The organism is Paenibacillus sp. USDA918EY, assembly GCF_009870825.1.
Lineage (GTDB): Bacteria > Bacillota > Bacilli > Paenibacillales > Paenibacillaceae > Paenibacillus_AQ > Paenibacillus_AQ albilobatus.
In genome coordinates, this window is record NZ_WTWY01000007.1 from 230,686 (window position 1) to 288,356 (window position 57,671).

General features: G+C 50.3%; 46 protein-coding genes and 4 pseudogenes (2 of these 50 only partly in view). 8 read left to right on the forward strand and 42 right to left on the reverse strand.

Features of this window, described 5'->3' with window-relative positions; translation table 11 throughout:
• Both GQY55_RS16720 and GQY55_RS16725 read right to left on the reverse strand, forming a co-directional pair.
• A protein-coding gene (locus tag GQY55_RS16720; RefSeq protein ID WP_236575668.1) for a DNA glycosylase AlkZ-like family protein crosses the window boundary here: on the reverse strand, nucleotides 1-136 show its start. It extends 524 nt beyond the left edge of the window; only the first 136 of its 660 coding nucleotides appear in the window; it begins with the start codon at nucleotides 134-136; the stop codon falls past the left edge of the window.
• Between the two features lie 224 nt (nucleotides 137-360).
• Nucleotides 361-972, reverse strand: a complete 612-nt coding sequence (locus GQY55_RS16725) for a TetR/AcrR family transcriptional regulator (protein WP_160043096.1) — start codon at nucleotides 970-972, stop codon at nucleotides 361-363.
• Between the two features lie 150 nt (nucleotides 973-1,122).
• On the opposite strand from GQY55_RS16725, the gene GQY55_RS16730 reads away from it, so the two are divergent.
• Complete coding sequence (locus GQY55_RS16730) at nucleotides 1,123-2,415, forward strand: FAD-dependent oxidoreductase (RefSeq protein ID WP_160043011.1); 1,293 nt, start codon at nucleotides 1,123-1,125, stop codon at nucleotides 2,413-2,415.
• A gap of 322 nt (nucleotides 2,416-2,737) precedes the next feature.
• Here the strand turns inward: GQY55_RS16730 and ppsA are convergent, their stop codons facing one another.
• Nucleotides 2,738-5,362: a phosphoenolpyruvate synthase gene (gene ppsA / locus GQY55_RS16735; protein WP_160043012.1), complete on the reverse strand. Its 2,625-nt coding sequence runs from the start codon at nucleotides 5,360-5,362 to the stop codon at nucleotides 2,738-2,740.
• Between the two features lie 60 nt (nucleotides 5,363-5,422).
• Nucleotides 5,423-6,049, reverse strand: a complete 627-nt coding sequence (locus GQY55_RS16740) for a TetR/AcrR family transcriptional regulator (protein WP_236575669.1) — start codon at nucleotides 6,047-6,049, stop codon at nucleotides 5,423-5,425.
• A gap of 164 nt (nucleotides 6,050-6,213) precedes the next feature.
• Here GQY55_RS16740 and GQY55_RS32095 point away from each other — a divergent pair.
• Nucleotides 6,214-6,396 (forward strand): annotated as a pseudogene (locus GQY55_RS32095) (DUF5348 domain-containing protein); the annotation flags it as partial.
• 253 nt (nucleotides 6,397-6,649) lie between these two features.
• Here the strand turns inward: GQY55_RS32095 and GQY55_RS16750 are convergent.
• The gene (locus GQY55_RS16750; protein ID WP_160043015.1) at nucleotides 6,650-7,240 is read right to left on the reverse strand and encodes a TetR/AcrR family transcriptional regulator; all 591 of its coding nucleotides are present in this window, start codon (nucleotides 7,238-7,240) and stop codon (nucleotides 6,650-6,652) included.
• A 176-nt stretch (nucleotides 7,241-7,416) separates the two neighbouring features.
• Between GQY55_RS16750 and GQY55_RS32100 the strand changes: the two are divergent.
• The 4 genes and pseudogenes from GQY55_RS32100 to GQY55_RS16765 form a co-directional block, all read left to right on the forward strand.
• Nucleotides 7,417-7,603: pseudogene (locus GQY55_RS32100) on the forward strand (nitroreductase family protein); the annotation flags it as partial.
• Between the two features lie 38 nt (nucleotides 7,604-7,641).
• Complete coding sequence (locus GQY55_RS16755) at nucleotides 7,642-8,814, forward strand: MFS transporter (protein WP_160043016.1); 1,173 nt, start codon at nucleotides 7,642-7,644, stop codon at nucleotides 8,812-8,814.
• Nucleotides 8,815-9,575: 761 nt separating this feature from the next.
• Nucleotides 9,576-10,310 (forward strand): helix-turn-helix transcriptional regulator, encoded by a 735-nt coding sequence (locus GQY55_RS16760; RefSeq protein WP_268895032.1) that lies wholly within the window; start codon nucleotides 9,576-9,578, stop codon nucleotides 10,308-10,310.
• Between the two features lie 102 nt (nucleotides 10,311-10,412).
• Nucleotides 10,413-11,362: pseudogene (locus tag GQY55_RS16765) on the forward strand (aldo/keto reductase).
• Nucleotides 11,363-11,561: 199 nt separating this feature from the next.
• Here the strand turns inward: GQY55_RS16765 and GQY55_RS32105 are convergent.
• From GQY55_RS32105 to GQY55_RS16795, 7 genes and pseudogenes are all read right to left on the reverse strand, one after another.
• Nucleotides 11,562-11,663 (reverse strand): annotated as a pseudogene (locus tag GQY55_RS32105) (LPXTG cell wall anchor domain-containing protein); the annotation flags it as partial.
• A gap of 26 nt (nucleotides 11,664-11,689) precedes the next feature.
• The gene (locus GQY55_RS31830) at nucleotides 11,690-11,815 is read right to left on the reverse strand and encodes a hypothetical protein (protein ID WP_268895026.1); all 126 of its coding nucleotides are present in this window, start codon (nucleotides 11,813-11,815) and stop codon (nucleotides 11,690-11,692) included.
• A gap of 71 nt (nucleotides 11,816-11,886) precedes the next feature.
• Entirely contained in the window at nucleotides 11,887-12,546 is a 660-nt protein-coding gene (locus tag GQY55_RS16775) for a DUF4386 domain-containing protein (RefSeq protein ID WP_160043018.1), read from the reverse strand.
• 67 nt (nucleotides 12,547-12,613) lie between these two features.
• A complete protein-coding gene (locus GQY55_RS16780) occupies nucleotides 12,614-14,749 on the reverse strand; it encodes a LuxR C-terminal-related transcriptional regulator (protein WP_160043019.1) in 2,136 nt (711 codons plus the stop codon).
• Between the two features lie 75 nt (nucleotides 14,750-14,824).
• Nucleotides 14,825-15,013 (reverse strand): hypothetical protein, encoded by a 189-nt coding sequence (locus tag GQY55_RS16785; RefSeq protein ID WP_160043020.1) that lies wholly within the window; start codon nucleotides 15,011-15,013, stop codon nucleotides 14,825-14,827.
• A 30-nt stretch (nucleotides 15,014-15,043) separates the two neighbouring features.
• Nucleotides 15,044-15,226 carry a hypothetical protein gene (locus GQY55_RS16790; RefSeq protein WP_160043021.1) on the reverse strand — a complete coding sequence of 61 codons (183 nt, stop codon included), beginning with the start codon at nucleotides 15,224-15,226 and terminating at the stop codon, nucleotides 15,044-15,046.
• 9 nt (nucleotides 15,227-15,235) lie between these two features.
• The gene (locus GQY55_RS16795) at nucleotides 15,236-15,838 is read right to left on the reverse strand and encodes a TetR/AcrR family transcriptional regulator (RefSeq protein WP_201452172.1); all 603 of its coding nucleotides are present in this window, start codon (nucleotides 15,836-15,838) and stop codon (nucleotides 15,236-15,238) included.
• Between the two features lie 140 nt (nucleotides 15,839-15,978).
• On the opposite strand from GQY55_RS16795, the gene GQY55_RS16800 reads away from it, so the two are divergent.
• Nucleotides 15,979-17,322, forward strand: coding sequence for an MFS transporter (locus tag GQY55_RS16800; RefSeq protein WP_160043023.1), 1,344 nt, complete (start codon nucleotides 15,979-15,981; stop codon nucleotides 17,320-17,322).
• A gap of 492 nt (nucleotides 17,323-17,814) precedes the next feature.
• On the opposite strand, the gene rlmH is transcribed toward GQY55_RS16800, so the two are convergent.
• From rlmH to GQY55_RS16815, 3 genes are all read right to left on the reverse strand, one after another.
• Nucleotides 17,815-18,294, reverse strand: coding sequence for a 23S rRNA (pseudouridine(1915)-N(3))-methyltransferase RlmH (rlmH, locus tag GQY55_RS16805; RefSeq protein ID WP_160043024.1), 480 nt, complete (start codon nucleotides 18,292-18,294; stop codon nucleotides 17,815-17,817).
• A 129-nt stretch (nucleotides 18,295-18,423) separates the two neighbouring features.
• Nucleotides 18,424-18,591: a CxxH/CxxC protein gene (locus GQY55_RS16810; protein WP_160043025.1), complete on the reverse strand. Its 168-nt coding sequence runs from the start codon at nucleotides 18,589-18,591 to the stop codon at nucleotides 18,424-18,426.
• 214 nt (nucleotides 18,592-18,805) lie between these two features.
• Complete coding sequence (locus GQY55_RS16815; RefSeq protein ID WP_160043026.1) at nucleotides 18,806-20,050, reverse strand: S1C family serine protease; 1,245 nt, start codon at nucleotides 20,048-20,050, stop codon at nucleotides 18,806-18,808.
• A 747-nt stretch (nucleotides 20,051-20,797) separates the two neighbouring features.
• Between GQY55_RS16815 and GQY55_RS16820 the strand changes: the two genes are divergently transcribed.
• A complete protein-coding gene (locus tag GQY55_RS16820; RefSeq protein ID WP_201452173.1) occupies nucleotides 20,798-21,007 on the forward strand; it encodes a hypothetical protein in 210 nt (69 codons plus the stop codon).
• Here the strand turns inward: GQY55_RS16820 and GQY55_RS16825 are convergent.
• The 27 genes from GQY55_RS16825 to GQY55_RS16955 all read right to left on the reverse strand — a co-directional run.
• Nucleotides 20,976-21,782: an MBL fold metallo-hydrolase gene (locus tag GQY55_RS16825; RefSeq protein ID WP_160043027.1), complete on the reverse strand. Its 807-nt coding sequence runs from the start codon at nucleotides 21,780-21,782 to the stop codon at nucleotides 20,976-20,978. The genes GQY55_RS16820 and GQY55_RS16825 overlap by 32 nt on opposite strands.
• 5 nt (nucleotides 21,783-21,787) lie before the next feature.
• Nucleotides 21,788-22,585 carry a two-component system regulatory protein YycI gene (gene yycI, locus GQY55_RS16830; RefSeq protein WP_160043028.1) on the reverse strand — a complete coding sequence of 266 codons (798 nt, stop codon included), beginning with the start codon at nucleotides 22,583-22,585 and terminating at the stop codon, nucleotides 21,788-21,790.
• A 142-nt stretch (nucleotides 22,586-22,727) separates the two neighbouring features.
• Nucleotides 22,728-24,005, reverse strand: a complete 1,278-nt coding sequence (locus GQY55_RS16835) for a YycH family regulatory protein (RefSeq protein WP_160043029.1) — start codon at nucleotides 24,003-24,005, stop codon at nucleotides 22,728-22,730.
• Complete coding sequence (gene walK / locus GQY55_RS16840) at nucleotides 24,002-25,831, reverse strand: cell wall metabolism sensor histidine kinase WalK (RefSeq protein WP_160043030.1); 1,830 nt, start codon at nucleotides 25,829-25,831, stop codon at nucleotides 24,002-24,004. The genes GQY55_RS16835 and walK overlap by 4 nt, the downstream gene beginning before the upstream one ends.
• A complete protein-coding gene (gene yycF, locus GQY55_RS16845) occupies nucleotides 25,832-26,563 on the reverse strand; it encodes a response regulator YycF (protein WP_160043031.1) in 732 nt (243 codons plus the stop codon).
• A gap of 218 nt (nucleotides 26,564-26,781) precedes the next feature.
• On the reverse strand, nucleotides 26,782-28,332 hold the full coding sequence (locus GQY55_RS16850) for a peptidoglycan DD-metalloendopeptidase family protein (protein ID WP_160043032.1): 1,551 nt from the start codon (nucleotides 28,330-28,332) through the stop codon (nucleotides 26,782-26,784).
• A gap of 227 nt (nucleotides 28,333-28,559) precedes the next feature.
• Entirely contained in the window at nucleotides 28,560-29,414 is an 855-nt protein-coding gene (locus GQY55_RS16855; protein ID WP_160043033.1) for a hypothetical protein, read from the reverse strand.
• Nucleotides 29,415-29,701: 287 nt separating this feature from the next.
• Nucleotides 29,702-30,985 carry an adenylosuccinate synthase gene (locus GQY55_RS16860; RefSeq protein WP_160043034.1) on the reverse strand — a complete coding sequence of 428 codons (1,284 nt, stop codon included), beginning with the start codon at nucleotides 30,983-30,985 and terminating at the stop codon, nucleotides 29,702-29,704.
• Nucleotides 30,986-31,268: 283 nt separating this feature from the next.
• Nucleotides 31,269-32,630 (reverse strand): replicative DNA helicase, encoded by a 1,362-nt coding sequence (dnaB, locus tag GQY55_RS16865; RefSeq protein WP_160043035.1) that lies wholly within the window; start codon nucleotides 32,628-32,630, stop codon nucleotides 31,269-31,271.
• A gap of 1 nt (nucleotide 32,631) precedes the next feature.
• Nucleotides 32,632-33,075, reverse strand: coding sequence for a 50S ribosomal protein L9 (gene rplI, locus GQY55_RS16870; RefSeq protein ID WP_160043036.1), 444 nt, complete (start codon nucleotides 33,073-33,075; stop codon nucleotides 32,632-32,634).
• Complete coding sequence (locus GQY55_RS16875; protein WP_160043037.1) at nucleotides 33,072-35,087, reverse strand: DHH family phosphoesterase; 2,016 nt, start codon at nucleotides 35,085-35,087, stop codon at nucleotides 33,072-33,074. Before GQY55_RS16875 ends, rplI begins: the two co-directional genes overlap by 4 nt.
• A 10-nt stretch (nucleotides 35,088-35,097) precedes the next feature.
• Nucleotides 35,098-36,009 (reverse strand): DUF2232 domain-containing protein, encoded by a 912-nt coding sequence (locus GQY55_RS16880; protein WP_236575676.1) that lies wholly within the window; start codon nucleotides 36,007-36,009, stop codon nucleotides 35,098-35,100.
• An 11-nt stretch (nucleotides 36,010-36,020) separates the two neighbouring features.
• Nucleotides 36,021-36,323, reverse strand: coding sequence for a MazG-like family protein (locus GQY55_RS16885; protein WP_160043039.1), 303 nt, complete (start codon nucleotides 36,321-36,323; stop codon nucleotides 36,021-36,023).
• Between the two features lie 327 nt (nucleotides 36,324-36,650).
• Nucleotides 36,651-37,076 carry a CBS domain-containing protein gene (locus tag GQY55_RS16890; RefSeq protein WP_160043040.1) on the reverse strand — a complete coding sequence of 142 codons (426 nt, stop codon included), beginning with the start codon at nucleotides 37,074-37,076 and terminating at the stop codon, nucleotides 36,651-36,653.
• A 183-nt stretch (nucleotides 37,077-37,259) separates the two neighbouring features.
• On the reverse strand, nucleotides 37,260-38,267 hold the full coding sequence (locus GQY55_RS16895) for an LCP family protein (RefSeq protein ID WP_160043041.1): 1,008 nt from the start codon (nucleotides 38,265-38,267) through the stop codon (nucleotides 37,260-37,262).
• 474 nt (nucleotides 38,268-38,741) lie between these two features.
• Nucleotides 38,742-39,749, reverse strand: coding sequence for an ABC transporter ATP-binding protein (locus GQY55_RS16900; RefSeq protein ID WP_160043042.1), 1,008 nt, complete (start codon nucleotides 39,747-39,749; stop codon nucleotides 38,742-38,744).
• Nucleotides 39,742-40,761 (reverse strand): ABC transporter ATP-binding protein, encoded by a 1,020-nt coding sequence (locus GQY55_RS16905; protein ID WP_160043043.1) that lies wholly within the window; start codon nucleotides 40,759-40,761, stop codon nucleotides 39,742-39,744. Before GQY55_RS16905 ends, GQY55_RS16900 begins: the two co-directional genes overlap by 8 nt.
• The gene (locus tag GQY55_RS16910) at nucleotides 40,728-41,714 is read right to left on the reverse strand and encodes an ABC transporter permease (RefSeq protein WP_373309253.1); all 987 of its coding nucleotides are present in this window, start codon (nucleotides 41,712-41,714) and stop codon (nucleotides 40,728-40,730) included. The genes GQY55_RS16905 and GQY55_RS16910 overlap by 34 nt, the downstream gene beginning before the upstream one ends.
• Entirely contained in the window at nucleotides 41,714-42,682 is a 969-nt protein-coding gene (locus GQY55_RS16915; RefSeq protein WP_160043044.1) for an ABC transporter permease, read from the reverse strand. The genes GQY55_RS16910 and GQY55_RS16915 overlap by 1 nt, the downstream gene beginning before the upstream one ends.
• A gap of 120 nt (nucleotides 42,683-42,802) precedes the next feature.
• Nucleotides 42,803-44,542, reverse strand: coding sequence for a peptide-binding protein (locus GQY55_RS16920; protein ID WP_160043045.1), 1,740 nt, complete (start codon nucleotides 44,540-44,542; stop codon nucleotides 42,803-42,805).
• Between the two features lie 921 nt (nucleotides 44,543-45,463).
• Nucleotides 45,464-46,429: an ABC transporter ATP-binding protein gene (locus GQY55_RS16925; protein ID WP_160043046.1), complete on the reverse strand. Its 966-nt coding sequence runs from the start codon at nucleotides 46,427-46,429 to the stop codon at nucleotides 45,464-45,466.
• Between the two features lie 3 nt (nucleotides 46,430-46,432).
• Nucleotides 46,433-47,416, reverse strand: a complete 984-nt coding sequence (locus GQY55_RS16930; protein WP_160043047.1) for an ABC transporter ATP-binding protein — start codon at nucleotides 47,414-47,416, stop codon at nucleotides 46,433-46,435.
• 11 nt (nucleotides 47,417-47,427) lie between these two features.
• Complete coding sequence (gene opp4C / locus GQY55_RS16935) at nucleotides 47,428-48,279, reverse strand: oligopeptide ABC transporter permease (protein ID WP_160043099.1); 852 nt, start codon at nucleotides 48,277-48,279, stop codon at nucleotides 47,428-47,430.
• A gap of 88 nt (nucleotides 48,280-48,367) precedes the next feature.
• The gene (locus GQY55_RS16940) at nucleotides 48,368-49,330 is read right to left on the reverse strand and encodes an ABC transporter permease (RefSeq protein ID WP_160043048.1); all 963 of its coding nucleotides are present in this window, start codon (nucleotides 49,328-49,330) and stop codon (nucleotides 48,368-48,370) included.
• A 79-nt stretch (nucleotides 49,331-49,409) separates the two neighbouring features.
• Nucleotides 49,410-51,179 carry an ABC transporter substrate-binding protein gene (locus tag GQY55_RS16945; RefSeq protein ID WP_160043100.1) on the reverse strand — a complete coding sequence of 590 codons (1,770 nt, stop codon included), beginning with the start codon at nucleotides 51,177-51,179 and terminating at the stop codon, nucleotides 49,410-49,412.
• 592 nt (nucleotides 51,180-51,771) lie between these two features.
• On the reverse strand, nucleotides 51,772-54,516 hold the full coding sequence (locus GQY55_RS16950) for an alpha-mannosidase (RefSeq protein ID WP_160043049.1): 2,745 nt from the start codon (nucleotides 54,514-54,516) through the stop codon (nucleotides 51,772-51,774).
• Between the two features lie 542 nt (nucleotides 54,517-55,058).
• Nucleotides 55,059-57,671, reverse strand: partial view of a beta-galactosidase gene (locus tag GQY55_RS16955; RefSeq protein ID WP_160043050.1) — the 3' portion only. The gene runs 516 nt beyond the window's last position; only the last 2,613 of its 3,129 coding nucleotides appear in the window; the start codon falls outside the window, past its right edge; the stop codon is at nucleotides 55,059-55,061.

Consider the following 57,671-nt stretch of genomic DNA (forward strand, 5'->3'; position numbering starts at 1 on the left):
TGGGGTCGTATTGAATGCAGCTGACCTGCCGAACGAAGTCCAGTACGCCCTGCTTCCCACTAAATTTGTATTCGCCCAAGAGTCCATGCTTCAACAACAGAAATTGCCGTGCCTGGCGGTTCGTTAATTGGATCATGTTCGCACCTACCTTAGTACAGAATAAAAACGAAGGCGTAAAGGGGAATGGGTTCACGCCGCTAAAAATCTCTAACCTTAAGGAGATCCTGCCAAGGAAGGGATTTATTCATTATTTTTTCACTACCCGGATTAATAAATTTTTCGCGTTACTTATGATACGGATCCCCGTAACATCCAAAGAGCGAAATCAAAAGGCACCAATCGGGTGTCTCTCTGCCAATCTTACTGTTTAGAAAAATATAAAATTGCCGGCAACACCACATGATCAACAATCTCTTCTAATTTCTGATGCGACACCAATCCATTTTCAAGCATAAACGTATAGCGAATTTGCTCAAAAAGAATGAGTTTGGTCGCTTTAGGTGGGAATTTTGTGATTTCTCCCCGTTGTACGGCCCGTTGAAGAACGTAATCCATAATCTTAATATTGGAACCTGTTGCTTCGGCCAACATCTGGCCTGTCCGTTCTCGCTCCTGCTGGTTAATCATCTCGGAAAACAGCATTTTAAACAATCTAAACGGTCCATTGTTGGACTCCAAAATAAAATGCTGACCCACATATACTAAATTATCACGGAGACTGCCCCTGTCAAAATCGAGACTTTTGAATACCCCTTCCGATTGTTGCATCCGTTGTTGGACAGCTGCAAACACTAAATCAAACGGAGTATCCCAATAACGATAAACCACCGAACGACTGGTATTCGCCTCACGAGCAATACGCGCAAAATTAATCGCGCTGTACCCTTCCGTCTCCAGCAGACGATACGTTGCTGCATAAATATCATTTTGTAATTGGTCGCCGCGGCGGCGGCTTGTATTTGATTCAGTCATCATTCTTTCTCTCCTTGTACGTTCATTATACATCAAACTGTATCTTAAATGAATAAGATTCACATATGTATCTAATTGACTTTTTAAGATACATTAGTGTATCCTAATTATAAAATAAGATACAGGAATGTATTTAAAGGAGAGGTAATCATGAAAGCTATTGTTTTAGGAGCATCGCACGGAGGTATTGAAGCGGTTGAAGCGTTACGATTGATGTGCCCGAAAGCGAACGTTCAATGGTATGACAAAGGAGACTTCTCCTCCATTCCGGCCAAGGATCTTGAAACCATTCAACAACAAGGAGTAACCGTCTTCGGCAACACTGAAATAACCAAAGTAGAACCTGGGAAACACCAAGTGGAAATATTCAATCATTCGACAGGGGAAACACGAAAGGAGGGTTATGACAAATTCATTTTAAGTCCTGGTGCAAAGCCGTTTATTCTTCCTGTCCCTGGACATCATTTAAAAAACATCGGTACGATGAGCAGTCGACAAGATATATTCAAAATGAGAAAACATGCTGCAGATCCAGATATTAATAACGTTGTTATTGTTGGCGCAGGATACATCGGGACTGGAGCAGCTTCATTATTTGCCGAATCAGGCAAAAAGGTTACGTTAATGGACATTAACGATCGTCCTTTAAGCTCCTATTTAGATAAAGAATTTACGGACGTACTTGAAAAAGAAATGAAAGATCGCGATGTCGAATTGGCACTGGGCAACTCGATTATCGAATTTGTCGGTGATGAAAATCATAGAGTAATCAAGGTCGTAACTAAAAAAGGCACCTATTCAGCTGACCTCGTCATCTTGTCTGCCGGCAATCGTCCCAACACGGAATGGTTGCAAGACGCAGTGGAATTATTGCCGGATGGCAGAATTAAAACAGATGAATACATGCGTACAAGTGATCCCGATATTTTCGCCATTGGGGATGCAACAACGGTTTGGTATAATCCCGGTAAAATGCGGATGAATGTTTCATTAGGAACCAACGCGCGTCGTCAAGCACATTATGCAGTAAGAAACTTATACGAAGCCATTCATCCGCTACCTGGTGTACAAGGCTCTTCAGGTGCGCAGATTTTCGATTATTATTTCGCTACAGCTGGTTTAAATGATAAAACGGCAAAAAAGCTTGGCATTGAAATAAAATCCGTTTATTTGGAACAAGAGACAGCCCTGTTTTCTCCGGAGACGACCGTTATGTTCAAACTGGTTTACGATCCAACAACTTTAGAGATTTTAGGGGGACAAATCATGTCTAAAGTTGATTTGACTGCTAATATCAATACGGTCTCCCTTGCGATTCAAACCGGATGCACATTAGAACAATTGGCCTATGCCGACTTCTTCTTTCAGCCAGGATTAAACACACCCTGGAACGTAATGAATACGGCAGGATTAAAAGCATTACTACAAGAGAATTTAATGTAACAGACGTTCACTTCGCATCAACGAGGATGTAGAAAGGGCTTTTCCTGCGTCAGGAAGAGCCCTGAAACCCACGAGACAATTGCATCTCGTCCTTTGGCGCATTCCAAGTTTGTATGGATTGACATCTCAAAATTTGCATCGGATTTAGCGATCTGACGAGAGGAATAGATGCGCTGAGTGAAGGCAGAAGTTAAAGTAAGCATGAACTATATGCAATTAAAGAACAAGGCACGGGAAAAACTCCGCAGTGAAGAAGGATACGCATTAGCAGTAAGACGGATGATCGAACCGGAGCCTGTATTTGGCGACTGAACGACGCTCCTTACAGGATTTCTACATATCCTTCCGCACCGTTCACCCGAATTCTTTGCCCGTCTTTAATCGTCTTGGTGGCATTTTCCACACTTGCTACTGCAGGTAAACCGTATTCCCTTGCAATAACGGAACCGTGGGTCATCATCCCGCCGACTTCGGTCACCAAACCTCTAATGGATACAAACACCGGTGTCCAACTGGGATCGGTATATGCAGTGACCAAAATATCGCCTTCCTCGATGACGGCATCCTCCATTCTTAATATCACCCGAGCCCGGCCTTCAATGGTTCCGGATGATACGGGTATGCCTGCCAAAGCGTCTTTCGGGATATTGTCGGTTTTGAATTCACCGGTCATAATCTCGCCTTCGGACGTCATGATCCGCGGCGGCGTCAGCTTCTCATAGACCTCATATTCCTCTTTTCGCTTCGCTATGATGCTGTAATCCAGCCGATTTGTATGAACGGCCTCCCGGAACTCCTCAAAAGACAGAAAGTAGATATCCTCCTTCTCCCGGATTACGCCCTTCTGCGCAAGCCGAGCGGCCTCCTTCATCAGAGCCTGCTTGAAGGTCCAGTAATACCTTACCATGATAAACTTCGGGTATTCCCGGTAGCCGATAAAATTGCGCAACCGGCCGATCATCTTTTTCGTCTTTTTGGCCTTCCGTTTTCCACCAGGCAGCCGTTCCAATCGGTTTAGGAGCTCCTGTTCCTTCTGCATCGCTTCCAGCCGGCCCTGCTCAAATATGGCCAGATGAGCATGCGGTTCAAAGTTTTTGATGTTGCTTAGGATCATGGGAACGAGGGCTGCCGGCTGTTCGCTGAAGCGGGGCCTGGTGATATCGATCTCACCGGAACAACGCATGCCGTATTTTTCCAGATAAGCCCGTATGGATTTGCCGACAGTATTGCCGCCTTCCAACTTGGCCAAGTCCTCAAAAAAAGTCTCATGATTGGCTTGCTCCAAATACGCCATTACCGCCGGATATTGCCGGATGACGTCTGCTACATCGAGCAGCGCCAGCCCCATTTCAGATGTAACGTTGTTGGCAACCGATTTTGAAAGCGCATCTGCCGCACTCTTCTCGCCCAGCCATTTTTCCATTTTTTTATTGATCCAGCTCACGGCATATACTCCGACATAAATCGCTGCCATGCTTTGTGGATTATACATGTCTTCTTTTAATTGCTTATGAGCTTCTATAATGAAGGCAAATAGTTCTTCTCCGGACAGGTTGGCCATCCTTTGCTGCAGATCTATAATAGACGCCTCATTCTGGGACATTAGCGTTTGAACAAGTCTTCCGTCGTTTCTGCGGTATATTTTGAAAAACTGAATGGGCAGCTCCCACGAAAAATACCCTGTACCCGCACTGAAGAATCGTTTACCGCGCTTCAACGATTTCATAAATTCTTTCCGCTTCACTAAGCTTTTGATAGCGGTATGCATGAGAGGGTCGATTTTGCTTGTAGCCATGAGTGCTACCTTTCGTCCCATCGGAGAAGCCAAATCGTGCGCGATGTCAAAGAACAATCTTCCGCCGGCTTGAATCAGAGGAGTCCCGCCGGACAATAGCTGAAAAAACGATAAACCCAATGGTTTCATGGCATCGGTCATCATCTGTTGATGGCTGAAAGACATATACACATGGTTTTTCCCATCCTGTACATCCGGTATAGGGTATAAGGTGGTGATGGGACGGCTCTGGACGATATAGAATTGATGATCATACAGGCACCATTCGATATCCTGCGGACGGCCGAAATAGGCCTCAACCTCTCTGCCCATGCGTTCAAGCTGTAAAATCTGTTCGTCCGTCAGCGTCTGCCTATTCTGACGTTCGGCCTCGATCTCTTTCTCTTCCGTTCCACCTTCTTTTAAGGCATAGATCGCCAGCTTCTTGGTGGATATCTTCTTATCGACAATCCTGCCTTCGCGTACCTTATAGATATCTGCGTTTACCAGGCCGGAAACCAGAGCTTCACCGAGCCCAAAGCTTGCATCGATGGATACAACCTTCCTGTTGGAAGTGATGGGGTCGGCAGTGAACATGATCCCTGCTGCCTCCGGGAAGATCATCCGCTGGATGACCACGGACAGATGGACCTTGCGGTGATCGAAGCCGTTTTGGATGCGATAGGTCACTGCACGGTCCGTAAACAGCGATGCCCAGCATTTGCTGATATGTCTTAGGATAGTTTCCTTTCCGACGATGTTCAGATACGTATCCTGCTGGCCTGCGAAGGAGGCCGTCGGCAGATCTTCTGCCGTAGCGCTGGAACGTACGGCATAGGCATATTGTTCACCGAGTTGGACAAGATAACGGGTAATCTCATGGTCGATGCCGTCTGGAATAGCTGATTCTTCGATGACCTTGCGAATTTTGGCGCTGATGTCACCAATAGCTTTCCTGTTATCCGCTTTAAGTAGGGACAACTGATCCAGCAATGAATTAAACTCCTGGTTATTTCCTATCATTTCTTTATACGCTTCGGTAGTGACGCAAAACCCCTTCGGCACCCGTACCCCCTTAATCCTGGATAGCTCCCCAAGGTTGGCGCCTTTACCCCCGACCATTGCAAGCTTGGTTTTATCGATTTCCTGAAATCCAAGTACATAGGAATTCATACCGATTCTCCTTTTCGGGCATAACTTAAATAAAGCAGCACTGACAAATCAGACTACACGTTATAAATAGTTCTCCTTATAAAAATTGTTTTTAAATAAATTTATATATGCATCAAATTCTTCACATAAAGCATCAAGATCAATCCCTGTTTTAGACATTTTACTTAAGTACCCATCGGTAAGCAGGGCTAGTATTTTCATGACCATCCGTGGATCAACGTCATCTTTAAATTTTGAAGTGTCCGTACCTTCAAAAGCTATTTTGCTTCTCAACCTTTCACCTTCACGACTTTCAAGCTTAGCTTTGATGTCCGCTTTTACTTCATCATCATTTTCAAAATACGCACTCTCCAAAAAAGAAAGAATGGCAGGATGTTTCTTCATCACCGAAATTTCAATGCTCGTTGCAATCTTAATTCGGTCAAAAAAATCAGTAACCGTAGGATCGAACTTTTTATCGAGTTCATTCATGAGAATATGGGTGCATAAATCAATTAGGTATAAGTACAAAGCTTTTTTTGTACCAAAGTAATGAAATACCAACGCTTTTGAAATCTCTGCTGTAGCAGCAATATCGCTAACGGAAGTTTTTTTGTAGCCATTCGTACCGAAGCATGTAAGGGCAGCATCGATAATGATATTCTGCTTCTCTAAAGATAAACTTAAAAATTTCTCCAAATTTCCCACCCTCGCAAACGTCATTGACCAATTCGGTCAACATCACAATAACACTTTTGACCGATTTGGTCAATGACCACCCGCCTTCCTTCTAGGGAGAGGGATCAATTCCAAGCTCATAAGGAGTGACGGAACATGTATGAACTCCGATTTCATGGTGAAACCGGCGTTGGCGTGTCTACGACGGGGCAAAGTTGACGTATCCCTTGCATTGTGGAGATCCGATGCCGTTCGAACTCGGCGGCGTGTTTCATCCGACAATCATTGAGCTAGATACCGAGTGGTACATTGCTTTTAGCGAGACCAAGTTTTGGCTTCATACCAAGACGAAATACAAGGTGCTCATGCTACAATGACCTGCTCTTGCGAGCAGGTTTTTAATGCCAACATGACATTAGGAGAACGTGGAGCGCCTAAACGATGGCAGCGACGAAAACAAAAAGCCACCGTCATTGGCGGTTCCGAATGAACCGTCAACTAAAGTGGCTGATGACAATATTGGACGAAAATTTCGAACTTGATGATTTTTTTTAAAATGATACCAAATATCGTAATTCATTGAATGCTAAGACCATTTTACTTTACGGGGCAGAGCAATAGCGAAAGGACCTATCCCAGCAGTTCTTTGGCTCCGTTCATCACTAAGGGCAAAGACTGTTTAACGAATGATTCCGCACTTATTAGACGCCCTTCCTTGTTCCAAACGTAAGCCGCCCCATAGATCCCCCAACTTAACATGATAGAAGCTGTATTTATTAAGAATTGCGAGTTTGGAGTCGACAGCATCTTGTCTTTGTCTATAAAGGAAAGAAGTATCGTTTGAATTTTTTCCTTTATTTGAATTTCGAATACAGGTACAAGCGATGTATTTCTTCTTTTACAGATAGTGTTTAGACCCTCGTGAAATTCGCATAGCCCCAGAAAAATACTCTGAATTGTTTCTTCATTCAATACTTCGTGACCGCTTATTCTACGATTTATGATTGTCATAAATGATTCCATTAGTCTGTCCTCAAGCATTTCGAATTTATCTACAAAGTGCGCATAAAAAGTCGCTCTGTTAACAGTAGCTCGCTCTGCAATATCCCTAACGGTTATCGATTCAAAGTCTTTTTCTTGAATTAATGAAGCAAAAGCGTCTTGAAGGAGTCGCCGTGTACGTATCACACGAGGATCAGCTTCATTCTTTTTAATTGGCATGGTTAAGATCTCCCCAGTAAAACGACATTATAGAAATGGTGTTGTCTATACAACGGTTCATGGTTATTGATGATTGCTTACCATTCGGTTGTTATTATAACATACAAATACAACAAGTGTTGCTCAAACAACTAATGTTGTATTGAGACACGTTTTTCCCAGAGGAGGGGAGCGCCATGTCGGTCTCACAACCGTCGCAAACGAGGGAGCATTTTTTGATATTATTCGAGAACGCCGGTCGGTTCGTAGCTATTATCCAGAGATCAAGATTCTGCTGGAGGAATTGACCGAAACATTGCGGCAAGCCCCGCGCTGGCACCTTCAACCGCTAACATACAGCCGTGGCGGTTTCTCGTTATCGACAAAAATATAATTTTTAAAACACATCAGGAGTGTGAATTATGAAGAGCACATGGAAAGTTTACGTTCTAGTCTTGATCAGCTTTTTAGTAGGAACATCTAATTATGTCATTTCCGGGATTTTGGACCGGATAGCAGAGACATTAGGAACAAGCGTTGCGGCAGCAGGCCAGCTCATTACGGTCTATTCCCTGGCCTATGCGATCGGCACGCCTATTCTAATGGCGCTGACGGCTAAAATGGACCGGCGTAAGCTTCTCCTTTATTCGCTGGGCCTCTTTATTGCTGCAAATCTGCTGACATTTATATTGTCCGGCTTTGGTTTCTTTATTGCGGCGAGAATCATTACGGCGTTAGGCGCCGGGGTGGTTACTGTTAACGCGCTCAGCATCGCCGCCAAAATCGCTCCGCCAGGCAAGCAGGTCAGCGCCATCGCGAACGTTACCATGGGCTTAACCGCATCGCTCATCATCGGCGTCCCGCTCGGCCGAATGGTAGCCTCTGCTTTTGGCTGGAAAGCTGTATTTCTGGCCATCGCAATTGTCGGGGTCATGGCCATGTTTGTCATTGCTGCAGTTTTTCCACGTATCCAGGGCGACAAGCCTGTTCCTTTGATCAAGCAATTAGCTTTGTTAAAAAAACCTCAAGTTTTGGTTGCATTGGCGATTACTTTTTTCTGGTTAGGAGGATATTCTCTCGCTTATACCTACATCTCCCCTTTTCTGCTAGAGGTGACTCATTTAAATGAATCATTGATTAGCGCAGCCCTGCTCGTGTTCGGCATTGCTAGCTTGATCGGGTCGAAAGTCGGCGGCTACAGCGCGGATAAACGTGGCATTATATTCACGCTCGTTTCAGGGATGGTGCTTCACGTCATTTCGTTGATTTTGCTATCCTTCGTTGGACAGTCGGTCATTGCTGTATTCGCCATTTTGATCCTCTGGTCTTTTGCAGCCTGGTCATCCGCTCCGGCGCAGCAATTCAACCTGGTCTCGCTCGTTCCTGAATCCTCGGGCGTCATGCTGAGCTTGAACAGTTCCATGATGCAGCTTGCCATGGCTGTCGGCGCAGGAATCGGCGGGCTGATCGTTAACCGTGTTTCTCTAGCATCCATTACTTGGTTCGGGATACTCGGCGTACTCATCGCCATCGTTGCCGCGATTGTATTGTCCAGCATGGCATCACGCCATTCGGCGGTGCAGTCAGCGGATTAAGGGTATGCTAAACATCGAATGTTTGATTCAGGACTTTGCTCACTAAGTTGAGCAGACCGCAAACGAACTGCACCCCAATTGTTGGATCTCGTTCAAGTTTGAATCATGAATAAACTGAAGAGCATAGAAGAAAACTCTAACATACTTTTTAAGCAAAGGAAGTGCAGTGTCGTTAAGTGGATTGATTTGATCCTCCTATGATGTCATTGCCTTTTACGGAAGAAACGGATTTTTACCGGAGGCTACAATTTTATCATTTATTACTTCCTTAATAATAAAGAACTCTCCAGACATGGAGAGTTCTTACGTTTTTATCCGCATGTTTGCGGGTGGTGTCAGCTACGCTAGTATTACCCCATTCAGTATGCCATCATGAGCGACAAACCGATTCCCGCGGCGAAAACATTTCTGCGTTCTCAAGACAACAACGACCTCATTCGTGGAATACCTATTATTTACGCTCCCTTTTGCAAGTTTAGCATCGCAGCCTCAACCTTTAATTCGATTTTCTGCCTTACCACTATTTTGGTATGGTTCTGCGGATCATTAACGGCGCGAAATTTAATAGCCAAGTGAAATGTGAACGATTATAGTAAACTTACTATTGTAATCTAAAGCGATTCTTCTGTTATCGAATGAATGGCTCAAATACCAACTATTCAGGTGGTGACCGATCTATGACTGTTACTAGCAGCAAAGCAAAAGCGATGGGGGTGTTTCTCAAATCACGCTGAGAACGACTATCGCCGGAGAATGCGGGCCTGAAGTTTACAAACGGGCAACGGAAAACGCCTGGACTGCGGCGCGAGGAAGTTGCTGTACTAGCAGGCGTAAGCGTCACCTACTATACATGGCTGGAACAAGGCCGGGATTTGACCCCCTCCAGAGATGTGATCGACAGCATCGCCAAAGCTCTCCGCTTATCCCCTGCAGAAAAAGGACATTTATACCAGTTATGGAACCCTCATGCAGTCGAGACGCCTTTTGCAGCCCCAACTGCCGTGGATCCGCAGATGCAGAAGATTATCGATCAGCTTGCGTACCCTTCTCATATCACCAATGAGAGGACCGAAGTGCTCGCTTGGAACAAGGCAGCCCAGGAGATGTTCTTCGACTTTGCCTCCATTCCTGTCCAGGAGCGTTATTTTATCCGTTTGTTGTTCGAAGATACGGAAATGCGACGTCGCATTGTGAATATAGAAGAATTCTCGAGGTATTCGGTAGGCGTGTTCCGAACTTACTACGATCAACACCGGAATGATCCTTGGTTTGAGAAGACAGTAGAGCATCTTATTCAGAGCAGCTCCGAATTCAAACGAATGTGGAAACAGTACGATGTTCAACTCAAAAAAGTAAAACGGATCACTATACAGTCCCCCGTTGTCCATCAATCTGTCCATTATGATATTCAGTCATTAGTCAATCTAACGGATCGACCGGATATCCACATTTGCATTTACTCACCTGTTACAGATGATCCAACTGCAGACCGTTAATTTTTTTACTAGTAAAAACGTTGTGTGGTTGCCTCGGGTAAGAATCAATTAGGATAAACCTATGCTTAATTGATCCTAAACCAGAAATGAGGGAACCTTATGCTGCAACAACAAAAACTAGGGAACGAAGGACTTGAAGTGTCGGCTATCGGTCTCGGAACGATGATGATGCCTGATAACGATGAATCCGTGCGAACCATTCAGGGAGCATTAGATATGGGCGTTACGATGTTCGATACGGCCGACCTTTACGGTTCGGAATACCAGCTCGGACGTTTCGGTGAAAATGAGAAGCTTGTCGGACGTGCCCTTAAAAGCCGGCGTGATAAGGCCATTATTGCAACCAAATTCGGCATCACGCACGGGCAAGGACCGAAAGGAGATCCCGCCTACATTAAGAAATCCGTTGATGCCAGCCTCTACAGCCTGGGACTGGATTACATTGATCTCTATTACCAGCATCGACCCGATCCCAATATTCCCATCGAAGAAACGGTCGGCACGATGGCTGACCTCGTGAAGCAAGGGAAGATTCGATACATTGGATTGTCGGAGGCGCCAGCCGAACTGATCCGCCTCATGCGGTGCATCCAGTTACCGCAGTCGAAACCGAATACTCCCTTTGGAGTAGAGAAGTAGAGGATGAAGTCCTCCCCGTTCTGAAGGAGCTGCACATCGGTCTAGTCCCCTACAGCCCGCTTGGTCGCGGCTTCCTGACTGGCCAGATTAAGAAATTCGAGGATTTGCCGGAAGACGACTATCGACGCTATTACCCGCGGTTTCAAGGTGAGAATTTCGCCAAAAACGTTGAGGTTGTCTCTTTAATCGAGAGAATGGCTGCCCAAAAAGGCTGCACCCCCGCCCAATTGAGTCTAGCCTGGCTGTTGGCGCAAAGCGAGCAGATCGTTCCCATTCCGGGAACGAAACGATTGGATCGTGTGCAAGAAAACCTCGGTGCGCTGCAAGTGAAGCTGACAGCTGACGATCTGGCTGAGATTGAACGCATATCCCCCAAAGGCGTGGCCGCAGGCAGCCGCTTTGGATCCTTTTAATACAGTACCGGACCCTTTTCTATTAAATTCGTGACTTAGGCCGTACGGGCGAACCTCCGTAGGCCTAATTTCGCCGTCACTTATGATACGGTTCAGCTTAACGGGGCTATCGGCGGAAAAAGCCACCCTCCAGAATAGAAACACCAACCAAAGCGACAACAAGCCCTCTGTAACAGGGGGCCTGTTTTAACCTATTTCCTCATACCTTTTTTCTTCTGACCAGGAATAGTTGTACAAGGAAAATGATGCATCCAGCCAACATATAATTGTACATATTCGTAGCCGTATCCGGTAGCTTGCCGCCCTTGCCTTCGCTATTACCGGACTCTACGTTCGCCGAATCAACCGAAGTGCCGGCTTGTTCAGGCTCAACCGATACGTAGGCCACATCCGATCCATTCGATTCTCCGGATCCGTTCGTTCTGCCGGATTGGCCACGGTCCGGTGATTCATGATCCGAATCTTCCTCTCCTCACGGGGTGCAGTTCATTGCGGGATGGCCCAATTTGTGAATTTATGAATACTCAGGCTTCCTCGTTATGAAGTCTGAACCCTTTAACAATAATCCAAACGGGAAACACGATTTCGAATATGGCTCCTGGAACATATAAAACAGATCCGATTTCTTGGCCGAGGATCCTCAGACAGCCGCTCGCCAACAATGCCGCATACCCGATGAAACCGATAACCGACAATAATCGAGGAACCAGCCTTGATCTATAGAGGACATGACAAAGCAACAAGCTGCCCAAGCCAAGCACGATCATGGCCGTTTGAAAAAGCACAGATTGCGCCTCAATCAATAATTTTCCTGTCGTTTCAAAGTATGAACCCTTGGCAGTACCTACGGAGATGTAATTCTTGCTCAGTGCGATAAGTACAAGCGGACCCATTGCGCTTATGGTAAGTAATACAGACTCTATGATCCGGGCTCCAAAGTACCCTAGAGCAAACGCTTCGTTATGCTTCTTTAAGATGGGGAACAGAAGCACGGCAATCCCCACCACCGCCATGGCGTTTATCAACTCTAATAACGATCCCGAAACCACGTTTATTCGATCCGGATACAGATTGGCGAGAAAGTCCGGGCGGTTTAGAACCGGATTCAGAAGCCCATCTCCTATCAGGTAAGTACCACTCGACACCAGAAACAATGCCCCTGCCACTCTTGCAATCTTATTCATGTTCATCTCTCCCCTTGGCTAATCTTTATGCAGTATAGCTCGAAGAGGATTAGGAACTGTAGACACTTTAGTGTGATTTATGGATGTTTGAGAGCAAATTCAACTCACCGGCACGGACGATTGCTTCCGTGCGGCTTTTCACCTGAAGTTTTTCAAAAATCCTGCGATTGTGCCCTTTGACCGTATCCAAGGCCAAATATAGTTTCCCGCCGATTTCCTTGTTCGAAAGCCCCTTAGCGATGAGCTCGAGCACTTCAATTTCTCGTGGGCTAAGCGGCTCAATCAGGCTGCTCTTCATCCCGATATCTCGCAAGCGCTCCAGACCCAGTTGCGCTTCACGGAGAGCTGGAAGCGACAGATCACCGCCCAGACGCAGTGCCTCCTGGTAACATTCCGCCGCCGAATCGGTACGATTTTCAGCTTCCTCTATTTGTCCCAGTCCAATCATGGCCATTACTGCCATCAATTGATGACCCATCATTAGGCTGTTCGATATAACCTCGTTATAGGCCTCACGAGCCGCAGAATGGTCTCCTCGCCGTTGGCAAGCGACGCCGAGCATCCAAGCGGCTGCCGTCCGAACAGGGATATTATCCGGTCGCAGATATTCCAACGCACGACGTGATTGGACAATAACAACCTCGTTTCCTTGATTTTCGCTTATCCACACATCGCTTGCAGGTGCAATCAGTCCGACAAGTTCATTGGTCTTATCGCCTTCCCCCGTATTCTGCATGACAGCTTCGGCTGCCCGTAATTTTCGTTCAGCACCGTCAGAATTGCCAGTCAACACTAATGATGCCAATGTAGCCCGGGTCGCGGCGATCAATCCGATCAGGTCCCTGACGCGGACATCCTGTACTGCCCCTGCCATGGCCGCCTCTGCCGCTCGCAGCTTATGTTCGACGCTCGTCAGCTTGCCCGCAATCAGCAGGGCTGAACCATACATCACCCACAGCGCAGGTCTGGCATTCAACTCCGCGGCAGACAATGATTTCAGCCAGTTCAGCGAAATGCCTGCAGCTCCGCGAAGATGCAGCGGCATTCCGTTGCCTTCAAGCAGACGTGCGGCACGCTCGATGTCATGGGATTCCACGGCATGGCGAAACGCTCCGATTTCGAAGCCATTGTTTTCATACCAGTCACTTGCTCGTTTATGCAATTCCATGATATGTCTTCCGCCGAAACTTTCCTGCAGCCTTTTGCGGAGCAGATCGGCAAACAAATGGTGATAGCGATACCACCGTCGCTCGTTGTCCAAGGGCACGACGAATAAGTTCTTACGTTCGAGATCCATTAAAGTTGTCTTGCTGGAAACCGCAGGATCTAGCAAGACGTCATCGCAAAGAGACCCGCACAGACGGTCGAGGATTGATGTCCGCAGCAAGAAGGTTTGAACGGCTTCAGGTTGTCGCTGCAGCACTTCTTCTACCAGAAAATCCAGCACGAAATGATGGTTACCGGTAAAAGTCTGAATGAGCCGGTCGGCGTCATGATCCCCTTGGATGGAGAGCGCAGCCAAATGCAGACCCGCAGCCCAGCCTTCGGTGTGCGATTCCAACGAGGTTATTTTATCTATGGGCAAATTAAGACCCATGATACGGTTCAAAAAATCTTCGGATTCGGAGAGTGTAAATCTCATGTCGGCTGCTCGCAATTCGGTCAGTTGATCCCGAACCCGCAATCGAGCAAGCGGAATACTCGGGTCCTCGCGGGTCGTTATGACAAGGTGCATCTGCGCGGGAAGATGGTCAAGCAGAAAGAACACGGCATCGTCGACAGGTTTCGAAGCTGCCGCGTGATAATCGTCAAGAACGAGTATAAAAGGAGTCCGAATCGCCGCTATCTCATTAAGAAGAATGGTCATGATCGACTCAATCGGCGGCAACTGCGGAGTTTGAAGTAGGGCAAGCACGGCTGCTCCTATATTCGCCTCAAGTTTCTGTAGAGAGGAGATCATACAGGTTAAAAAGCGTATAAGTTCGTTATCCGCTTCTTCCAGCGACAGCCATGCGACCGGCCGCCCGCAGTCGGCAAGCCATTCACAAACTAATGTAGTTTTGCCATAGCCCGCGGGTGCAGAGACAAGGGTACACTTGCGGTATAAACCCTTACTGATCCTTTCGGTCAACCGTGGGCGAAGAATCGCTTTCGGCCGGGACTTAGGGATATAAAGTTTGGTATCCATGATAGGTGTGGACATATATTCAACCATCCTGCCGTTTAGCTTAAGGCCGAATCAAATATTTTTTGGAATATTAATATCATATTCGTGATCTTACACCAAGACCCCTTTTCGAGGGGTCTTTTTCTTTTCAGGAGAAATGAGCATGCGAACCATCAAAACCGGGCAAAGCGCCTTTTCAAGCCTGCTGGAGTTTTTCTGAAAAAACTTGCCGATACTTAAGGTAGGGTTCACCTCAACGGGTCTATCGGCGAAAAGAGGGCAACGGCGCATGACTGCCATCGTTCTTGACCCATTTAACCATCCAATTTTTTAATCTTTACAACCAGCACTCACATCGATGCAAGTCCGTTTATCGTTTCCTGGAAAATCATCTGCTTTTTCAAGCCCAGTTTCAGTTTTACCGAGCATTTCTAGAAACCCGTCTTTCGTATGCTCTCCGGCGCACCACATTCCTTCTTTTTTTTCGCTGAAGATCCAGATTATAAACTGCATCAAACCCCTTTAAATGAATGTAGAGCAAAGGTGTTCCAAAATTTCATCGGGTGAATAGCCACGAACATCTCTTTGATAAAAATATGAATCAATACTTATGGCGATCAGCAGCATATCTGCTTTAAATATACTATTTGGGCTTGGATGATCCGCTGCTGCCATCTCATCGAATAACTCGACTGCGATTTGATGCATTTTGTTATAGAGCGGATGCTGTGATTGATACGGAAGTCGCTTAGCTGACGCGGACCCCTTGCCTCCTGTTAGTAGTTGTGCCTTCTTCTCAATGAAAGGCATGAAAATTTTGAGAATTCCCTTTAACCGGTGGTCTGGCGGCTCTTGCTGATTCTGCAATAGATATTGCTCTATATCTTCGAAGAACCGAACGACACTGTCTTTTATTAAATCCAAACACAACTCACCTTTATTGGCATAACGACGATATAGGGTGCCCGGACCTATCTGGGCTTCCGCTGCGATCTGATTCATACTTACCTGATCCACGCCGTACTGCTCAAAAAGTTTATGGGCTGCGACCAATATTCGTTGACGATTCTCGGCGGCATCACGTCGTTCAATTCGCGACTGAATTGCCTTGATTTCCTCCGACATATTAACACCCCTCATGCTAAACTTGGTTCACATTGACATACGGAGAGTTCTCCGCTTATTATAAAGAGGAGAGCTCTCCGTTTAATGTTAATCTAAATTTAGTGCAAATTCAACAGAACTATGGCCGAAGGAGATTGAGGATGGATTCTATCGCAAAACCTATAAACGAAAAAGCATTACTGGCCATATTATTAATTGCCTCATCATTGGCCACGATGAATGTCTATATGTTCAACATTGCTGTTCCATTTATTATTAAAGACTTGCATCTGTCCACTTCCGAAAGCAGTCTGATAACGACGCTGTATGCAGTTGTTTTAGCAGCAGGTTCGGGTACGTATGGAAAGCTTACCGATCGTTTTTCTGCACGGTCATTAATACTAATAGGGATTGCCCTATTCACTCTTGGTTCGCTAATGGGGTTTTTTTCGAGCTCTTTTCCGGCCGTTGTAACCGCAAGAATTATTCAAGCAGCTGGTGCTGCGGCTATTCCCTCCCTAGCGTATGTAGTTCCGCCTAAATATTTCAAACCCGAGAACAGAGGCAAAGCATTAAGCCTTGTGTCTACTACTTTCGCGCTGATGGGCGGAGTAGCCCCAGTCCTCAGTGGATTTATTATTCAACTGTTTGGTTGGCACGGTCTTTTTGTTGTTTCTCTCTTGATCGTACTTATTATCCCATTTGTTGTGAAACACTTCCCTACTAATGTTGCACAAGGGGAGAAATTCGATGTCTTAGGAGCTATTTTATTCTCCCTTTCAGTAGGCATTCTGGTACTAGGTATCAGCCTAAATCCTTATCTTTTAATAATTGCTGTCCTGATGCTTATGGCGTTTTCATTCCACATACGCGGGAAGAACGCACCTTTTATCACCATCTCTTTACTCGCTAACAAAGGCTACAGAAATTCCTTGCTCTCTGTATTTGCAGGCACATCTGCATATCCGGCCGCTTTATTTTTATTGCCCTTGGTTCTAAAACAGGGCGGTAACTTGCAAGCAAGCTTGATCGGCATCGTCATGTTCCCGGGCGCACTGATTGGTTCTTTGTTCGGCCCTTACATGGGAGCACTTTCTCGCAAGTACAATGGCAGGATCATGATCCTAGCTGGTCATGGTTTTATGATTCTAGGAGCACTGCTTATGGCGGTTTTGCAAGACATGCCCATCGGCATTGGGATCGTCATGTTCATCTTTGCGCTCGGCTATACCACATTAGTATCATCCGCTGCCAATGTTGTGCCATCGACCTTGAAAAAAACGGAGATTGGTATCGGGATGGGACTCTTCACGCTTTTAAGTATTTTAGGAGGTGCATTTGGTCCTTCTATTTTAAGTCGATTTTTATCCTTCAATATTAACTTTACAGTCTCCTTTATCATTGTCATCGTTATGTCAGTTATCGGCATTTTTCTAATACTCGCAACACGAGCAGATCATTCCCAAGATGATCTGAACAGGCATCCGGCCAATGGCTTAAAGTGAATTTAAGGGTATCGCAGTGTATGTAGGAACGCTGTCAAAAAGGCCATCCCGCAACTTAACTGTGACTCGTGGAAACAAAATACAGCAGCGGAACAAGGAAAACTGCCGGCTGAAAGTGGGAAGGTTTGACCCCCTGCTCCGCCGCTCGCCTTTCCCGCAGCGCAAGGCCCTAATGCAAGGAAGCACATCGGCAGCGTCGAGCTCGCCTTCAACGAGGAGACCGAAAAGCATTTTTTAAGCTTAGCCCCTTCCGCTGAACCAATAGCGTAGGGGCTTTTCCTTTATCCTGACAGGTCTTACCTTTCTTATAATTCTGAGTCAATCCCCAGGAACCGTCCTGACTACCTTTGACCGACACTTTGAGCATTCTGTCACCCTGCACTATGACAATGTCATACTCTGGCTGATTCGCACCGTACTGTACAGATACATCAAAGTCACACCATGCAAACAATATTAATAAGTATATGGGTACACAGCAAAAACTTCGCCCTACTTGTGATACGGTTCCCCCCGATTTATCTTCACGGCGCGATAAATCTGCTCTACCAGCACCAAGCGCATGAGCTGGTGCGGCAGCGTCATGCGCCCGAAGCTCAAGCGCTGCTGGGCGCGGCGCAGCACTTGATCGGAGAGCCCGTGGCTCCCTCCGATCACGAACACGACATGGCTCGTCCCGTAGGTGCCGAGCCGGTCGAGTTCGGCGGCCAGCTCCTCCGAGCTCCAGAGCTGGCCGCCGATGGCGAGCGCGATCACATGCGCGCTCTCCTTCACCTGCGCGAGGATGCGTTCGCCCTCGCGCTCCTTTACGATGGACACCTCCGCTTCGCTCAAGGTGTCCGGCGCTTTTTCGTCCGCGACCTCGATCACTTGAAATTTGATGTACGGGGTCAACCGCTTGGCGTATTCCTGGATGCCCTGCACCAAATACTTTTCCTTCAATTTGCCGACGCCGATCACTTGAATCAACATAACATTTCCTCCATCCGTTTCACTCGAGTTATGTATTTATTATGGCAGGCCCCGCCTGCTTTCATTTCATGAAGCTAAGCGTGCAAAAAGGAGCGTGCTTCCACGCTCCTTTTACCTTTTTCCCTTATGTCAGACCACCAGAAACTCTCCGGCCTGCTTGCAGTGCGCGCATTGCACCGGCGGGTCCCAGTCGGAAAACTCCGTTTCTTTCAAGTCCACGATGTCCGGAGCATCCTCGTATTCGTCCACGAACATGTCGATGGCAAGCTCCAAATGTTCTTTGCATACTACGTACATATCGAAAGCATCCCTTCCAGCGCTACACAAGGTTGTGATCATGCCTTGGTTTTGACGAAACGATAACCCTTTTCGGGGCCATTGGCACATTCGTTATCCCAAGACTTTCTCCCATTATACCATGTCCAAGCTTTAGCGGGGGACTCAATCGTCCCGAGAGGCAACGTTAGGTTGTTATCCCGCTGCCCCCCTTTTATGTTCTCTCCGAAATCGTTTATTGATCCGGCTTCTCCGCCAGCTTGACGTTTGCGGTTTGTTCTTTGCCGTCCCGGTAGAACGTAACCTTCACGGTATCGCCGATTTTGACCTTGTCGTACAGAAACTTTTTCATTTCCAGCGTCGTCGGAATCGGCGTATCGTTGAATTTCACGATCACGTCGTTGAGCTGAAGTCCGGCCTCCTGCGCGGGCCCGATGGCATCCAACACCACGACCCCGTCTTTGACGTCGCTTGGCAGCTTCAGCTCTTTCAACTGGTCATCGTCCAAAGGCGCAAATGAGTTGTTCAAGTCCATCGAATAAATGCCGATATACGGGCGGGCGATCTTCCCGTGCGTCATGAGCTCGTCGACCGTTTTCATCACCTGGTCCGCCGGAATGGCAAAACCTAATCCCTCGACCCCGGTATCGGCGATTTTCATCGTGTTGATCCCGATCACTTTTCCGTTCAAATCGACCAATGCTCCGCCGCTATTGCCCTCGTTAATGGCCGCGTCGGTCTGGATAACCTCCTGCTCCCAGTCGTATACGCCGTCCTGGTTCAGCGAAACCGGCACGATGCGGTTCGTGTAGCTCACAATACCGGAGGTCAGCGTATCGCCGAGCCCCAGCGGGTTGCCGATCGCCAGCACCGTTTCCCCGAGCCGCAGCTTCCGGGAGTCGCCCATTTCCGCCACTTGACCGATGTCCTTGCCGTCTACCGCAAGCACCGCGATATCGTTTACTTTATCGGCGCCGACGAGCTTCGCCTTTTTCATTTCGCCATTAACCGTCACCGCTTCGAGCTCCTGCGCGCCTTCAATGACGTGGTTGTTCGTTATGATAAAAGCCTGCCCTTTGTCTTTTTTGAAAATGACGCCTGATCCCAAGGCCGACTCTTCCAGACTCTTATCCTTTTTCCCGTCCTTGTAATTCACGATGCTCACGACGGTAGGCCGCACTTTGGCTGCAGCCTGCACCAATCTTTCGTAGGGATCGGCGGAGCTGTCCACCTGTTTGGAATTCAGGGCGGCAACCACATGCGGCGCCTTGCCGGAGGCAGGCAAACCCGTGATCATGCTGAACAGCAGCACGGCCACGAACGCACTGATAACCGAACTGATCGTTGCGATCTGAAGCGTGGACAGCCCGCGGCTGCGCCTGGATCTCGGCCAATTGCTCCGTGTCTTGCGAATACGTCCGAATACACGTCTGCGTTTCGTCACTTTGGTAGAATAAAAATCATCTTGAAACAGCCCCATGAGATCCTCTCCCCTTCGTTATCAAGCACCTAAATTCCGTTTCTGCCGCCTTTCCTCTATACCCATATAGGTATGTAATCCAACCGACGTTCTATACCTCAAGATTACCTTTTCGGCGCCGTTTTTTCTGTAGTGCAAAAGTCTCCATTCGCATGATGATTTCGAGCGAAGGTCCTACAAACGAAAACAGGCCGTTTTAAGCCAATATTTGTCTCGGGATACAAGGCTGCATGTTCTTGAAAGTTAGGCTCCCATATATCTTAAACTAACCGATGGCTGCAAAGGTTGCGTTTCGTCTTCCCTTTATTTTTCTATCACCACAAAAAAGCCCCCTCAAGCACAAATGCCCGAAATTTTTGCGGCAAAGATCGGCTATCGTAAAACGTTTTCTTCAAAAATAGGAATATTTCCGGCTGTCGACTACTAGAATAAAAGAGAAAAACATCCTTCAGCCAATCCAAGCATACCTGATGATCATGGCAATTCTGCGGCAAAACGGCTTCACCCTTTTACCAAAATACGGATGAACCCTCAGCACCCTCAGCCCAGTCATGGCAAGGCATTTCGCGTTTTATCCGGTACTGACCATTGTACCATATCGGGGCCTGACGGCCTATTTGAAATCGAAAACGAACGCTGGTGTTTTGTGGAATCAATCTTCTTGTTTTTGGAAAAACTAGCAATAAAGATTGAAAAGCGGCATCCTGAACGAATCATGTTCAAAACGAAATAAGGAGGAGAAATAAAATGATAGAGCGGTTTCCGTCCGGTATGGACTATGTGCAGTTGATGGCCAAGCTTGGAGATTTGAAAGACGAGCATTACCGCAATACCCTTGCCTTAAGCACGATCATCGAGCTGCTTGTCGACAAGGGCATTCTCACCCGCGATGAGGTGGAGAAAAAAGCGGCGGAGCTCGACCAGTTTATGGTTCGCTCACCTTATCCCACGGTGTAGGGCGGTCATAATACGTATCGCATAATTTAAATTCGCTGTCTTTGTAAAAACAGCCCCGTTCCTCCATGCTGTCGCGCACGGTCATTTTGGCCAGATCCATCATGTTGTGGTCGCGGCTGAGATGGGCCAGGTAAGTCCGCTTCAGGTCGCCGGTCAGCAGCTCGCTGAGCGCTTCGCCGGCATCCACGTTGGACAAGTGCCCCATGTCGCCCAATATGCGGCGTTTAATATTCCAGGGGTACCGGCCCATCCGCAGCATCTCGATATCATGGTTCGACTCCAGCACAAGCACGTTCGAATCGCTGATCGCCTGCTTCACCTTATCGCTCATGTAGCCGAGGTCGGTCGCCACGCTCAATTTTTCATCTCCGTCGTAAAAGCAGTATCCTACCGGCTCGGCCGCATCATGCGAAATGCCGAACGATTCCACCCGGAGCGAGCCGAAATCCCGGACCTCCCCGGTACCCAGCACGACCCGGTTTTCCTCGGCGATTTTGCCGATGGACTTCTCCATCGCCTCCCACGTCTTCTCGTTCGCATAGATCGGCAGATCGTATTTGCGCGCCACGGCGCCAAGGCCTTTGATATGGTCGGAATGCTCGTGGGTGACTAAAATCCCGTCGATTTCCTCCCCCGTGACGTCCCGCTCCTGCAAAAGCTCGTCAATCCGTTTGGCGCTTAGGCCCGCGTCGATCATCAGCGTCGTTTCTTCGTTTCTGACGACCGTCGCGTTCCCCGTCGAACCGCTGGACAGCACTGTAAAAGATATCCCCATTCCCGTTACTCCTTTTCTTTCTCCGTTTTCGGACTGGTTACCGTGACATCTCCGCTGATGCCCTGAACGTAATACATTTCCCCGTTTTCCAATGTGAACCGCCATGACGGGGCGGCTACCTGACTTTCCGAATTGTAGACTTGCCCGTAATACCCAAGCTGAATGTCCTTGATCGCCGATCCCGCCGGGATATGCCGCTCGACCAGCGTTTTCAACGCGTTGCTTGCCGGCATCATTTTTTGCTGCTCTTCGTCGTCCGCCGCGGTAATCTCGATCGGCGACTGGCGGTAGGATATGATCCGCTGCTCGCTGTAATACAGCTCCAGCTGATCGTTAAACAGCGGCCATTTGCGGTCCACAAGCGCATGCATGACGAACCGCCCGGCGGCGCCGGCCTCTTTGACGCGTTCCAGCTCGCTTTTGGTCATGTATTCGCTGGCCTGGGCGTCATACTGGTAGTTTGCGATGTCCGGGATCGAAGGTTTCAAGGCATTGACCAAATCCCGTTCCTTAAAAATCAGCTGGCTTTCGATATGCCCCTCCAGCGTCACCCGCCGCCCGACGCTTTCCCCGTTTGCGTATTGATACGTAATCTTCGGCAGCTGCGGCGTCATGCTTGGAATTTGGCATAACAGCTGGATCGATTTTTCCTTCATCACCTTTTGCGTGCTCTCCGACAAGGAGGCGAAATCCAGACTGGTGTCGGCCTGCTCGCGCATGTCGATCCACAGCTGGTATCCGAGCACCAGGTTCAACAGCAAAAAAGCGTATATCAGCACGTTTTTGGCACGTCCCCAATCCATCGTTTCGCCTCCTTGGTCGTTATGGAGCTTTCTTCGCATTTCAAATCGCAAAGCCCGTCTTCTACGTTAAAGCTGAAGCTGCCGATTGTCCGGCCAGGTGTCCGTCCGCAGCGAATTCGATAACACGGCCATGATGCGCGAGCTATCGGATCGTCCGGATCTGCCCGTTTGCCAGCTTGACCGCCCAGACCGGGGTCAGCTTCAGCTTGCCCGCATCCAGCTTCGGCAAATAAGCAGGGTACAGGTCCTCAACCGGCGAATCCTTGCCGATCGCAAGCAGCATCGCTTTCAGGTTGTTCCCGGCAGGGAGCTTCCTCACCTGCTTCGACTGCCCCGGCTTCATGTAAATGAGCGAGCGCTCATAAGCGGACACGTTGCCCTGCTGCAGGTCCAGCTTCATTTTGCCATAGTGGAAGTTCAGCGTATCCAAAACCGGAAAGGAACCGTAATACTGCTGGAACATAACCTGATTCTGTCCCGCTCCGGTGCTGGACAAGTCCAGGCGATATTCGCCGTTCCAGCCGCCGTGCTCGTTGACGAAGTCTACAGCCGCCAAAATATCCTTGCTGTCGCTGCTCTCCCCGGACGGAGGGGCGGCCGGATCGGTATAGCTCATCCATTTCTGCTCCTGGCGCACCTGAAGGCTGCGTTTCGAGTCGGTGTAAATTTCCGAGCCGTCCTTTTCCTGAATATACCGGGTGATACCCGGGTCGAAAAACAGGCTTTGCTGCATCTGCGCTACCGTATACGAGCCGATTTCGAGCGTCGCCTCCACGATGTCGACCGGTTTTTCCGGCACGTAATAAGCGCCGCCGTCCTGCATCGCGTAGGGAATCCAGCTCTTGCCGAAGTCCACGTGTTGCTGCACGTCCTGCACGGTCAAGTCGACCTTGGCCGCCTCGTACATCACGTCGCCTTGCGTGCTGAAAAACAGCGCATGCGTTTTCGAGTCGCTAGGCGTGTTGTAGATCCAGATCCGGTTGATGCGTTCCGCCTGAAACAAAGCATCCGGTTGGATCTGCATCACGCGCTCCAGCAGCGATACCGGGATTCCCGTACCAAACGTCAGCTCAATGCCGGGGTTTTCGCTCCGGACCTTGTTCCAGTCGATGTTGTCCACCGATTCCCGCTGGAAGTTTTCGAAGCTGCGTCCCTTGAGGCGCGTGTAAATCAATTTATAAAACGTCGAGTTCGGATAAAATACGGTGTGTTTGCCATCCCCCATATGAATCAGCATCTTATCCGGGTACGCCAGGTTCTCGACCCGCTGCTGCGGGCCCATATTATCCGTCTTGATATAGGTATTGGTCGCTTTGGCCGCCGAGTCGCTCCCCGGGAGACGGTATATGAGGTAATAACTCTGCACCAAGCTGCACGCGACGAGAAGCAGCAGCAGGAGCGATTTCATCCGTTCCTTCATGATGCCACCCCCTCGTCGTCTTCCGCGAGCGGCAGCGTAAACGTCACTTTCGTGCCCTGACCGAACTCCGATTGAATCGATATGGTACCGCCGTGCGCCATGACGATCTCCCTCGCAATCGACAGTCCAAGCCCGGTGCCGCCCATGCTGCGCGAGCGGGCTTTGTCCACCCGGTAGAAGCGTTCGAAGATCCGGTCCAGATCCTTCTTCGGAATCCCGATCCCCGTATCCTGAACGGTGATGGCCAGCATGCCGCCAGCCGCTTCCAGGGCGCCCATCGCAATGCTGCCTCCGGGCTGCGTATATTTAAGCGCATTGGACACCAGGTTATCGAGCACCTGATCGATTTGGTCGCGGTCGCAAAGCGCTTTGGGAAGCCCGGCCGCCACTTTCACTTCGGACCCGATGTCCTTTTGCTGCATTTGGAAAGAAAACCGGTCGGCCACATCCTCCAGCATCTCCATCACATCCGTCGGCTGTTTGCGCATCAGCGCTTCTTTGCTGTCCAGTCTGGACAGATGGAGCAGGTCGGTCACCAGCCGGATCATCCGGCCGGTTTCATTCTGGATAACGCCCACGAACCGCGAAGCGAGCGGCGGGTCGTCCAGCGCGCCGTCATCGAGCGCTTCGGTGTAGCTTTTGATCGTCGTCAGCGGCGTCCGCAGCTCATGCGAGACGTTTGCGACGAATTCGCGGCGCGACGCCTCGAGCTTTTCCTGTTCGGTGACGTCCTGAAGCACGGCGATCGTTCCCGTAATGCCCACCTCACGGCGGTGGATCGGCGTAAAGGTCACCCGGATCATATAGGATCGGTCCGCCTCCTGGCTCATTTGCAGCAGCATCGTCACGTACGTTCCTTCCGTGAACATTTGCGTCTGCTCTTCGCTTAGCCCAAGCACCTCGGCGATGGCCGAACCGGATACCTCTTCTTCATCCACGTTCAAAATCGCCGCCGCGCGGCGGTTCATCAGAATGATGCGACCCGCTTCATCCGTCGCGATCACGCCGTCGCTCATGTTGGTCAAAATGGAGGCCAGCTTCTCCTTCTCCTCCTCGTTGACGAGCAGCGCTTCCCGAAGGCGGGTCGTCATATAGTTAAAAGCTTCGCTCAGCTGCCCGATTTCGTCGTTGCCGAAGACGGGCATTTTCAGATCGAATTTGCCTTCGGCGACCGCGGTCGCATGCCTTGTCATTTCCTTGATCGGATGCGTGATGGTATGCGCCAGAATGACGCCGAGCACCGCCGTGAGCCCCAGCGCCAGCAGGATGCCCGAAATGAAGATGTTGTTGACCCGCCCCATCGTCGTATACAGCTCCTTCATCGAAGCGACGATGTACACCGCCCCGATGATTTTGCCCTTGTTGAACACCGGCTTGGCCACGACCTTCTTCCGGACGTTATCCTCGTCGATGACGTATTCCTCGTTGTCTTTGCTGCCTTGAAGGGCCCGGCTGACCACGGTTTGGGTGTTTTTGCGGCCGATGATGTCCATATGCGACTGATTAGACGTAATCAATACCTTGCCGCTTGCATCCAGCACCTGAATTTCCGCCCCGTCCATATTAAAGAGGTTCGTCACGATCGGCCCCAGGGTTTCGACGGAATTGTTTTCCCCCATATCGGCGGCGCTCTCCAGTTTCTCCGCAGCCAGCACAGACAAGAGCTCCGCTCTCTCCTGCAAATCTTGGGTGAAATTCCGGGTCAGCGAGTTTTTCATGGCACTCACGAAATATACGCCGATCAACTGCATGGCGATCAAAATGAGCAGCACATAAATAATGATCAGCTTCGCCTGAATGGTGCGGAAAAAGGAGGTCCACTTCATTTACAGGCCTCCGTTTTTGGGACTGCGCATCATGTAGCCGAGGCCCCGGCGCGTCAAAATATACTCCGGTCTGCTCGGATTTTCCTCGATTTTTTCCCGCAGCCTCCGAATCGTGACATCCACCGTCCGGACATCCCCGAAATATTCAAAGCCCCACACCGCCTGCAGCAAATGCTCTCTCGTCATCACTTTCCCGGCGTTTTTCACCAGATAATACACCAGCTCGTATTCCCGGTGCGTCAAATCCAGCGCCTCGCCGTCTTTATATACCAAATACATGTCCGTATCTATAAAAAGGTCAAACAGCTGAATCCCCTGCTTCGTTTCCAGCGCCGCCACGGCTGCCGTTTCGGTCCCCGGCGTCTTCGTCTGGCGCCGCATTTGCGCCTTCACCCGGGCCAGCAGCTCGCGCGTGCTGAACGGCTTCGTGACGTAATCGTCCGCCCCTAGCTCGAGTCCCAGCACCTTGTCGATTTCGCCGTCCTTCGCCGTCAGCATGATGATCGGCATGTGAAGCCCTTGCGCGCGCACCTCGCGGCAGACGTCCATCCCGTCCTTGCCCGGCAGCATCAAATCAAGCAGCATCAGGTCGGGTTGGGTGGTCAAGGCCATTTCAACCGCGCTGACGCCGTCAAAGGTGCAAATGACCTCATATCCCTCTTTTTCCAGATTAAATTTCAAAATATCGGCAATGGGCTGTTCGTCATCCACTACCAAAATGGTTCCCTGCATCCGCCTTTCACCCCGTTCGTCAGTGCTTGTACAGTCCTTTTCCCATTTTACCATACCTGGCTTCGCGCCACATCCTGTTCATCGCCGGGAGCATCGCCCAAAATCTTGATGGAAGCGAAAAGGCACCGCCTCCGTAAGAGACAGTGCCGATCCCGTATAAATTCAGATTTGCGATGAATGGGCATGATGATTGCAAAATTTCATGATTCTGCTGCAGATTAATTCAAATATTTCATCGGGTTTTGAATGGAGCCGTTTTTATGGATTTCAAAATGCAAATGGGTGCCGGTCGAATGGCCGGTGCTGCCCATGATGCCGATTGGGTCCCCTTGGTCCACGCGCGCCCCGGCATGCGTCGAAATGCTTCTCAGATGCCCGTACAGCGTTTCATATCCGTTGCCGTGGCTGATGATGATCGCATTGCCGTAACCGCTGATCTGCCCGGTAAACGTGACGGTGCCGTCGTCGGCCGCTTTGATGGTCCGGTTGCCCGACACGATGTCGATGCCTTTGTGCATCCGGCCCCAGCGCGTACCGTAAGAGCTGGAGATGTTGGCGCCGCTGACCGGCCAGGCGAAACGTCCCGAACCCTTCCCGGGAACCTTCGTTCCTTGAAGCACGACTTCCGTGAGCGAAGGCTTGATGACCGTCTGTCCGACCCACTGCTCATCCACGACTTTGCCGTTTTGCTTCGTCACGACGTAGTTCATGACTTTGAGCCCTTCCTGGCCGGGACGGACGACCTTGCTTTTGCCTGCCGGAAGGTCTTTGGACTTGCGGATTTCGATGTCCGGCGCCGTTGCCACCTGTTCGGATACCTTTTCCACCGTCGTGACGGTCAAAGGCGGCTTCGGCACGGTCAGCTTCAGCTGATCGCCGATCTGCATGTATTTTTCCTTCACCTGAGGGTTGTTCGCAAAAATCTCCTTTTGGGTTACGTGAAACTCTTTGGCGATCGAGCTGATCGTGTCGCCTTCCTGCACCGTATACACGAGCGGAGCTTCCTGGCCCGTCGTCAGCATCTTGGCCGCTTCCTCCGCCGTCAGTATTTTATTCGGATCGGTCTGCACAGGGGCCGAAGTCACCTTCTCCTCGATCCGTACCGATTTGACCGCCGGTTGGGCGGCGGTTTTCTGTGGCAGCGCCTTTCCGCTTGCGGCCAGCTTTTTCGCCGTTGCCCCGCCAGCGCCCGAAGCCGCCGTTTGCGGCGCAAATTTCAGCTTGACCCGTTCCAACGCGGCATTCACCGTTGCCTGGTCTTTTACGATGCCGACCACCTTGCCGTTCACCTTCAGCTCCACGCCTTCCGCATAAGCTTTCAGTTTCCCGCTCAGCTTGTCCATCGTTTCCCGGGTGTTCGGTTCGGCCTTAAAGCCTTTCTCCAGCTTCGTCGTAATGCCCTCGGTATGCAGCTTCATCGCCACATCCGGATATTTATTCTGATATTCCTGCCGTTTCTGGCTGTATAGTTGTTCGAGCCGTGCCGGATCGTCAATCGTTCCGATTTCTTCCCCATGTATGTAGACATGATAGTAAGGGACCGTTTGGGCATCGACGTACTGGTTTCCGGCAAACACAAGGCCGGCTATGACAACCGCCGCTCCTGCCGTTCCCGCGATCCACTTTCGGGCAGCGCTCCACCGCTGCCGCTTCGGCTCTGCAGGGCTAGAATGGTCTATGTCTTGTTCTGCGTGCCCGGAAGCCTGCACCGTCGATGTAGCCTCTACCTGCGTCTCTTCCGCGTGGCGAAAATCTTTAGAACCTTTCATTGTACTCTCCCTTATGCTTTGCGTATCGGTGGCCTAATCGATATTTATCGACAAAAAGGTTAAAATTTTGACACCTTTCTACGCCCTCGTATACTTTAACATAAGCTCGGTTAACAATTCAACTTTACGCAATTAGCAAAAAAACCCGCTGGATAGCGGGCTTGCGGGTTATGCTATTCTCCGGCAAGGAAAAAGTCGGTAACAAAAAAATAACCTTTTTGACCGGATTACGGTTCCAACATCCGTTTCAGGGAATCGTACTCCTCCGCGCTTAAATATCGGGTGATCGACGCTTCAATCGTTTTTAGCTCGTCTTCGGACAATCCGTCCTCCATCGCGCTGGAAATTTTCTGAAGTTCCGCCGGGGGCAGCTTCGTGATCAGCATGTTGAAGATTTGTTCCTTCTCGCTGCCGGTAAGCTCCCGTTTCGTTTGAGCGGCATCCGTACTGCCCGCCTGCCCTTCCGAAGGTGTCGTCGCGCTTCCCGTCCCCGAATCCCCGGATACATCTCCCCCCATGACCGGGAATGCATGGTCGGGCGCCTCTCGGTTTTCCGCTGCGCCTCCGGCGCCGGCATCGCCACCCGTGCCGGATTGGCCCGGTTCGGACGGCCCGCTGCCGGAAGCGCCGTTTTCCGAAGTGCCGCTGTTCGAAAGGTCGCCCGATGTGCCGCCGCCGCTATCACCACCGCTTAACATATTGCTTGAGCCACTTTCTCCCGAGCCGGAATTACCGCTCATATCGCTGGATGCCGCAGCACCGCTGCCGGATGAATCCGTGCCGCTTCCGGATCCCGATGAAGAATCACTGGCGTCGGAAGATGCTTTGGAATCCGTTTTTTCCGGCGTCTTGGCCGCTTTCTCCTGCTCCCCTTCCTTATCCTCGCTGTTTCCGCTCTTAAAGCCGAGCAAACCTTTCACCATGCTTCCAAAACCAAAGGACTGGCCCTCCAGCGTAATGTTAAAACTGGACAGCAGCGATTGCACGTAGCTGTTTACGATCAGTCCGGTCGTCATGATAGTCAGGCCGCTGATCAAAAGCACCGTAAGCACCGTTTTGAGCAGCCACCGCGTCAATTTCATGCAAGTCTTCCTCCTTTATGCGCCTTCCTAGGATGATTGCAGATATAGAAAGATAAACATCAATCTATGACGAAAAATTTGCAAAATCCTGTTACTAGAAGTATTGACGGGTTACCGCTACTTTTAATCCATTCGGGCAAGAAAAAAGCCCGCTTACCGGGGTTTTCCGGCAAGCGGGCTTATCTGACAGAGGCGGCAGGGAAGAGGCGGCGGTACAGAATCGGTCCTTACAAGCGACAACGATCGGAAGAACGATCCGGTACCGCGGCGCACTGCTCGCCGCTCAATTAATAGATTGGCAGAACTTGATTCGTCTGGCTGCGGTTGCGTCCCACGGAGAAGATGGCGATCGGGATGCCTGTCAGCTCGGATACGCGATTGACGTAATTGCGCGTCGTTTCCGGCAGATCCTCGAGCGTTTTCGCCTCGGAGATGTCTTCGTGCCAGCCCGGCATTTCTTCGTATACCGCCTCGCATTCCGCAAGCATTTTCAGGCTTGCAGGGTAATGCGTGATGATTTCGCCGCGGTATTTGTATCCGGTGCAGATTTTAACGGTATCGAGCCCCGTCAATACGTCCAGCGAGTTCAAAGACAAGCCGGTCAAACCGCTGACGCGGCGGGCATGGCGCACCACGACGCTGTCGAACCAGCCGACCCGGCGCGGGCGTCCGGTGACGGTGCCGTATTCATGTCCTTTTTCGCGGATGAAATCGCCGATTTCATTGTTCAGTTCCGTCGGGAACGGGCCGTCGCCTACACGGGTTGTATAGGATTTGGCTACCCCGATGACTTGGTTGATGCGCGAAGGACCTACGCCGGAGCCGATGCAGACGCCGCCGGCCGACGGGTTCGAAGAAGTGACATATGGATATGTCCCTTGGTCGATATCGAGCATGACGCCTTGCGCGCCTTCGAACAGCACTTTGCGGTTTTCGTCGATCGCATCGTTCAGCACGACCGATGTGTCGGTCACGTATTTGCGGATGAATTCCGCATATTCCAGATACTGCTTCAGCACTTCTTCCACGTCAAGCGGTTCGCCGCCGTAAACCTGCTGAATGATTTGGTTTTTCTCCTTCATCAGATGGCGCAGCTTGGTCTCGAATTCCTCAGCGTCCATCAAATCGGCGATCCGGATGCCGTTGCGCGCCGCTTTATCCATATAGCAAGGGCCGATCCCTTTGCGTGTCGTTCCGATCTTGTTCGGGCCTTTACGGTCCTCTTCCAATCCGTCCAATACCAGATGGTACGGCATAATGACATGCGCGCGGTCGCTAATGACCAGATTATCGGTCGTAAAACCGTTATCGTGAATGTAATTGATCTCTTCAATAAGTGCAGCCGGATTAATAACCATCCCGTTTCCGATGACGCAGATCTTGTCGGAATAAAATACGCCGGATGGAATCAAGCTCAGCTTATATTTTTTACCGTCAATCAGAATGGTATGTCCGGCATTGTTGCCGCCCTGATACCGGGCTACTACATCGGCGCTTTCCGCGAGAAAGTCCGTGATTTTGCCTTTGCCTTCGTCTCCCCATTGTGTTCCCACAACGACTACTGTTGACATTTTCATTCCCCCGCTTGGTGCAAAAAGCGCACCTCATTTTAATAATTCCTATGAATTTTGCACGAAAAATGGAATCTCTATGCATATTCTTAAGTAAGTTTAACTGCACAAGGCAGCATTATCAGTGTAACAGTCCCCATTTTTAAAGTCAAATAAAAAGCGAACAATCGCACATAGGTATGAGCGATTGTTCGGAAATGGAAATATATTTATCGATAAGTTCGGGAGATTGCATGCGGCCCGTGTTCCAGATATAGGAACTTTGGTTTCTATGCCGCCAGCGCTACATGGCGAATGGCTCCGCATGGTTCCGCTCGTAATTGACGAATTTGTTGAAGTTTTTCATAAAGACCAGCTCCACCGTGCCGACGGGGCCGTTACGCTGCTTGGCGATAATGATCTCGATAATGTTCTTCTTTTCCGTTTCCTGATTGTAGTAATCGTCACGGTAAAGGAAAGCAACGATATCGGCATCCTGTTCGATCGAACCGGATTCCCGAAGGTCGGACATCATCGGACGTTTATCCTGGCGCTGCTCGACGCCCCGGCTCAGCTGGGACAGGGCGATGACCGGCACCATCAGCTCACGGGCGATTTGCTTCAGGGTACGGGAAATTTCCGATACCTCCTGCTGCCGGTTTTCGCCGGGTTTGCCGCGTCCTTGAATGAGCTGCAGGTAATCGATGACGATCATGCCGAGGCCTTTTTCCTTCTTCAGCCGGCGGCATTTCGAGCGAATGTCAGCTACCGTAATGCCGGGTGTATCGTCGATATAAATTTCGGCTTCGGCCAGCGAGGCGATCCCCATCGTCAGCTTGGCCCAATCCTCGTCGGTTTTGAAATCGCCCGTACGCATCAGGTTGGCATCCAGGTTCGCCTCGGCGCAAATCATACGGTTGACCAGCTGCGGTGCGGACATCTCCAGGCTGAATATCGCTACGGTTTCTTTGGCCCGTACGGCAACGTTCTGGGCGATGTTCAGGGCAAACGCCGTTTTCCCGACGGAAGGACGGGCCGCCACGATGATAAGGTCTGACCTCTGGAAACCGTTCGTCATTTTGTCCAAATCGACAAAGCCGGTCGGAATGCCGGTTGTGCTGCCGCCTTGCTGATTCAGAACCTCCACGCGGTCGAACACTTCCATCAGCACGTCGCGGATCGCAACGAAGCCGCTGCCTGTCCGACGGTTGGAAATTTCGAGAATCCGGCGCTCCGCGTCGCTGAGCATGCCGGAAACGTCTTCGCCGCCGCTGTAGCCTTCGCTGACGATTTGCGTCGCGGTCCGGATCAAACGGCGCAGCATCGATTTCTCTTCGATAATCTGCGCATAATACTCCACGTTGGCCGCCGTCGGTACGGCATGGGCAAGCTTGGCCAAATAGCTGACGCCGCCCACATCCTCCAGCTGCCCCTTATCCTGAAGCCGTGAAGTCAGTGTAACCAAATCGATTGGCTGATTCTCTTCTCCGAGCTGGATCATCGCTTCATAAATCAGCTGATGTGACGCGTCGTAGAAATCCTCCGGCTGCACCCGCTCCATCGCGGTGATCATCGCTTCGCTCTGCAGCAGAATGGCCCCTAGAACCGCCTGCTCCGCCTCCAGATTCTGCGGGGGAACCCGGTCGAAAAAGAGCTCTCCGCCCATCTTATTCCTCCGTAACCTGAACCTTCAGCGTCACTTTCACTTCAGGGTGCAGCTTGACGGTCATCTGCGTAACGCCCAGGTGGCGGATCGGTTCTTCGAGTTCGATTTTCCGTTTATCGATTTTAATGCCTTGGGCGGCAAGCGCCTCGGCGATTTGCTTGCTCGTAATGGCGCCGAACAGGCGGCCGCCTTCGCCGGCTTTGGCTTTCAGCTGCACCGTCATCTCTTCGAGCTTTTTGCCAAGCTCCTGCGCATCGATTTTTTCCTGCTCCTTGCGTCTTTGCTCGGCGGCATTTTGGTTTTCGAGCGTCTTCATATTGCCATCCGTCGCCAGGCGCGCCAATCCGCGCGGCAGCAGGAAATTGCTTGCGTATCCCTCGGATACTTCCTTGATTTGACCTTTTTTACCTTGACCTTTTACGTCTTGCAGAAAAATGACTTTCATTCGAACAACCCCTCTTTCTCCTCGATTTGCGAAAGAACCTCAAGCAGCTTCTGTTCGGCTTCCTCCACGGTACCCTTCAGTTGGACGGCTGCATTCGTCAAATGGCCGCCGCCGCCAAGCCTTTCCATGACGACCTGGACGTTCATCCGGCCCAGCGAACGCGCGCTGATGCTGATCAAGCCGTCAGGCCGTTCGCTGATGACGAACGATGCAACCACGTCCGTCATATTAAGCAGCGTGTCGGCCGCCTGGGCGATGAGCAATTGCGGAATGACGGTCCCGGGTTCGGTCACCGCAAGAGCGATATGATCATATACCATTTTAGCATGCTTGATGACTTCTGACTTTGCCAGATATTCCTGTAAATCCTGTTTCAGCATCCGCTGAATCTGAATCGTGTCCGCGCCGCTGCGGCGCAGGAACCCTGCCGCCTCGAACGTGCGCGATCCGGTGTGAAGCGCAAAATGCTTCGTGTCCACCGTAATGCCGGCGAGCAGCATCGTCGCTTCCATCGGGGTGAGCTGGACTTTTTCGTGAATGTACTGAAGCAGTTCGGTCACGAGCTCCGACGCCGAAGAAGCATACGGTTCCATGTACACCAGCACCGCATCGTTGATGAACTCCTCGCCGCGGCGGTGATGGTCGACGACGACGACCCGGCTTGCGTTCTGCACGAGCTTCGGCTCCATCGTCATGGAAGCTTTATGGGTATCCACGATGACGAGCAAGCTATGCGGTCCCAGCAGGGCGAGCGCCTGCTCCGGCGAAATGAAACGCTCGAACAGTTTCTCGTCCTTTTGAACCTGATCCATCATCCGGTCGATGGACGGGTTTCTTCCCGGCAGCACGATGTACGCCTCGACATTGTACATTTGGGCCGCCTTGAGCACGCCGATGGAAGCGCCGATGACGTCCATATCCGGCATTTTGTGGCCCATAATAAGGACCTTGTCGCTTTCCTGCATCAAATCGCGCAGCGCATGCGCGATGACCCGGGCCCGTACCCGGGTGCGTTTCTCGACGGCATTCGATTTGCCGCCATAGAAGGACAGACGCTGCCCCGCTTTGACCGCCGCCTGGTCGCCGCCGCGTCCCAGCGCCATGTCCAGCGAGGACTGCGCCAGCTCCCCAAGCTCGGTGATGCTTTCCGAGCCGAAGCCCAGCCCGATGGAAAGCGTCATCGGCACCTTCAGCTCGGCGGTCATTTCCCTTACTTCGTCCAAAATGACAAAGCGGCTTTTTTCCAGCTCCTGCAGCGACTGGTAATTGAGCATCATCAAATACCGGTCCGATGACAGCCGCCGCAAGTACACGCCGTATTGTCTCGCCCATTCCGTAATCTCCGCGGTGACCTTCGCGATCAATGTGGTCCGCTGCTGATCATCCATCCCTTGTGCGGCTTCATCGAGATTATCCATCATAATGATGCCGAGCGCCAGCTTTTCGGCTTCGTATTTTTCACGCAAAGCCACCATTTCGGTGATGTCGTACAAATAAATCAGGCGCTCTTCCAGGTTCAGCATCAGATGGAAATGGGACTCCCCGATTTTGATTTCGGTGTGAATCTGCTTCGACCCGTCTTTGCTACCTTCCCGGTGCCCGTCTTTATGCCCTTCCTTTTTTTCGTTTAACACGGATGTGAGCGACGGGAACAGTTCCTGGAGCGACATGCCGACAAGCGTTTTTTGGCCGAATATTTTGCATACGTAGCGGTTATTCCATTCGACCGCCTTGTCCTCGCCGTAAAGCACGATCCCGAACGGCAAGGCGCTGATCGCTTCGCCTTCCACCCTTTTGACGCGGAAGGACAAGCCGTTGATATATTCCAACAGGTTTTTCCTATAACGCATTTCCGCTTTCAGCAACAGGTAGCATAACGCCGCCACAAGTATGAGGCTTATGATTCCAAGCGGCCAATTGTACCGGGTCACGATAATGACCAAAAGCAGCATCAGCATAAACGCCCAGACGGTATAATAGCCGTGCCAGCGCTGTTGTAGAAATTTAGGCATGACTCCCACCCTAACGTTTTGATTTAGTCATAAATTGACGCAGCGGAAATGCCAAATCCAAAATCCCGATAATCCGCATCGGCGGAAAGAGAAGGATCGGAATCGTCATGAGAAGCGGCACGATCGGATGCCATTTTCTCGAATGCCCGAGATAATAGAAAAAACCGATGGCTTGGATCATGAAACAAATATGAAGCAGCGGCACCAGATTCGCTGAAATCATCGTCAGAAACGGACTGTCCCCGCGGCGGGCGAATACTTCAATGATGACTCCGATCAAATAATACCAGATCAAGGACCGCGGCAGCATCCATTCCCGCGCAGGCTTCAGCTTGGGAACATGGAATGCCGTGCTTTCAATGATCGGACGCGCCAGCGAATGCGTAATGACAGCCATCATAAAGGAGCTGACGATCATGGCAAACGGAATCATTTGCATCGTCGCATTGCTCAGCATCTGCATCTGCTCGGGAGTCCACGTCATGTCGTTGACGAGCGGATTGTTCCCGCCGACATCTTTCAGCGGGGACATCGTCATTTTTACAATGTCATGCACGTAGCTGGATAAATCGAAATTCAAAAAAACGGTGCCGATCAGCAGCAATACCAGCATTTCGGCCAAAATCGTCCCGGCTCCGCTCATCAACGTACGCAGCGCGGGCATTTTTTTCTTGTAAGCCCACCCCATGACAAGCGCCGGAATGGCGAAATAGACGGCCAAAAGCAAATTTACCGGATGAATGATAAAAGCGATCAGCCAAACCGGGAGTACATGAAGCAGAAATGATCTAGTACTTAACGTTGCAAAAAGAATCGTGGCGGGCAAGATGAGGAAAAACACCGTCACGATCGATAAAGGAGAAAGCAAGGAAAGCAGCAGAAGCAAATAAACGACGCTCCATACTACCGATGTCCAGCGCATTTTCAATGTCTTCACCTCTTACGCATATGTTCTTCGAGCGCGGAAATATCCTGATACCAGTCCTCTAGCTGGTGGCCTTCCTGTTTATGTTTCTTTAATTTATCGATCAACAAATCATCCAGGTCCTTGTAAGACATACCTAGCCTGCGGGCCAATATGTAAGAGCTCATAATCAAACTTGCGAGACTGTCGCCAACCCGGGTTGTGCTGCCTTCCCACAATGCCTTGAACAGCCTCGATACATGGTCCACTACTTCGGTTTTCAGCCATTCGATCACCTTGGCGCGTTTGGCTACATCCAAATCCTTAGGCATATTCTGAAGCTCACACTCCCTGAAAAAGCTTTATTCTCCATTATAGCATAAAAGAGTACCGCTCACGAAAACCGGTTCCCCAGCCTCTTGCTGCCCGGAAACTGCGTCAAACAACCAGGTTATGTCTTCTGATATTATTGGAAAAACGTCTATCGACATAATTCCCTAACCTTCCGATATTGTCAAAAAGACCTGCTCAATCGTCTTCCTGAAAAGCAGGTCTTTTTCTCATTCTATGCCTTTTGGCTCTTAGGTAATCGCAGCTTTTGCAAAATTCAAATTTGAAGCCGGCCATAAAACACAATCATGATGCCCTAAAAACGGAACTTATACCGCATTGGTCGATTCTTTGGACACAAACCGTTCGCAATATTCGATGATCTGGCTTCTGCGGACGATCCCGATAAAACGGTTCATGTCGTCCACGACCGGCACGAAGTTTTGCACTTTGGCCAGATTGATCAAATCCTCCATGTTGGCGTCGATCGACACCGGCTTATTGTTCATTTTGAGCGGCACGTCCTTCAGCAAAAACTTGGACGCATTCTCGAAATTGATTTTTCCGCCCGAGTTTTTCATATGCCATAGCAGGTCGCCCTCGGTTACCGTCCCTGCGTAGATTCCGTCCTTACCCAGGATCGGCACCGCGGTGTACCTGTGGTATTCCATTTTTTCGAGCGTCTGCCTCAGCGTCGAGTCCGTCGTCACGGTCACGACTTCCTGTTTAGGCAGCAGAAAAAAAGCGATGTTCATGTCGGTTATCCTCCTCTACCCTTCTTCCGGCTCCCCTCGTCTTCATACGGTTTTAACCCTGCGATTGTTTCAGGAGGACACAAAATCAGCAGCCGCACCTGTGGCTGCCGATCTTATAAACAGTGGGTAAAAGTCCGTCTGCCGCATCTTATTTTGCGAGAGATCGCCGCGAAGCGGTGGTTCTCATTTTGCTGCGTCTTCTTCCGTATCGTTCGGCAGCATCAGCTGATCGGTAGGCGTGTCGGGATTCTCCCAGTTGTCAATGAGCGCCTTCGCTTTCTCCACGTCTTTCCGAATCGGCTTGTCGTAATAAATCCCGTCGATTTTCATGCCTTCGCCCATAATCGTATAGCTGGTAATCTGGGCCTCCGAACCGGTCAAAATTTGTTTGGCCAGATCGATAATGAACTTGGGCTGCATATCCGTCTGGAAGTTGTCGCCCATAATGTCGAGCAGCTCGGGAATTTTGGAGATCTGATTGAGATGCAGCATCCGGTTCGCCACCGCATCCAAAAATACCTGCTGCCGCTTCGTACGGTTAAAATCGCTATCCTCCCGGTAGCGCACGTAATTCAAAGCTTCCTCGCCGTCATAAATGGGCTTGTTGGCTTTAACGGTGAATTTCTCATGATCGCGGCCTTTGTTCACGATATCCTTCTGAATCGGCAGCTCAACCCCGCCAAGCGCGTTGACGGCATCCTTTAATCCTTGGAAATTGATCGTAGCATAATAGTCCACATCGTGATTGAGGAACGCCTCGACGGTATCCTTCGACATCTGCTGTCCGCCGAATGCGTAGGCATGCGTGATCTTATCCTTTTTCCCCTTGCCGATAATCTCCGTGTAGGTATCCCTTGGAATGGAAATCAGCAGCACTTTGGAGTCTTTTGGGCGCACAACGGCATAAATCAGCGTATCGGAACGCGCAGGTTCGTCTTTACGCTGGTCGGAGCCAAGGAGCAGAACCGAAAAAGGCTTGTTCTGATAAACCACCGGTTCGGCGGGTTTGGTCGGCCCATTGTCTTTGGACTCCAGCGGCTGATACGCTTTTTGAAGCGAGCTCTCCACCCGTTTCGAAAGAAACATGTCAAATGCCATAACCGCCAGCTGCTTGCGGAAAACGTAAGAGCTTCCTGCAACCAGAAGAACGATTACGGCGATGGATATATATATTTTTGTTCTCTTTTTCATTCAATGATTCCTTCTTCGATTAGAATAAAAGCGCTAACTCAAGCAAAAACGGGAACCTTTCGCCTCCTTTCCTTATATAAACGGATCCCTGTTTCTTGACGCGTTTAATCAAAAGAAAAATCCGTTTAGGCAAAGATAAACGACATTATCATTGTAAACGGTATTTTTATAAAAAGAAACCGCCGAACGGTGCCGATTTATGAAAAAAAGGTTCCTTTGCCGTTAAAAATGTACAGTTTTGCCGCGATCATCCGCTCACATGAGAAAAAGGCCGCCGGATCGCTTCGGCAACCTCTTGCCTGAGATAAATCTCTACTTATATAATATGGGGTTGTCTTTCCTTTATCATAAAAACAGCCCTGCACCGGTTACCACCGGCACAAGGCTGCGTGCGAACATTTCGTTTTTAACTCAACGCTCAGGAGGACCCCAATCCTTCCTTAAAGAATGTCTTGTCAGACATTGTGCGTTTGATTACCGATTTAAGCTGCTGAGGTCGGAGCCGCCTTCGACGCCGATTGGGAAGTGGCACGCCACCTCGCGGCCCGGCTTCACTTCTTGAAGTTTCGGTTCTACCTGGCTGCATTTTTCCTGCGCAAACGGACAGCGGGTATGGAAACGGCAGCCTGACGGCGGGTTAGCCGGCGATGGCACGTCGCCCTGCAGCACGATCCGGCTGCGTTTTTTCGTTGGCGACGGCTTTGGAATGGCCGACAGCAGCGCAGCCGTGTACGGATGCAAAGGCTCGGCGTACAAGCTTTCCGTTTCGCCGACTTCAACCATTTTACCTAAATACATGACGCCGACGCGGTCGGAAATGTGGCGAACGACGTTCAAGCCGTGCGCGATAAACAGGAAGGTTAGTCCCATTTCCTTCTGCAGCTTCATAAGCAGGTTGATCACCTGCGATTGCACCGACACGTCGAGGGCGGATACCGCTTCGTCCGCAACGATAAATTTCGGCTTGAGCGCGATGGCCCGGGCAATCCCGATCCGCTGGCGCTGACCGCCGGAAAATTCATGCGGGTAACGGTTGCGGCGCGTTGGATCCAGACCGACCATTTCCATCAGTTCCACGACGCGCGCATCGATTTCTTTGGCGGACATTTTCGTATGAATCTTCAATGGCTCGCCGATGACGTCCTTGACAAGGAAACGAGGATTCAGCGATCCGAACGGATCCTGGAAAATAATCTGCATTTCTTCGCGCATTTTGTTCAGCTCGCGGTTGCTCAACGCATGAACGTCCCGGCCGTTGATTTTCACGGAGCCTTCGGTCGCGCTTTGCAAGCGTAGAATAACCCGTCCGAGCGTCGATTTGCCGCAGCCGGATTCGCCTACGAGACCGAAAGTTTCGCCTTCGCGGATCGTAAGCGATACGTCGTCCACCGCTTTGACGTTGCCAACGACCCGGTTCAGCAGCCCTTTATGGATCGGGAAATATTTTTTGACGTTGTTGACTTCCACCAAATTTTTAGCCATGGATGTTTTCCCCTTTCCCGGCTACCGCTGCTTTGCCTTTTTCTTCGAACAGCCAGCATTTTGCGTAATGCTCGTCACCGACTTGGATGTCTCCAGGCTCGACTTGGCGGCATTTGTCCATAACATGCGGACAGCGCGGATTAAACCGGCAGCCTTGCGGAAGGTTGCCCAGCGCCGGAATCGTACCTTTGATGGTGTACAATTCGCCTCCACGTTGGCCTTCGAATCCCGGAATGGATTGCAGGAGACCCACTGTGTACGGATGGGAAGGATTCGAGAAAATTTCCTCTACCGTTCCCTGCTCTACGATCGCACCTGCATACATGACCGCGATATGGTCGGCCATTTCGGCAGCCACGCCCATATCATGGGTAATGAGCAGAATCGACGTGCCGAGTTTTTCTTTCAAATCTTGCAGCAAATCCAAAATTTGCGCCTGTACCGTTACGTCGAGGGCGGTCGTCGGTTCGTCGGCGATCAGAAGCTCCGGTTTGGAGGCCAGGGCGATCGCGATGACGACGCGCTGACACATCCCGCCGGAAAGCTGGTTCGGATACTGCTTGGCGCGGATTTCCGGCGAAGGAATGCCGACCATTCTCAGCAGCTCGATGGCTTCTTTCCAAGCTTCGTCCTTGGATTTATTTTGGTGAAGGCGCAGGCTTTCGGCGATTTGCTCGCCGACGTTTAACACCGGATTCAGCGCCGACATCGGATCCTGGAATATCATCGAGATTTTGTTCCCGCGGATATTTCTCAGTTCCTCTTGCTTTTTCTTTGCCAGGTCTTCGCCCTTAAAATTGATGTTGCCTTCAAGGATGACGCCGTTGGCATAATCGATCAAACGCATAATCGACATCGAGGTGACGCTTTTGCCGCTGCCGGACTCGCCGACGAGACAAAGCGTCTTCCCTTTTTCGATCGTCAAAGAGATGCGGTCCGTTGCTTTGACTAAACCTTTTTCCGTTAAAAAGCCAGTGGTCAGATTCCGGACTTCGAGAAGTTTTTCCGCCATTTTGCTAACCTCCTCCGGGATTTTTTCTGTCTTGGATCAAGGGCGTCACGGATCCCGTCTCCAATGAAGTTAACGGCCAGCACGACAATCAGGATACACAGACCCGGATACACCGCCAGCATCGGATTGATCAGCATGAATTCCTGCGAATTGCTCAGCATAATCCCCCAGCTTGTTTGCGGCATTTGGATGCCGAGGCCCAAATATGACAAACCGGATTCGGACAAGATGGCACCGCCGACCATCAGCGTGGCGTTAACGATAATCGGGAAGCTTGCATTGCGCAGCAAATGCCGGAAAATGATGCCCCAGCTGGAAACCCCGGTGGCTCTGGCCGCTTCGACATACTGCATTTCGCGCAGCTGCAGGAATTGTCCCCGCACGAGGCGGGCAACCCCGGTCCAGCTTGTCAGCGCCAATATTAATATGAGGTAAAGCATTTTCGTTCCGAAAATAGCCATAACCAAGATGTTGATGAACAAGCCCGGCAGCGAGATCATGACGTCGATCAGACGCATGAAAATCGTGTCGACCCAACCGCCGAAATAACCGGAAATCGCGCCGATGAGCGAGCCCAGAAATACAGCGATAACAGCTACGGAAAAACCAACCATAAGCGAGATGCGGCTGCTGTATACGAGACGGGAAAAAATATCCCGGCCCAGCTCGTCCGTTCCAAGCAAATGCTTGCCCGATCCCGGCTTCAAGTTGGAGTTCATCATGTCGACTTTCGCCGGATCAAACGGGGCGACATGTTTTGCAAAAATGGCAACAAGGACAAAAATCAGCAAGACGACAAGACCGGTCATTGCATATGGGTTATGCGAAAATTTTTGCCACACGAGCTTCCACGGCCCTGGGGGTCTTTTAGCGGGAGGAAGCGGTGCGTTTTCCGGTGCCATCGGGTCTGCCGGCTGTACGTTCGGAGCGGTTGCGGCATTCATGTCGCTCATTAAGCTTTTCCTCCTTTGCGTCCGATTTGAACTCGTGGGTCTACCAATTTATAAAGAATATCAGCTATCAGGTTGCCAAGCACAACCGCCACGGCGGTAATCATCGTAATGGCCATCAGTACCGAATATTCGCGGGACCTTGCCATATCGACGAACAAACGCCCCATCCCCGGCCAGTTAAATACGTTTTCCGTGAGGGCGGCCCCCGCGACGAGGTTTGCCAGGTCCATACCTAATACTGTAATGATCGGAATTAGTGCATTGCGGAGCGCATGACGGAAAATAACTTTACGTTCAGGAACACCCTTCGCGCGAGCGGTACGGATATAATCCTGCTCCAATACCTCCAGCATGCTTGAACGGGAGTATTTGACATAACCGGCCAAATTGACGAGAACCAGCACGGTTGAAGGCAAAATCAAGTGCATAAACAGGTTGCCGATATTCCCTTGCTTATCCATCGAGTACATATCCGAAAGCGGCAACCAATCCAATTTCAGCGAGAAAAACTCCTGCAAAATGATACCGAACCAGAAGGTTGGCATCGCAAAGCCGATATAAGTGACGAAGTTGGCCGTCTGGTCAGACAAGCCGTATTCGCGGGTACTGTTATAAATCCCCCACGGAATGGCGATGATCAAACTTAAAACCCAGGAAAAAGACATCAATACAAGCGTGTTTTTTACTGCAGGCCAAATCACGTCGCCAACAGGAACATTGTTTTTAAACGTATATCCCATATCGCCTTTTAACATGTTTTTTAGCCAAATAACGTATTGCGTAGGCACTGGTTTGTCCAGACCCAGATTATGCTTTTGAATCGCTGCGGTCTCAGGCGAAAGTCCTGGTGAAATCATCATTTGGGTTGGACCGCCCGGTGCAGCATGCATCAAGCCAAATGCAGCCACCGAAACCAAAAACAATACCAATATGGATTGCAGCAAGCGGCGGATGAGATATTCAGTCATAATTGATCCTCCTAAAATTAAACGTACGCGACACCGCAACCATCCGAAAACGCAAAAAAGGGCGAGGGGAAGAAGTCTCCCCCTCTAGCACGTTTGCGCCCCTAAATTGTGATGCATTTATTATTTTGCGTCGTCGATCCACCAGTTGATTGCGTGGAAGAAGTAGCCGTAAGCAAGCGTTGCTTCTGGTTTGTCTTCTTCTGCAAATTTAATCTTCTTGGACATTGCTGTTGGTGCACCATATTGGTACATAAAGATGTAAGGCAGGTCAGTCGACAGGATTTTCGCAGCTTCTTTGTAGATTTCGGCACGTTTTGCTTGATCTACAGTCGAAGTACCTTGCTGCCAGATCTTGTCAAGTTCTGGGTTGTTGTACCATACGTTGTTTTGGCCGGTTGGCGGCGTGAACTTGGAACCGAAGATCGTTTCTTGGTCCGGATCCGGATTGTTCAAGGACCAGCCGATCAGAACGGCTTCGAATTTACCAGGGTTCAGGTTTTGGTCAACCCATGCGGAGAAGTCGAGCGCTTTAGGCTTCACTTCAATGCCTACGTCCGCCAGGTTTTGTTGGATTACCGTTGCTACGCCTTCACGACGGCTGTTGCCGGCGTTGTATTGCAGTTCGAAGGAGAAGCGATGTCCGTCTTTCTCGAGAATGCCGTCTTTGCCAGGCTTCCATCCGTCTTCAGCAAGCAATTGTTTTGCTTTTTCAGGATTGTAGTCATAGTGGGTAGCGGCTTCTTTTGGATCTGCCCAAGAACCTGGAAGGAACGGTGCATCCATAATCGAACCGATGCCTTTCAGAACGTTGTCGATCATGCCCTGACGGTTGAGGGCGTACGCAATCGCTTGTCTTGTTTTAGGGCTGGACCAAGGAACATACTTATCCTTGAAGTTGTCGGCTTTGTGGTTCAGGCCGATATATTCGTATTGAGGACCCGGAGTCGGATCGACAGACAGGTTGTCTTTGCCTTTCAGCACTTCCAGCTGAGTTACAGGAACGCCGTTCGCCAGGTCGATGTCGCCTTTGATGAGGGCTTGGACTTCCGTGTTTTGGTCAGCATAGATTTTGTATACGACTTTTTGGATGTGAGGTTTAGGACCCCAGTAATCCGGATTCGATTCAAAGGTCAAATATTCTTTTTGCTTCCACTCCGTCCATTTCCAAGGGCCGCTTGTAACGGTTTTGGCAGGATCGGTACCGTATACGTACTTTTGCATTTCTTCCGGCTTCACGTCTTTCAGGACGTGCTGTGGAACGATTTCCATGGCAAGTACGTATTGGAATGGAGCATATACTTCTTTCAGCGTAACTTTAAACGTATGTTCGTCAACTTTTTCGACTTTGCTCACTTTGTCGAATCCTGTGATTCCGGGAGCACCCGCTTTAGGGTTACGAACGGTTTCGATCGTAAACACGGCGTCGTCGGCCGTGATTGGCTGTCCGTCGCTCCATTTCGCATTGTCTTTCAGTTTGACGGTGTATTCTAAGCCGTTTTCGGAAATCGTCATCGGCTCAGCTGCCAAGGACCAAGGCTCAACAGCCACTTTACCGGAACGGTCGATGTCGAACATTTTGGCGAACAAAAATTGCTCTGCGTCACCCGAAGCCGTGTCCTGCACGTAGATCGGGTTCACGCTTACGATGTCGGATGTGCTTCCGAAAGTCAGCGTGCCGCCGTCTTTGGGTTCACCAGTCGCCGGTTCTTCTTTTTTGTCACCTTCGCTCTTTGCCGGCTCTTCTTTTTTCGGCTCGTCTTTAGGCGTTTCTGCAGTTTTGGAATCGCCGCAGCCTACGAACAGAGCACTGACAACAGACAATGATACCAATAAGGACAACCATTTTTTCTTACTTGCCATACTTTATCCTCCCCTTTGAAAATAAAATGATGGATACCAGCATTTGCTGCATGGAACATCCCAAAGACCTGGCTAATAGTTCAAACGAAGCTTGTCCGTCTGGCTATTAGGGACTTTTACACCTGTGTTGAATTCGTTCTACTGCCCCGAATTACGCCTAGGCATTTCCCCCTCTAGTGTTAAACGAAAGTAAAGACCAGGGTGACGGCAACAGGTGAAGCAATATATTAAAAAATTAATATATCCAAATGTTAGGAGATTACGGCGCCGAATCCTTCGCCCGAAAAAACGCTGAAAATGTGAACAACTCGGACAAAATTACGGATACCTAATAACGCAATAAAGCATTAATGCTTTAAATGACCATCGGTCAATTGAAAACGGCAAAAAGGATGTCGATTCGCGCTGGGTAAAACTTCCTACATAAATTTAATGTAATGATACGTGTAAATTAAACTCACGTCAACATTTTTTTAGGCACATTGAATTAATTTTTTTAATGACGCAAAACAAGCGGTATAAAGGTTTTCTCGTGAAAATTGAACCCATTTCTTTTCGAATTTTAATGTTAAAGAGCAGAGGATGCCTGAGTAAGAAATGGTATATTCGGAAGTGACAAAAAAATTGAATTCGCTTACAACGATTGGACGACATCCCGTCTGTCAGGTTACCTAACATGAGGAATATCCAATATAATACGATCAAATTTACTGGAAAGAGATACATCTGTCAATGGCAGGATTATCCTTTAATTCATGTAAATGTAATCATTTACATTCGGATATTTTCTTGGAGTTTACAAAGTTTAATAAACGCTACCCTAATCTATTTTACATGAACGGCCATTTTCCTGCTTTTTCCTAAAAATACCTAAAAAAATACCGAGCCTTTTCTTGTGAGGAAAAGACTCGGTACGCCGTATTAAGCAAAATGGCATGCAACAAAATGATTTGGTTCGGCCTCTCGGAAAACCGGGTTTTCCTTTTTGCAAATATCGGAAGCTATAGGGCATCGCGTATGGAATTTGCATCCTGAAGGCGGATTCGCGGGGCTCGGGATGTCGCCCTGCAAAACGATTCGCTCTCGCTTTAGCGTCGGATCCGGAATTGGGACCGCTGACAGTAGGGCTTTTGTATATGGATGCAACGGACTTGCGAACATCGCCTTTTTGTCCGCCATTTCCACCATGGAGCCCAAATACATGACGCCGATCCGGTTGCATAAATGCTCGACGACGCTCAGATCATGGGAGATGAACAGATATGTCAGCTGCCGTTCCCTCTGCAAATCGCTAAGAAGATTGATGATCTGCGCCTGAATGGAGACATCTAAGGCGGATACGGGTTCATCGGCGACGATGAAATCGGGATTTAGGATCAGCGCCCGTGCGATCCCGATCCGCTGCCTTTGCCCGCCCGAAAATTCGTGTGGAAAACGGTCGTAATGATAGCTCGCAAGCCCGCAGATCTCAAGCGTTTCGATCACTTTGTTCTTTAAGTCTTTTCGCTCGATCAGACCATGCTCGAGGAGCGCTTCCCCGATGGCCTCCCCGACCTTGATCCGTGGATTAAGCGAGCTGAACGGGTCCTGGAATACGATTTGCAGCTCCGGACGCAGCTCCCGCAGCTTGTTTTTGGGCAGCCCGAACAGGTCCTGGCCTTTAAATTTGACCTCGCCCGCCGTTTTTTCTTGCAATCGGAGAATCGTTCGGCCAATGGTGCTTTTCCCGCATCCGGATTCGCCCACCAGCCCGAAAGACTCGCCGCGCTCGATATCGAACGAAACGTCGTCTACCGCTTTAACGTGCCCGACGGTGCGCTGGAAAACGCCCCCGGTGATCGGAAAGTATTTTTTCAAGTTTCGGACTTCAATCAGCGGTTCGCCCATCGCTTACCCTCTCCCCTCTTCCTCATAGAGCCAGCATGCCGTTTTGTGGCCCGATTCATGGGCGCGGAGAGGCGGCTCCTTCACTTTGCAGATATCCATGCAAAACTGGCAGCGGTCATGGAAGTGGCAGTTATTTCCGAGCTCGATCGGATTGGGCACCTGCCCCGGAATCGTATACAACCGTTCCTGTGATTGATTGATCACCGGTTTTGCTTTCAAAAGCCCTTGGGTATACGGATGTTTCGGGTTTTTAAACAACTCGATGACCGGCGCCTCTTCGATGACTTTCCCCGCGTACATCACCACGACGAAATCGGCCATTTCCGCAACGACGCCCAAATCATGGGTGATCAGCATAATGGACGTATTCAGTTTTTTCTTGATATCCCGCATCAGATCGAGAATTTGAGCCTGAATCGTCACGTCCAGCGCCGTCGTTGGTTCGTCCGCGATGAGCAGCTTCGGATTGCAGCTAAGGGCGATGGCGATCATAATCCGCTGGCGCATCCCCCCGCTAAGCTCATGCGGATAAGCATGGAAAATATCCTCCGCCCTCGGGATCCCGACCAGATTGATCAGCTCAATCGCCCGTTTTTTCGCCGCCTTTCGGTCCAGCAGGAGATGGAGGATCAACGGTTCGGTAATCTGTTCGCCGATGGTAAGAACCGGGTTCAAGGACGACATCGGCTCCTGAAATATGATTGAGATTTCATTGCCGCGGATTCTTCTCATTTCATTATTGTTCATTTTCAGCAGGTCTTTGCCTTCAAAAACGATTTCCCCGCCGACAATGTTCCCCGGAGGGGATTCGACGAGCCGCATGAGCGACATGGCGGTTACGCTTTTGCCGCAGCCGGATTCGCCGACGACGCATAACGTCTCCCCTTCCCGAATCGTAAAACTGACATCATCGACCGCCTTGACGACGCCTGCGGAAGTTCGGAAATGAGTTTGTAAGTTTCGAAATTCAACCAGATTTTTCGCCATATTCGAATCCCCTATTTTTTCGTTTTCGGATCTAAGGCATCCCTTAGCCCGTCGCCTATCAAGTTAATCGCTACGACCGTAATGAGAATGCACATGCCCGGAGGAATCCAGAGCCACGGTCTTTTTCTAAAAACAATCATATCATTGGCTGCTGAGATCATATTTCCCCATGAAGGTGTCGGAGGAACAACACCAAGCCCGAGATAGCTCAGCGCTGATTCATATAAAATAGCACCGGCCACTCCGAGTGTCGCAGATACGATGATAATAGGGATGGTGTTGGGAAGTAAATGCCGGAAAATCTTGCGTTTGTCACGAATTCCGAGAGCTTCTACGGCTTGCATATATTCCATCTCACGTAGTGCAAGGATTTGCCCCCGAACCAGACGGGATAAGCCGGTCCAACCCAAAACACCGATGATCAGCATCAGGAAATAAATCCGGTATTTCGGGTCGACTTTTAAGTCGGATAAGATAGCACCCAAAATAATCAAGAGCGGAATGGTCGGCATAGCCATAAAAATGTCGGCAATCCGCATAATGATCGTATCGGTAGCTTTTCGATAAAAACCTGCTAATGCGCCTAAAGTTGCACCAATAATGACCGTGATAGACGTAGAAACGAGCCCTACCAGAAGCGAAATTCTGCCGGCGAGCAACATCCGCAGCAATACGTCGCGCCCGAGAGAGTCGGTACCCAGCCAATGCTCGCTGCTTGGCGGCTTATTTTTCATTTTTATTTGATATTGTAACAGGTTATACGGCGACAATAGCGGACCTATGATACAGAGCAAAACCATAAACAACAATATAAAAAAACCGATAAGCGCTAATTTATTCCTGGTAAAACGGTGAAGTGCCATTCTCCACGGAGAAGCCGGAGCTTTTCGTCCCGTATTGGCCGCATGCTCCGCCTTGGTTACATTGATAACGGACACGAGATCCCCCTCCTTACTTCAAACGAATTCTCGGATCTGCGATGCCGTACAGCACATCCGACAGCAAATTGCCAAGCAGCGTCAGCATCGCGGTAAATATCGTAAAGCCAAGCATAAACGGATAATCCCGCATATTGATGGATTCAAGATAAACTTGACCAATCCCCGGCCATATAAATACCTTCTCGAGAATGATTGCTCCCCCAAAAAGCGCAGGAAGTTCAAAGCCTAGTAGCGTTATCGCAGGCAGCATCGCGTTCCGCAAAGCATGTTTAAAAATAACAACCCGCTCATGAAGCCCTTTGGCCCGTGCCGTTCTAATGTAGTCCATATGGATAACTTCAAGCATGCTTGTTCTGAAATAACGCGTTAAGCTGCCGGTGCTAAGCATCGTCAAAACAATGATGGGCAAAATGGCATGACTAATCACGTCCTTGATATAAGCCCAGCCTTCGGCATTCAGGCCAGCGGTTGTCATGCCGCCGACAGGGACCAGATTAAATTGTAAAGCAAGAACTTTGATCAGCATCAGCCCTAAAAAAAACGACGGAAGTGACATAAATAAAAATATGAGTAGGGTGACAATTTTATCAAACAGGGAGTATTGATACTTGGCCGAAAATACGCCAGCGAATATCGCAATAACCCAGCTTAATATCATGGTAAAAAAAGCTATAATAAACGAATTCCACACATAGTTGTTTATAACATTGGTCACAGGTTCCTTATGTACAAGCGAGTCTCCCATATTGCCCTTTAGCATATTTCCTGCCCAGGTAAAGTATCTCTGCACCGCCGGCTGATCCAGCCCGTAAATCTGGCGCAGCTGCTCGGCCTTCTCCCGGGTCATCGTCGGGCTGTCCTGCGCAGTGATATAATCTCCGGGCACAAGCGCAGAGATCGCGAAAATAATAATCGATATCCCGATCAATGTCGGGATCATCTGCAGAAGTCTGCGGATAATGTATTGTTTCATACCGATTCCTCCCGGCTTCATAAGCGGACATGCTCAGCCCCCGAACCTCTCCGGGAGCTGAGCACCTAAATTTGATCGATTATTGCGGAATTTCCACGTTATACAATCCATATGAGAAATCTTTGTAAGGAGCCAGATCAAAGCCTTTCACCCGTGCGTTTATTGGCCACATATCTCTTCTTTGGTACATAAAGATGCATGGTAGATCATTATTGATCTCTTGATACATCTCTTTGTATAATTCTTTACGTTTGTTTAGATCGAGTTCCTTTCTCGCCTTTTCCATCAAGTCGTCAACCTTTTTATTGGAGTAACCTGATTTATTCTGAGCACCGTTCGTGATATACACCGTCGTATCCGGATCCGCCGTTAGCCCCCATGCGGCAAAGAACATATCGTAATTGCCTTTATCCTTTTTATCCATGACGGCATTAAAATCGAGCGTTTCGGAAACAAGATCAATGCCAAGCTCTTTATAGTTTTGGGCCATAATCGGTAAGAGAGCGTTTACAACAGTATTATCGGCCGTAGCGGAGAAATTGACTTTGAACTTCTCTCCGTCTTTCTCACGGATTCCGTCGGAGCCAACCTTCCAGCCGGCTTCATCGAGCAACTGTTTTGCCTTATCCATGTTGAATTCATAGGGGTTAATATTTTCATTCGTATATGCCCAAGATACTTTGGACTGTGGAATATTGATGACATCAGCATATTTGCCATATACAGCTTCAACGATTTCTTTACGATTCAGGCCATAGGTGAGCGCTTGACGCACCTTCACATCCTGGAATCGCTTCTGTTTGATGTTGAACGCGATATATCCATACCCGTTGGTAGGGTAAATATTGATATCAAGGAACCCGTAGGACTTCAGTTCGTCTACGTTATCCTCGCTTACCGTGATCATATCCATGTCGGTTTCACCCGATTGCAGCATCGCCATATTAGTTTCACTCGTTGTGGTTTTGAACACGACATTTTTAACTTTCGGAGCGCCTTTGAAGTAGTTCGGATTGGCCGTCAAATCCACCTCTTGGCCTGGGGCAAACTTGGTCAGCACATATTGGCCGCTGCCAATCGGCTTAGTGTTTAAGGCTTTGATCGATTCAAGATTGCCCTGTTTATAGCCCTTGCCATAATAAGATTCCGGTACCATCCAAACTGTGCCAAGGTTGTCTTTCGTCACGGCTTGTGGCTCCAATACAGTCACTTCAATGGTATTATCGTCTATGACTTTAAGCCCTGAAATTTCCTTGGCCTTGCCGTCGTGGTATTCCTGCGCCCCTTTAATTTTTGTGCTCATCATGTCGGACGGGCCATCATATGCTCCATCACACAATACCTTTATGGCAAAAACATAATCTTTAACGGTCATCGGCGTCCCGTCGCTATATTTAATGCCTGGCTTCAAGTGGAACGTGTATACTAAACCGTCATCGGACACATCAACCTTTTCAGCCAGCGAATTTCCATATGTCCCGTCTTTTTGAACCTCCGTAAAACTGTCGAACAATGCTTTCAGTACGTACTGGTCATAGGCCGTCTCCCCATAAAACGGGTTAAATATTCCTTTCGGGGCGCTCATGCCCACAATCAACGTATCCTTACGATTCATTGCCGCCGCCGGGCTGGAAGCCGGATCCGTCGCCGGGAAGATGCCGTCGTTTTGATCGGTTGCAGCCGCATCATCCTTTTTGGTGTCGTCGGTTTTTGCGGTATCGTCTGTTTTTGCTGTATCGTCTTTCTTTTGCGAGTCGTCGGTTTTATTTTGGTCTCCTTGCTCTGTTGGCGCAGGGTCTGCAGCTTTCTTATCACCGCCTCCACATCCAGCCAAGAGTCCGCCAAACATCGTAAGCGTCAATAGGAATATCGAAAGCTTTCTCTTCAAAATAAAATCCCCCTTAGATTTAATAAAACTCCAAAAATACGGATACTCCAAACGAAACGCGCAATCACTCCTTCTCGGGTTTTGAATCACTTCTGCCGCCGGCACGAGACGCCAACTTGCAATAAAGCATTAATGCTTTAAATGACCGTTGGTCAATTGCATCCGACGAGTATGTAAGGAACAAATTACGACTGGTAATTATTCCTTGTAAATTTAATGTAAATGATACGTGCAAATCTAACCTCAGTCAACAACTTTTTTAGTCGTTTATCCTTGTTTTTTTGAACGTCCATAAATCCTTATATAACTGGGTTTTAAGCAAAAATAGCAGGTCGTTTTTTGTCGTTTTTTTAACGTTCAAGTCGAAGGAGAGAAACTGTTGAAAATGCGGGTTTAGGAGGAGGAAAAGTAGAGATGCGCCAAATATTATCTGCAAGATTTTAATTTGGGATGGGAATATTGTGCAATTAGCACAACACGCTCTGACGAATCATGTTGGAAAAAGCAAAAAAGGAGGACCCGGATAATCCGCGGCCCTCTTTCCCCGTTCATATTAACGTTTGATACCAATGGATACAATCTCGCATGGTCCTGCGACAAGCTCGGCACGATCGGATACCGCGGTCAACTTATCGCCGGTTTCCTCTTCGAGGATCGTCGTCTTGTACGCCGAAGCCGCGCCTTGCGCAAGTTCGAGCTGCAGATCCGCTGCTTCGCGTTTCATGTTGTACCAGCGCAGAATGTCGTCTCCGGTCTGCTCGCTGACCTTCCATGCCGAAAATGCCAAGCCGTTGTCCGCTTCCCATGCGTATGGCGCATGGACGGCGGTGATGCTGCCTTCATGCAGCCCCGTCTGCGCAACCGTCCAAGGAATCTGGAACTGATACGCTTCCCGGTACGCGCCCGATTCGATGCCATCGCCGTTATGAGGGATGATTTCGAGGTGGACGGTATGCTCGCCGAGGCATTGCGCTTCAGGCGTAGGGAAATGACCCCAGTCGCCAAGCTCGCCGACGGAACGAAGCAGCGTTACGGCGATCGTGTTGCGTCCGTCGCGCAGAACCTCGTATTCGTTCAGCCCGCGGTTTGCGACCGTCAAGCCGGCGCCGGCGCCGCTGACGTCAACAAAAGCCTGCTGGTGCTGCGTATTGCTTGGGTTCTGCCATTCCTTCGCAGGTTCGACATCGCGAACGGCCACTTCGAACATCGAGTCGACTTGGTACTTGGAAGCTTCGATGTCGGTAGGCATGAGCATGCGCACGCGATGGTCCTTCGCCTGGTTGTTGAAGCTGGCTTCGATTTGAACGCCCTGTCCTTCCCGCTCCAGGCTGACGAGCGTGCGGATTTTCATCGGAACGGTTTCTTTGACGCGCTGCGCTTTGCGCACAGGGTAATAAATCAGCTCGACCTGTTCCTGGTCCAGAAGTTTCTCGGCGGACGCCGGGATTTCCCAATCATGCACGATTTCGAGCACGGCGCGGTAAGGCGTGTCTTCCACGACGCGGATGGAAGCCGTCAGATCTTTTGTCGTCAGCGCTTCTTCCCCTTCCGGCTGCTTGTACATGTACTCATTGCCGATATCGCCGGTATCTTCGTAGATCATCAGATCGTTAAACACGCGGCCGGTGCGTTTGTCCGTAATCGTCAGGCTGCCGTTCGAAGCTGCTTCCACGCGTAGGATGCCGTTTTCGATGACATTCCCGTCTTTAACGAGAGAATCCTTTTGCACCTGAAGCCCTTTTGCGGCTTCTCCGGCCACAAGCGCGTATGCCTTCAGGCCAAGTGCAGGAATGCGGTCTGCCTCAAACGTAATGCGGACGGCGCGGGCCATATATGGCTGACGGAACTTATCGTCCGGCAGGTCGTAACCGAAACGGAGGCCCAGATCCTCGAGGCTGAATGCCGCCGGGTTGCCGTTTGCGTCCACGACAGCGCGCAGGCCAAGATCAAAATCCTTCATTTGGCTTCTCATGTCTTCAAAAGAGTGACCTTCGCGGAAGTATACGCGTTTCACTTCCAGATCGACGGACACGGTGCCGCTGCGTTTCCAGCCGGTGGTATTAAACACGACAAACGGAACCGCCTCTTCCCCATAGCTGCCGAATACGGACGTGTTGACCGCATCGGCTACCGCCTGCTTGCTCTCGTCGATGATCGATTCGGCGACGTCGCGGCTTTTCGCAAAACGGGTCACCATTTCGCGATGGACCTCGTCCACGCTGCAGCCGCAGATGCTGTCATGCGGATGGTTTTGCATCAACGTTTTCCATGCGTAAGTCAAAAGGTCATGCGGGTACTCCTGGCCTGCCAGACGCGCGTATGTGGCCAGCGGCTCCGCTACTTTTTCCAAAATCGTCTGCCCAAGCTGGTTCATCTGCTTCAAATAAACGCGCGAGGAGGCGGTGTTGACAAGCGTTCCCCAGCCGTCGGTGCGCTGGCTGCGAAGCTCGCCGCGAACGACGGAAAGCTCGCCTTCCTTCGCTTTTTTCACGGCTTCAAGGTATTTAGGGAAATTGGAGTGCACGAACTCCGTATCCGGGTACAGCTTCCGGGCTGTCTCGAGCGCCTCCGCCAGATCGGTTTGGATCGGCTGGTGGTCGCAGCCGTTCATGTACAGAAGCTCAGGCGTCGAAGCGTATTTCTCGGCGTCGGCCAGCTTTCTGTCCCAGAATTCTTTGGCTTCCTCCGGATCAACCGGAACTTCGTTGCCGTTGCTGTACCAGTTGGCGAACAGGATGCCCAGCACTCTGGAGCCGTCCGGCCCTTCCCAGATCAGCTCGGAGAACGAAGATTCATAATCCGAATCGGCTACCGTATTGTTGAAGCCCGTCGGCTTCACGCCGCGGCCGAACACTGCATTGTCGATGCCGGACTGGCGCATCAGCTGCGGCGTTTGCCCTACCAGGCCGAAGGTGTCCGGGAAATATCCGATTTTGGAAATTTGACCGTAACGCGCGGCGTCCTTATGGCCGACCTGCATGTTGCGGATGTTCGCTTCGCCGCTCGTCAGGAACGCATCCTGCAGAATATACCACGGGCCGATGAAAATACGGCCTTCGCGGATGTATTTTTCCAGGCGCTCCTTTTGCTCCGGACGAACCTGCAGGTAGTCTTCCAAAATAATCGTTTGGCCGTCCAAATAAAAGCTTTTGTATTCCGTATCCTTTTCCAGCGTATCCATCAGTACGTCCATGAGGCGGATCAGGCGCATGTGGTGTTTTTCATACGGCAAATACCATTCACGGTCCCAGTGGGTATGCGAAATGATATGCGCGGTTCGTTTTGGTTGTGAAGTCATGAAAGTCAATCCCCTTTTCTGTAAGTCCGTGCCTGCCGCTTTCGGCGGCCAACCGGTCGAGGAATCCCCGTAGTGAGATCATATGCTTGCCCAATATACGTTTCGTTTGCTACTGATGCTTGCATTATCGGCTTCTTTCGGACAAACCGGAAGCCTTCCGTTTGTCCATTCCACACGAACAATGACAGGTTATGCTCTATATCACAAATTAGGGAGTGATTCCCTTTTTTTATTCGAGTCCAATTGATTTTCATCGTCTTGCCACGTCACATATTATACTTAAATATGTCCTCATCGTATATAGAAACCTGCGATTTTTCGCAAAATGTTCTTCTTGGATACGTCCATCCCCCAGGCGGCGTTTCATAAGGACACGCTGGGTTCCAGCTTTAAGCCGTTAAAACGGGATGAAGAACAACTGTCCGCCATATGAGGACAGTTGTTTCATTTTTGAAAGCCTCGCCGGCCGCCGCAAAAAGCTCAATTCATCTTCATCCGCCAGCTTAAGAGCGAGGCTTTCTTATCCCAAAGCGTTTCTAAGCTTAGACGCCTTCCACACGGATTTCCACTTCGTCAGGACGGTACACCGCCGTAATGCGGCCTTCACGGTCCGTGGCAAACAACACGCTCCGATCGCTTTCCAGCGTAAAGCCGTAAGCCGCTCCGGTACGCGGATCCTGAACCTTGACGGAAGCATCCCAGCCGAACTCGGAGACGAACACGTACAGGTTCCCTTCCTTAAAGCTTAATTTCCGTCCGTATACCCCCGGAAGCTCGCCGCCGGCGATCCATTGCATGTCCTGCCCTACGCCTGCCGCTTCCGCTGCATAACGGTACAGCTCGATGATCGGCTCGTCGCGGCCGTTCAGCTCCAGCGGAAGGCTACTCCAAATAAGGCGTCCCTTGCCGAGCGGCATGTCCACGACATGGTCCATAGAGCCTGTTGCATCCGTCGCAGCAGGGCTCTCCTTGACGACCTCCGCGATCCGCCGGTGACCGAAGGAAACAGCCATCCGACGGCCGCCCAGGCCCAGCATTTCCTCCCTGCGGACATTGGCCAGCTTGCGCTTGCCAAGAACTTCATCCATGCGGTCGCTAGGCTTCCAATAAGCATCAAGCCCGAGCGGTCCCGTCACGAGGAGCGTTGCGCCCGATTCCTTGACGAGGGCGATCAATTCTTCCAGAGCGCCGCTATCCATATTATGCGGGCTTGGCACCATGATCAGCTTCGGCGTTTGCCGCCGCAGCGCGTCCAGATGATATTCGGATGCCCCTCTGAACGGAATTTTGAGATCATAGGACATCAGTCGCGTCAGGCGAGTCGTCGATTGGAACGCCAAAGCCCGGTTGGAAAAATCATTCGAATACGGGAAGACGACGGCGATATCTTCAAGCTCGCGGTCCGTGAACAAGTCACGCGTTTCCGCAATGAACCGGCCAAAATCATAAGAGACGTCGGCCTCCGGCTTTTCCGTGCCGTCTGCCCGCAGGGCGCCGATATGCGACTCGTTTGCGTTGTCCATATAAAAGTTCGTGTTCCAGATCCAGTGAATCGCTCCGGCCCCTCCCGTCGAGAAGGCGTACGCGTATTTGCGCTCCAAAATGTTGCGCAGCTCCGCTTCGGAGCGTTTGGCGCGTCCGTCCGGCGTCTCTACGTACATGATGCCGGTCTCCTGAATCAGGTTCGGCTTGTCGGGCGTTTTGGCGAAAATGCCGTCCCAAACCAAATAATCGTTCAGCCACCAGGAGTGCACGGTCGTATAATCAACGGCCTTTTCATAGAAAAACGGAGAAGGCCGCTGAGCGCCAAGCGCCTCGTCCTGACCGACCGTCACGAGGTGGTTCGGGCACAGTTCTTTGATGGTGCCTACAAGCTGCTCTGCCCAAACGTTGTGCATATCCATCGAGAAGAGGCAGTAATCCAGCCATCTTGTCCCTTTTTTCGCCTTGTGCATGTCCTGTACGTCGAAGTTGATGTCCTCCGCTTCGGGAATGACCGCCGACTCGAAATCGGGCAGCTGGTCCGGCGACATGTTCCAGGCCTCCTGAAGGCTTCTTATATCGCCGTGACGCTGTTTCAGCCACTTCACGTACGCCTGGCGCTCGAACGGATCCCTTGCGGAACGCGGGCCTTCCGAGAAAATGCGCGGCGGGTCGAACATCGAAGGTTCGTTGATCAAGTCCCAATCCACGTGTGTCGTTGCCGTATGGCGGCTGACGATGCTGCGGATGAATCTCTTCTGAGCCTCCACGCTTTGCGGATCCAGATAAGGATTGACTCCTTCCCACGTTTCCGGCGTGAAGGAGAAAAACGTGAAGGTGACCTGCAACCCGTGGCGTTTGGCGGTCAGGAAAAATGCGTCGATCGCACGCAGAACCTCCTCCGACACATGGCCGTCGACCTGCATGATATTCCGGTACGCCGTCCATACGCCGGTACGGATCCAGTTGATGCCGGCTTTGGCCATTTGGGCCATATCCCGCTCCCAAACGTCTACGTTCGGCAGGAACAGAAATTTCCGGGCCACGTCGGAGGTCATGTACGTCATACCCACGACAGGCAAAGGCCGTCCGTCCTTGACGAAATAGTCGCGGCTGCGGGTAATCGGCGTGCCCTCGGCAAGCAGAAAATCGTCGCGGCCCCAGAAGCCTTGGCGCAATATCCGCACCTCGCCGTCGGGTCCTTCCGCGCGGCAGACGATTCGGTATAGACCGCTTTGAACGTCAAGCGGAACCGGAATGCGAACAAAATTTTGCTCTTTGCTCACTTGGGCTTCGAATTGGTGGTTCCAAACCTCGCCGCCGTCACCTTCATGACGGACCTCCAGCGCAAAGCTCCATGTTTCGGGCGCATGGGCCCGCTCATCACCGCGCTGCAAAATTTGCGTCTGAAGCGTCAGCACGGCATGTTCGCCCGATTCATAGGAAGCATAATTCGGCTTGAGCGACAGCTCGGTGACCCCTTTGGCGCAAAACTGCGCCCATGCCAATAACCGCTCTGAGCCGCCATTCTCCCAGAACGCCGCCTTTAGCGGCAGAAAAACAAACATCCAGCGCGAGCCGGCAAAGGTGACGCGGGAGTTTTCCCACAGCACGACCGGCGCGGCGATTTCGCGTCCTTCGGCGCTGATCCCTTTAAGCAGCGGATAAATCTG

Excerpts from the sequence above, each read along its gene's own strand:
- GQY55_RS16750 (WP_160043015.1), bottom strand. The coding sequence starts at position 7,240 with ATGCCAATTAAAAAGAATGAAGCTGATCCTCGTGTGATACGTACACGG.
- GQY55_RS16860 (WP_160043034.1), bottom strand. The coding sequence starts at position 30,985 with ATGTCAACAGTAGTCGTTGTGGGAACACAATGGGGAGACGAAGGCAAA.
- GQY55_RS16825 (WP_160043027.1), bottom strand. The coding sequence starts at position 21,782 with ATGGGGATATCTTTTACAGTGCTGTCCAGCGGTTCGACGGGGAACGCG.
- GQY55_RS16895 (WP_160043041.1), bottom strand. The coding sequence starts at position 38,267 with ATGAAAAAGAGAACAAAAATATATATATCCATCGCCGTAATCGTTCTT.
- GQY55_RS16755 (WP_160043016.1), top strand. The coding sequence starts at position 7,642 with ATGAAGAGCACATGGAAAGTTTACGTTCTAGTCTTGATCAGCTTTTTA.
- GQY55_RS16910 (WP_373309253.1), bottom strand. The coding sequence starts at position 41,714 with ATGAGCGACATGAATGCCGCAACCGCTCCGAACGTACAGCCGGCAGAC.
- GQY55_RS16730 (WP_160043011.1), top strand. The coding sequence starts at position 1,123 with ATGAAAGCTATTGTTTTAGGAGCATCGCACGGAGGTATTGAAGCGGTT.
- GQY55_RS16855 (WP_160043033.1), bottom strand. The coding sequence starts at position 29,414 with ATGAAATTGACGCGGTGGCTGCTCAAAACGGTGCTTACGGTGCTTTTG.
- rlmH (WP_160043024.1), bottom strand. The coding sequence starts at position 18,294 with ATGTTGATTCAAGTGATCGGCGTCGGCAAATTGAAGGAAAAGTATTTG.
- GQY55_RS16810 (WP_160043025.1), bottom strand. The coding sequence starts at position 18,591 with ATGTACGTAGTATGCAAAGAACATTTGGAGCTTGCCATCGACATGTTC.
- GQY55_RS31830 (WP_268895026.1), bottom strand. The coding sequence starts at position 11,815 with ATGAATCACCGGACCGTGGCCAATCCGGCAGAACGAACGGATCCGGAG.
- yycI (WP_160043028.1), bottom strand. The coding sequence starts at position 22,585 with ATGGATTGGGGACGTGCCAAAAACGTGCTGATATACGCTTTTTTGCTG.
- GQY55_RS16800 (WP_160043023.1), top strand. The coding sequence starts at position 15,979 with ATGGATTCTATCGCAAAACCTATAAACGAAAAAGCATTACTGGCCATA.
- ppsA (WP_160043012.1), bottom strand. The coding sequence starts at position 5,362 with ATGAATTCCTATGTACTTGGATTTCAGGAAATCGATAAAACCAAGCTT.
- GQY55_RS16795 (WP_201452172.1), bottom strand. The coding sequence starts at position 15,838 with ATGTCGGAGGAAATCAAGGCAATTCAGTCGCGAATTGAACGACGTGAT.
- GQY55_RS16920 (WP_160043045.1), bottom strand. The coding sequence starts at position 44,542 with ATGGCAAGTAAGAAAAAATGGTTGTCCTTATTGGTATCATTGTCTGTT.
- GQY55_RS16905 (WP_160043043.1), bottom strand. The coding sequence starts at position 40,761 with ATGGCGGAAAAACTTCTCGAAGTCCGGAATCTGACCACTGGCTTTTTA.
- rplI (WP_160043036.1), bottom strand. The coding sequence starts at position 33,075 with ATGAAAGTCATTTTTCTGCAAGACGTAAAAGGTCAAGGTAAAAAAGGT.
- GQY55_RS16915 (WP_160043044.1), bottom strand. The coding sequence starts at position 42,682 with ATGACTGAATATCTCATCCGCCGCTTGCTGCAATCCATATTGGTATTG.
- yycF (WP_160043031.1), bottom strand. The coding sequence starts at position 26,563 with ATGCAGGGAACCATTTTGGTAGTGGATGACGAACAGCCCATTGCCGAT.
- GQY55_RS16820 (WP_201452173.1), top strand. The coding sequence starts at position 20,798 with ATGATAGAGCGGTTTCCGTCCGGTATGGACTATGTGCAGTTGATGGCC.
- GQY55_RS16815 (WP_160043026.1), bottom strand. The coding sequence starts at position 20,050 with ATGGGGCTGTTTCAAGATGATTTTTATTCTACCAAAGTGACGAAACGC.
- GQY55_RS16930 (WP_160043047.1), bottom strand. The coding sequence starts at position 47,416 with ATGGCGAAAAATCTGGTTGAATTTCGAAACTTACAAACTCATTTCCGA.
- GQY55_RS16945 (WP_160043100.1), bottom strand. The coding sequence starts at position 51,179 with ATGTTTGGCGGACTCTTGGCTGGATGTGGAGGCGGTGATAAGAAAGCT.
- GQY55_RS16785 (WP_160043020.1), bottom strand. The coding sequence starts at position 15,013 with ATGGCAGTCATGCGCCGTTGCCCTCTTTTCGCCGATAGACCCGTTGAG.
- walK (WP_160043030.1), bottom strand. The coding sequence starts at position 25,831 with ATGAAGTGGACCTCCTTTTTCCGCACCATTCAGGCGAAGCTGATCATT.
- GQY55_RS16775 (WP_160043018.1), bottom strand. The coding sequence starts at position 12,546 with ATGAATAAGATTGCAAGAGTGGCAGGGGCATTGTTTCTGGTGTCGAGT.
- GQY55_RS16885 (WP_160043039.1), bottom strand. The coding sequence starts at position 36,323 with ATGCCTAAGGATTTGGATGTAGCCAAACGCGCCAAGGTGATCGAATGG.
- GQY55_RS16890 (WP_160043040.1), bottom strand. The coding sequence starts at position 37,076 with ATGAACATCGCTTTTTTTCTGCTGCCTAAACAGGAAGTCGTGACCGTG.
- dnaB (WP_160043035.1), bottom strand. The coding sequence starts at position 32,630 with ATGGGCGGAGAGCTCTTTTTCGACCGGGTTCCCCCGCAGAATCTGGAG.
- GQY55_RS16835 (WP_160043029.1), bottom strand. The coding sequence starts at position 24,005 with ATGAAGGAACGGATGAAATCGCTCCTGCTGCTGCTTCTCGTCGCGTGC.
- GQY55_RS16725 (WP_160043096.1), bottom strand. The coding sequence starts at position 972 with ATGACTGAATCAAATACAAGCCGCCGCCGCGGCGACCAATTACAAAAT.
- GQY55_RS16875 (WP_160043037.1), bottom strand. The coding sequence starts at position 35,087 with ATGCCTAAATTTCTACAACAGCGCTGGCACGGCTATTATACCGTCTGG.
- GQY55_RS16940 (WP_160043048.1), bottom strand. The coding sequence starts at position 49,330 with ATGAAACAATACATTATCCGCAGACTTCTGCAGATGATCCCGACATTG.
- GQY55_RS16780 (WP_160043019.1), bottom strand. The coding sequence starts at position 14,749 with ATGTCCACACCTATCATGGATACCAAACTTTATATCCCTAAGTCCCGG.
- GQY55_RS16925 (WP_160043046.1), bottom strand. The coding sequence starts at position 46,429 with ATGGGCGAACCGCTGATTGAAGTCCGAAACTTGAAAAAATACTTTCCG.
- GQY55_RS16850 (WP_160043032.1), bottom strand. The coding sequence starts at position 28,332 with ATGAAAGGTTCTAAAGATTTTCGCCACGCGGAAGAGACGCAGGTAGAG.
- GQY55_RS16900 (WP_160043042.1), bottom strand. The coding sequence starts at position 39,749 with ATGGCTAAAAATTTGGTGGAAGTCAACAACGTCAAAAAATATTTCCCG.
- GQY55_RS16950 (WP_160043049.1), bottom strand. The coding sequence starts at position 54,516 with ATGACTTCACAACCAAAACGAACCGCGCATATCATTTCGCATACCCAC.
- opp4C (WP_160043099.1), bottom strand. The coding sequence starts at position 48,279 with ATGGCACTTCACCGTTTTACCAGGAATAAATTAGCGCTTATCGGTTTT.
- GQY55_RS16790 (WP_160043021.1), bottom strand. The coding sequence starts at position 15,226 with ATGCAGTTTATAATCTGGATCTTCAGCGAAAAAAAAGAAGGAATGTGG.
- GQY55_RS16880 (WP_236575676.1), bottom strand. The coding sequence starts at position 36,009 with ATGCGCTGGACATCGGTAGTATGGAGCGTCGTTTATTTGCTTCTGCTG.